Raw genomic sequence first — 56,587 nt, forward strand, 5'->3', positions numbered from 1 at the left:
GGTGCACGATCGTCCCATCATGGCGCACACCACGTCCGGTCGACGAGAGCCCTCGACGAGAGCTCGCGACGACGAGGACGCGAACCGAAGGCCACGATGCGAAGGAGCAGCCAGGTGTCCGATCAGCAACGGTCCGCACTCACCCCGGCCGGTCGGGCGGAGCATCTCTCCCGCCTCCGCGCCGCGACGGCGGAGGAGCCCCTGGACGTGCTCGTCGTCGGAGGTGGCGTGAACGGCGCCGGTGCCGCCTTCGATGCGGCCACCCGCGGCCTCTCCGTCGGCCTCGTCGAGACCCATGACTGGGCCTCCGGCACCTCCTCGCGCTCCTCCAAGCTGATGCACGGCGGCCTGCGCTACCTGCAGATGCTCGACTTCTCGCTGGTCGCCGAGGCGCTGCGCGAGCGTGATCTGCTGCTCACCCACACCGCTCCGCACCTGGTGAAGCCGATCAAGTTCGTCTTCCCCTTCTTCAAGAAGGTCGTGGACCGCGCCTTCATCGGCTCCGGCGTGATGCTCTACGACGCGATGCAGTCCGTGGGGCGCAAGCGCGCCGTGCCGATGCACCGCCACCTGCTCCACGACAAGATGCTCGAGGTCTTCCCGGCGCTGGACGGCGAGAAGGCCGTCGGCGCGCTGGAGTACTACGACGCGCAGGTGGATGATGCCCGCTTCGTGATGATGCTGGTGCGCTCGGCCGCGGAGCACGACGCCTCGGTCGCCAACTACACCACCGTGATCGAGTACCTCCACGAGGGCACTCGAGTCGTCGGGGCGCGGGTGCGCGACGAGGAGACCGGCGAGGAGTTCGACGTCCATGCCCGTGAGACGATCCTCGCCGGCGGTGTCTGGACCCAGGATCAGCAGGAGCTGGCCGGGGCCGATGCCGGCCTCGAGGTGCTCGCCTCCAAGGGCATCCACATCACCATCGCCCGCGAGCGGATCCCCGCGGTGCCGGACACCGGCATCATCACCCAGACCGAGAAGTCGGTCCTGTTCATCATCCCCTGGGACGAGTACTGGGTCATCGGCACCACCGACACCGCCTGGACCCAGGACCCGCGGGACGTCGGCGCGTCCGCCGAGGACATCGAGTACGTCATCGAGCACGCCAATGCCGTGCTGAAGGAGGACCTCCGTCGCGAGGACGTCATCGGCGTCTACTCCGGTCTGCGCCCGCTGCTGCAGCCGGTGCGGAAGAACGCTGCAGGGGGGTCCTCGTCCTCGACGAAGGTCTCCCGCGAGCACACCGTGATGGAGATCGAGCCGGGCCTGACCGCGATCGCCGGCGGCAAGTACACCACCTACCGGGTGATGGCCGAGGACGTCGTCGACTTCGCGATCAAGGATTCGCAGCCCGGCCGTCCCAGCCTGACCCGCTCGATCCCTGTGATCGGCGCGCAGGGATACCAGACCCTGGTGCGCGACAAGCAGGAGATCGGCCGACGGTACGGCTTCGACGAGATCCGCGTGGACCGCCTGCTGTTCCGCTACGGCGCACTGCTGAGCGACGTGCTCGCCCTGATCGACCAGGACCAGAGCCTCGCCACCCCCCTCGAGCACGCACCGCGGTACCTGCGCGCCGAGGTGCTGTACGCGGTGCGCGCCGAAGGTGCCCGGCACCTGGCCGACGTGCTCGAGCGCCGTACCCGCCTGGACTACGAGACCCGTGATCGCGGGGTCGCGGCGGCGGATGAGGTCGCCGCGCTGCTGGCCGGAGAGCTCGGCTGGGACACCGCTACCGTGCAGCGCGAGGTCGAGACGTACCGCGCGTTCATCGAGGCGAGACTGGCCGGGGAGGCCACCGCGAGCGACGCGGAGGTCGCGAACCGGATCGCGAAGGCGCCGGAGGTGCCCGACATGAACTGATCGGGGTCTGGCCGGCCGCGATCGCGACCCGGCTCGACCCCGGATCAGCCTGCGGGCACCCGCCTGCAGGCGCCCCGCGGACCGAGGTCCGAACCCCTATCCCCTGGATGCCACCGATCGTGCACGGAAGCACGGTCGCTCGATGAGGAGGCCGCATGGCAACCATCGTCCTGTACGAGATCGCCGGCACGGCGATGCTCACCCTGCTCGGCGGCGGTGTCGTCGCCAACGTGATCCTCGGCAAGACCAAAGGCAATGCCGGCGGCTGGCTGCTGATCAACTTCGGCTGGGGCCTCGCGGTCTTCGCCGGCGTCTACACCGCCTACAAGACCGGCGCACACATCAACCCGGCGGTCACCGTGGGTCTGCTCTCCAGCGGCGCCGAGGAGTACGCCCCCGGGATCGCCGTGAACGTCGGCAACACGATCGCCTACTTCGCGGCCCAGATGATCGGTGCCTTCCTCGGCGCCGTGCTGGCCTGGCTCTCCTACAAGAACCACTACGACCACGAGACGGACGCCGGCACCATCCTCGGCACCTTCTCCACCGGGCCCGAGATCCGCAACCGCGGCTGGAACCTGGTCACCGAGATCATCGCGACCTTCGTGCTGGTCTTCATCATCATCATGTTCGGCAACACCCCGAGCGGGCTCGGCCCGCTGGCGGTCGCCCTGCTGGTGGTCTCGATCGGTGCCTCCCTCGGCGGGCCCACGGGCTACGCCATCAACCCCGCCCGTGACCTCGGGCCGCGCCTCGCGCACGCCGTCCTGCCGATCCCGCACAAGGGCGGCAGCGACTGGGGCTACTCCTGGGTCCCGATCGTCGGCCCGCTCATCGGCGGCGTCCTCGGCGGCGTCGTCGGCGCGGCACTCTGAGACCATCGTCACCACAGGCATGCACCACCGCACACCGCTCATCACCACGAAGGAGTTCCGATGACCGACAAGCAGAAGTACATCCTCTCGATCGACCAGGGCACCACCTCCACCCGCGCGATCATCTTCGATCACGGCGGACAGATCGTCTCCACCGGCCAGAAGGAGCACGAGCAGATCTTCCCGAAGTCGGGCTGGGTCGAGCACGACGCCCTGGAGATCTGGCGCAACACCCGCTCCGTGGTCGGTGAGGCGCTCACCGGCGCGGACATCAACCGCCACCAGCTCGCCGCCGTCGGCATCACCAATCAGCGCGAGACCACGGTGGTGTGGGACAAGAACACCGGCGAACCGGTATACAACGCGATCGTCTGGCAGGACACCCGCACCCAGAAGATCTGCGACGAGCTCGCGGGCGACGAGGGTGCGGACAAGTACAAGGAGCGGGTGGGGCTGCCGCTGGCGACCTACTTCTCCGGCCCGAAGATCAAGTGGATCCTCGACAACGTCGACGGTGTGCGCGAGCGGGCAGAAGCCGGTGACCTGCTGTTCGGCAACACCGACTCCTGGCTGGTGTGGAACCTGACCGGTGGCAATAACGGCGGCATCCACGTCACCGACGTCACCAACGCCTCGCGCACGATGCTCATGAACATCGACACCCTCGACTGGAACGAGGACATCGCGAAGGACATGACCGTCCCGCTGTCGATGCTGCCGGAGATCCGCTCCTCCTCCGAGGTGTACGCGAAGGGCCGCAAGAACGACCTGCTCATCGACACCCCGATCGCCGGCATCCTCGGCGATCAGCAGGCCGCCACCTTCGGCCAGGCCTGCTTCGAGATCGGCATGGGCAAGAACACCTACGGCACCGGCAACTTCATGCTGGTCAACACCGGTGAGGACCTGGTCCACAGCGAGAACGGGCTGCTCACCACCGTCGCCTACAAGATCGGCGAGCAGAAGGCCGTCTACGCCCTCGAGGGCTCGGTCGCGGTGACCGGCTCGCTGGTGCAGTGGGTGCGCGACAACCTCGGGCTCATCAAGGACGCCCCGGAGATCGAGACCCTCGCCAAGGAGGTCGACGACAACGGCGGGCTGTTCATCGTCCCGGCCTTCTCGGGCCTGTTCGCCCCGCACTGGCGCTCCGACGCCCGCGGCGCGATGGTGGGCATGACCCGCTTCCACACCAAGCACCACATCGCCCGTGCGGTGCTGGAGGCCACGGCCTTCCAGTCCCGTGAGGTGCTGGATGCGGCGATCGCCGACGCGGAGGACGAGGGCGTGGAGCTGACCGAGCTCAAGGTCGACGGCGGCATGGTCATGAACGAGACGCTCATGCAGTTCCAGGCCGACATCCTCGGCGTGCCCGTGGTGCGTCCCAAGGTCATCGAGACCACCGCGCTCGGCGCCGCCTATGCCGCCGGCATCGCAGTGGGCTTCTGGGACGGCGAGCAGGACGTCATCGACAACTGGGCCGAGGACAAGCGCTGGGAGCCCGCGATGGACGACGAGACCCGCGACCGCTACATGCGTCTGTGGAGGAAGGCCGTCGAGCGCACCCTGGACTGGGTCGACGACGACACCGAGGCGCTGCACAGCTGATCGACGAACTGCGGGCTCGGAGCGGTCGGTGAGGGACGAGCCGGCGGCGCAGCGCCCGCGGGAGGAGAGCGGTGAGGCATCACAGCTGATCGACGCTCACTCCCGGTGACGTGCGCGTGAGAACCAGAAGTCGTTCTCACGCGCACAATGCTGTGTGGTCACCGGGCATTTCGGGCAGACGGGGCGGGCTTTCGGGGTGCCCGAAACCGGGTGCGGATGATCACGACAGATGTCACCGTCCGGCAACAACCCTGCTCGGAGCGCTGTGATCGGCGTCGCCGAGGCGTAAGGTCGGTGCCACCCTGGTCCCCGGACGCCCTCGGGCGCCCCCTCGGTGACCGTTTCGGCCGCTGTCGTCCGACCGGGGCCATCGCGCGCCTGTTCCGCGGGGTCCTCTCGAGGCTCGGTGCCACGTGCGTGACCTGGTGATCCCGTCCCTCCTACCCCGTGACTCCCCATCCCCCTCCCCTGAGATCGGAGCCTCCTCATGGATCTCGTCTTCAAGACCATCGCCTTGGTCGTCTATTTCGCCGTCATGGTCGGGATCGGCGTCTACGCCTTCCGCAAGACCTCGGACGGCGAGGACTACATGCTCGGCGGGCGTCAGCTGCATCCGTTCACCGCCGCGCTCTCCGCCGGTGCGTCCGACATGTCGGGCTGGCTGCTGCTGGGTCTGCCCGGCGCGCTGTACATGGGTGGTCTGGTCGAGGCGTGGATCGCCGTCGGCCTCACCATCGGTGCCGGTCTGAACTGGTACTTCATCGCGCCGCGGCTGCGCCAGTACACGCAGATCGCCAGCAATTCGATCACCGTGCCGAGCTTCTTCGGCAACCGTCTGCATGACCGCACGAACATCCTGCGCATCGCCGCGGGGCTGATCATCCTGCTGTTCTTCACCTTCTACGTCTCCTCCGGCATGGTCGCCGGCGGCGTGTTCTTCCAGTCGATGTTCGGTGGCCCGTACGTCACGGGCATGCTCCTGGTGGGCGGTGTGACGATCCTGTACACGCTGTTCGGCGGGTTCCTCGGCGCGAGCTACACCGACGTCGTCCAGGGCATGATCATGCTGGTCTCGCTCATCCTGGTCCCGATCACGGCGATGTTCGTGGTCGGCGGCCCCGCCGCCATGTTCGCCTCCGTGCGCGAGGTCAACGCGGACTTCGGGTCGATGACCGCCGGCGCGACCGCCGTCGGCATCATCTCCTCGCTCGCCTGGGGCCTGGGCTACTTCGGCCAGCCCCACATCATCGTGCGCTTCATGGCGCTGCGCTCCTCGCGCGATGCCAAGTACGGCTTCGCGGTGGGCATGAGCTGGATGATCCTGTGCGTCGTCGGCGCCGTGTTCACCGCGCTCGCAGGCCTGGCCTACTTCCAGCAGAACCAGGACGCGATCCTCACCGACAGCACGAACGGCGAGTCCGTGTTCCTGGACCTCTCCCAGCTCCTGTTCCACCCGTTGATCGCCGGGGTGCTGCTGGCCGCGGTGCTCGCGGCGATCATGTCCACGATCTCCTCGCAGCTGATCGTCTCCAGCTCCGCGCTGGTCGAGGACCTCGTCGGTGGTTTCGGGGTCAAGCTCAGCGCCAGGGCGGCCCTGTGGTTCGGCCGCATCGGGGTGCTCGTGGTCTCTGTGGTCGCGCTCATCCTGGCACTGGACCCGGGCAGCTCGGTGCTGGGGCTGGTGGCCTTCGCCTGGGCGGGCTTCGGTGCCGCCTTCGGCCCGATCGTCATCCTCTCGCTGTTCTGGCGACGCCTCACCGTGATCGGTGCCGCGGTGGGCATGGTGGCCGGCGCTGCGGTCTCCTTCACCTGGGGCCAGTTCGAGCCCGACGTGGCCTGGGGGCTGTTCGGCGGGGATCATCTCTACGAGATCGTTCCCGGCTTCCTCGTCTGCCTGGTGCTCGCCGTGGTGGTCAGCATGATCACCCCGCAGCCGCCGGCGAAGGCGATGCAGGAGTTCGACGACATGCTCGAGTCGTTCCGCTCGGGCGAGGCCCGGGACCGCTCGGCCGAGAACGTCGCGGCGACGGGTGCCGGCCCCAGGGCCTGACCCGTTCCCACTGCACGAACCCCCTGCGAGCCCGTGATCTCGGTGCTCGCAGGGGGTTCGTCGTCGCTGCGGGGGTCCGGGGTCAGTCCCCGAAGACCAGCTCCTCGGCGGGGCCGTGCACCCCGGGCCGCACCGCGAACAGGGAGCCGGCCGCTGGGTCCTCGCCCTCGGCGAGGTTCTCCCGGCTGGTGGTGATGAACAGGGTCCCGCGATCCTCGCCGCCGAAGGTGCAGGCCGTGACCTGCCGGGCGCCCACGGCGACCCGTTCGGCGACCTTTCCGTGCTCGTCGAGCCCCAGGACCTGGCCGCCGGAGTGCATCGCCACCCACACGTTCCCTGCGGCGTCGAGGCAGAGCCCGTCGGGATGGCCGTCCTCGGCGGTGAGGTCTGCGAAGGGGCGGCGAGCGACGAGGCCGTCCGCATCGGACCAGTCCAGGACGTCCACCCGCCCGGTGGGGGTGTCCACGTAGAACGCCCGTGCACCGTCGGCCGTGAAGGCGAGACCGTTGGAGATCGTGAGGTCGCCGAACAGCTTGGTGGTGGTGCCGTCGGGCAGCAGTCGCCACATCGCGGCGGCACCGGGGCGCTGGTCGTACGCCATGGAGCCGCACAGGAACGAGCCGTCCGGTGCGATCGCGCCCTCGTTCATGCGCACGTCCTCCTCCCACAGCGGGGGGAGCTCGGTGATCGAGCCGTCGGCGTCCTCGAGCGCGAAACCCTTCTCGAGCGCCAGCACCGCCCCACCACCGGCGGCAGGCCGTACGCAGGCCACCACGGAGCTGGGCGTGGGGATCCGGGTCACGGCGCCCTTCGGTGCCTCGGTGGCCAGGGGTCGCGCGGCGGTGGTGCCGGAGCCGACGGTGCCGGAGGGGTCCAGGTGCAGGAGGTCGCCGGCGAGCATGTCCACCCAGCGCAGACCGCCCCAGGTGTCGGACCAGTACGGACCCTCGGCGTGGTGGCAGAGCGAGTCGGTGATGCGATCGGCGAGCATGGGAGCCTCCGGTTCCGGCGCGAGATGCGGACGGCCGACGGCGAAGCGTCGGTGGGGCCACCGTACGCGGTGCGGCGATGTACGGGAGAGGCCCGACGGGTCGCTGGTCCGTGCAGCGGTGAGAGCCGGGGGCGGTGGGCCTCAGCGTGCCGGCCGCTCCCCGTGCTGGAGGGCGGCGAGGGCATGGACGATGTCCTTCGTGGCGGGGTAGAGCGCGCGGTACATCCCGTACAGCTCTTCGTACCGTTCCGCGGTGGCCGGATCGGGCCTGCAGGTGCGCTCGATCGGATTCCAATCCACCGCCGCGATGCCGTGCACAGCCCGTGCGGCGAGCATCGAGGTCCCGTACGAGGCACCGACGGTGCGGTGGGGAATCTGCTGCGGCAGCCCCGTCACGTCGGAGACGATCTGCGGCCACAGACCGTTGCGGGTGCCGCCGCCGACGGCGATCACGCGTTCGATCTGTGCGCCGGCTCGCTGGAGCTCCTCGACGTGGTGGCGCACGCCGAAGGCGGCGGCCTCGAGCGCCGCCCGGAAGATGTCTCCGCGTGTGTGCGAGAGGGTCAGGCCGGCGATCACCCCTCGGGCTGAGGGGTCGTCGAAGGGAGCGCGCTCGCCGGAGAAGTAGGGGAGCATCACCAGCCCGCTCGCCCCTGGTCCGCTCTCGCCGGCCTCCTGTATGAGGGTGTCGAACTCTACGTCCCCGGTCAGCTCGCGGAGCCAGCTCGTGATCGCCCCGGAGCTTGCCATTCCCCCGGCCAGGGTGTGGGTCCCCTCGGAGATCCCTGCCGTCATCCACAGGGAGCGGCTGGGCAGCGGACGATCTGTGACCGCGACCAGGAAGGTCGTCGTCCCGTACATCAGCATGACGTCGCCCGGGGCGCTCGCGCCGACGCTGATCGCCTCCGCCCAGGCGTCCGTGCTCCCGGCGATCAGCGGGGTCCCCGTCGCGATGCCGCGGAGCGATGCTGCGGCGGTGGGCGTCACCGTGCCCACCAGCTGTCCTGGCCACATCAACGGGGGCAGCTCCAGCCCGGGGGCGACGTGCTCTGCCCAGGGACGGTACCAATCTATGGCCTCGGGGTCGTAGATCGGGGCGACCATGCTGGCGCTGACATGGTCCAGCGTGTAGCGGCCGCTGAGCTTGAAGCCGAGGTAGGACGCGGGCATGAACAGGCGGGTGGCTCGAGCGAAGGCTTCGGGCTCATGGTCGGCGACCCAACGGATCTTCGGGCCGGCCGCTTGCGAGGTGAGGACGCTGCCGCAGCGAGCGAGGATCGTCTCCGCACCGAAGCGGTCGTTGAGCGCTGCGATCTGCTCTCCCGCCCGGGTGTCCACGCCATAGAGGATTGCGGGCCGCACCGGCTCGCCGGCCTCATCGGTCAGAAGGACGCATGGCCCCATCCCGGACAGGCCGATCCCCGTCACCCGAGCGTCGATGCCGTCGGTCAGCTCTGCGGTGAGCGCCACGAACTCGTCCCACCAGACCCGGGCGTCCATCTCCACGTGCCCCGGGGCGGACCGGTCGACGGCATGCTCGCGGGTCGCCGAGCGCAGGATGGTGCCGTCGAGCGCCGTAAGCACACCTTTCGTGCTTGACGTGCCGATGTCGACACCCAGAACTGCCTCGACGTGGCCCGTCATCGACCTGCCTCTCCTCGTCGTTTCCGCGCTGCGGCCCGTGCGGAGTCGTCCGACGTGCCAGGTGCCCGCCTACGATATCGGCAACGACAGTGCCCTTCTCGGGGTCGCGGTGGGATGTCGGCGGGTACGGGGAGTATCGGGGGTGCTGAGGGATCGCTATGATCAGACATGCCGGTGTCGGCACGTTCTTGCCACACGTCTGTGCGCGCTCCGTCTCGCCTACGCTCCACGAGCGCAGATCCGGTGGTGGCGAGGAACCGGGAGAAAGGGGAGGGGCGTGCTCGACACCCATCTGGACCTGCAGCTCCTGCATCGCGCGGCGAGCGCCTATTACCTCGAAGACATGCGACAGGCGGAGATCGCGGAGCTGCTCGAAGTCTCCCGTCCCACCGTCAGCAAGCTGCTCAGCGAGGCACGCCGGATCGGCATGGTGCGCTTTGAGGTCCTCGACGTCCCCAGCGATGACGTCAGCGAGCTCGAAGAGCGGCTGCGTGAGGCGCTCGGCCTGGCCCAGGTGCGCGTCGCCCCGGGCGATCAGGGGCGGAGGGAGCTGCGCGGGCTCGGCCCCCTGCTGGCCGGAGAGCTGCGAGCGCTGGACCTCATGCCCGGCGACGTCCTCTTGGTCTCCTCCGGCAAGACCACCCGCGCCGTGAGCCGCATGTCGGGGTTGCCGGAGCTGCACGGGGTGGTGATCGCCCCTACCGTCGGCGGTCAGCAGGAGTCCGATCCGGCGTTCCAGACCAATGAGACGGTGCGCAGCCTTGCGGACTCCACGGGTGCCGAACCGCGTTTCATCTTCGCGCCCGCACTACCGAGCCCCAGCCTCTGGCACTCCCTGCAGGCGGACCCGAGCTTCGAGCAGATCGCCCACCTCTGGGCACGGGCGCGGGTGCTGGTCTCCGGCATCGGTGCCCCCTACGGGATGCGGGCTTCGCTGACCTCGGTGGTCCCCCGCGACCATCCGGCGTTGCGCGACGCCGTAGGTGACTTCTGCCTGCACTTCTTCGACGCCGACGGGCGTGCCGTGGAGTACCCCGGCTCAGAGCGCCTGGTGCGACCCTCGCGCGACGTCCTCCGGGCCATCCCCACGTCGATCGCGATGGCCGTGGGGGTCGCCAAGGCGCCTTCGATCCGGGCCGGAGCGAGGGCCGGGCTCTTCACCAGCCTGATCACCGATGTGCCTGCCGCCGAAGCGGTGCTCGACATCCTCGCGCAGGAAAGCTGACGTTCCGTCGGCGCCGTCGAGCTGTTCTGCGCCGTCACCCCATCCGCGACCGCCCGGAAGATCGGATTACTCGGGCCCCACGGCTCCGCCGGGCCCGACGGGGCGGTGGCAGCACCCGTGATCTGATTGTGACCCGCCGTGGAGCTGAGGTGACACCTGTGCGCCCCAGATTTGCACAATTGTTCTTGACCGATGTGCGGGGTGTGTCTAGGATCAAGGGCGACCGGACGAGTGATGTTGCGATACCGGTATCGACCAGCGCTCGGACAGTGCGCTACGTATCGAAGGAGATGTGTCGAGATGACGGAGACCCCTGCGACCATGAAAGCTGTGGTCATGCACGCGCCGGAGGATTACCGCCTGGAAGACCGGGACGTCCCGGTGCCGGCCGGGGAGGACCTGCTGATCAGAGTCGAGGCGGTGGGTGTCTGTGCGAGCGACCTCAAGGCCTATGCCGGTGCCGCGAAGTTCTGGGGCGACGAGAACCGCGAACGCTGGGTGGAGCCGGGTATCGTCCCCGGTCACGAGATCACCGGCGAGGTCGTCTCCGGAAGCGCCGAGGCACTGGCTCACCATGGGGTCTCCGTCGGCGATCGCATCGTCGTCGAGCAGATCGTCCCGTGCGAGGAGTGCATGTACTGCCGGCGCGGCTGGTACTGGATGTGCGGCCCGCACGACATGTTCGGCTTCAAGCACTACGACGGCGGCATGGCGGAGTTCATGATCGTGCCGCGGCTGGCTCGCGCGCACAGGATCTCCAAGGAGATCCCGCCGCAGCACGCCGCTTTCGCCGAGCCCCTGAGCTGTTCCCTGCACGCCGTCGAGCGCGCCCAGCTCACTTTCGACGACGTCGTGGTGGTGGCCGGTGCGGGGCCGATCGGGCTGGGCGCCATCATCGGCGCGGCGCACAAGAGCCCCAAGCTGGTCATCGCCCTCGACTTCGACGAGAACAAGCTCGAGCTGGCGCGGAAGTGCGGCGCGGATCTCACCCTGAACCCGGGCAAGGTCGATGTGAACGCGGAGATCCGCAAGCTCACCGGCGGCTATGGCGCCGACGTCTACATCGAGTGCACGGGCCACCCCAGCGCCGTCTCCCAAGGGCTCAACCTGCTGCGCAAGCTCGGGCGGTACGTCGAGTACTCCGTGTTCAAGGAGAACGTGTCGGTGGACTGGTCGATCATCTCCGACGACAAGGAGCTCGACGTCCTCGGCGCGCACCTGGGCCCGCACTGCTGGCCCGCCGCGATCAAGATCATCGAGTCCGGGGTGCTGCCGCTGGACGAGATCTGCACCCATCAGTTCGGTCTGGAGGAGATCCAGACGGCTCTCGACTCCGTCGCCGACTCCGCCGGCGCCTCGATCAAGGTCTCGATCCTTCCCGGGACCTGACTGGCCGGTCCTGCGGCGATCTCGCCCCGGGGCCACACCACGATGACGCGGTCGGGGCACAGCGACCCTGCCCCGACCTCGGCATCAGTCCCCTCGACTCCGAGCGCTCGACGCCGAGCGCCGCCGCCGGACGGACGGCCCCGTGCGCGCCGCCGTCGACCGATCCGGACCCCGACAGGAAGAAGCGTCATGAGCACAGCAGCCAGTGCGGCATCCACCGCCGCAGAGCGCCCGGCCCGGCCCCGCAAGCGAAAGCTGGGGACCTGGATCGGCGTCGGGCTGGGCATCCTCGGCCTGCTGGTCGTGGTCCTGGGCACCAAGGTGGTGCCCGACGGGCAGGAGCCCGCCCAGACCCAGGCCTTCGAGGCGGCCACCTTCGGGGCCGAGCAGTTCCCCGAGGTCCAGCAGCAGATCACGGACCGTGCGGTACCGGCCGTGGACCTGGCCGAGGCGCTCATCGCCGATCCCGAGGCGGCCGCCGCGGAGTACGGCGTCGACGCCGCCGGCAACACCGTCTACAGCACCACCTTCACCGGTACGGTCGGCGAGGGGCAGAACGGAATGTATGAGGTGGAGATCGAGGGCATGCCCGAGAACGTCACCGTGCGCATCCAGACCGGTCCGGCGATCAATGGCACCGAGCTGCGCGACGCCACCGGCAACTACGGCTTCGCCGAGTTCACCAATCAGATCGAATTCCAGAACGCCGCCGCCGCTCTGAACACGGAGATGAAGAAGCAGGTGCTCGATCCCCTGGACCTCGAGAACCTCAGCGGCAGCACCGTCACCGTGACCGGAGCCTTCACCGCGATCAACCCCGAGGGCTGGCTTGTCACCCCCGTCTCCGTGGAGGTCCAGTGAACACCGTGCTGCAGGATGTGGTGCTGGAGGCGCACGGCATCGTCAAGAATTACGGCGGCACCCGGGCCCTCAAGGGTGTCGAGTTCCAGATCCACCGCGGTGAGGTCACCACCTTGTTCGGCGAGAACGGCGCCGGGAAGTCCACGCTGATGAAGATCCTCTCCGGCGTCGAGCAGCCCACGTCCGGCCAGATCGTGCTGGAGGGTCGCCCGGTGTCCTTCGCGAACACCAACGACGCCCGTGACAACGGGATCGCGATCATCCACCAGGAGCTGAGCCTCGCGCCGAACCTCTCGGTGCGCGACAACATCTTCCTGGGCCGGGAGATCACCCGGGGCGGCCAGGTCGACTACGCCGAGGAAAATCGGCAGACGGCCGCGCTGCTGGAGGAGATGCGGCTGGACGTGGCCCCGTCGACGCCCGTGGGCAATCTGCGTGTCGGCCAGCAGCAGATCGTCGAGATCGCGCGGGCGCTGTCGATCGACGCTCGCATCCTCATCATGGACGAGCCCACCTCTGCGCTCGCGGCGAAGGAGGTCCAGATCCTCTTCGGGATCATCGAGGACCTCAAGGCCCGCGGCGTCTCTCTGGTCTACATCTCCCACCATCTCGAGGAGGCACTGAAGGTCACCGATCACGCCGTGGTGCTGCGGGACGGCGCCATGACCGCGAGCGGTCGTCGGGAGGAGATCGATCTCCCCTGGATCGTCCGCCACATGGTCGGCGACAACTACGACCTCGGCTCTCCGCCGGAGGGCTATGAGTTCGGCGACCAAGTCCTCGAGATCGAGGACCTGGTGGTGATGGATCCGGAGAATGCGGAGCGCGCCGTGGTCGACCACCTGTCCCTCACGGTGCGTGCGGGCGAGATCGTCTGCCTCTACGGCCTGATGGGCGCTGGGCGGACCGAGACCCTCGAAGCGGTGGCCGGGCGCGGCGACGTGGCCGGCGGCCGGATCCGCTACCAGGGGGAGGAGCTCGCGCGGGAGTCGATCCGGGAGCGCCTCGCCCGGGGGATCGGGCTGGTCCCCGAGGACCGGCAGCGCGACGGCCTGGTCCAGACCATGTCTGTCGGCGAGAACCTCACCCTGGCGAGCATCAAGCAGTTCCTCACCCGCGGCTTCACCTCGCGCCGCAAGGAGCGGGCGCTCGCCGAGAAGCTGATCCGCGACGTCACGGTCAAGGCGGAGAGCCCGGCAATCGAGATCGGCGCACTCTCCGGTGGCAACCAGCAGAAGGTCGTCATCGGGAAGGTCGCCGCGACCCGCCCCGGCGTCATGCTCCTGGACGAACCCAGCCGAGGGATCGACATCGGCGCGAAGGCCGAGGTGTTCGCCCTGCTCGCGGACCGTGCCCGCCAGGGCGTCGGCATCGTCTTCTCGACCTCGGAGGTCGAGGAGTGCTTCGGCATCGCCCACCGGATCGTCGTGCTGCGGCGCGGCCAGATCTCCGCCGAGTTCGGCCCTGACGCAGTCAAGGCCGACGTCATGGCCGCTTCCGGTGAAGCCGTCGACTCCTGACCCTGCCCCACGAAACGGATACCCACTATGACCTCCTCGACCGTCGGCGAGTCCAGCACCAAGACCGCCTCGAAGCTCAACCTCTCGAAGTTGCTGATCGAGGGCCGCGCCTTCCTGGCATTGGCCCTGATCATCATCATCTTCTCGGCGCTGTCGCCGAACTTCCTCACGGTCAACAACCTGTTGATCATGTCTTCCCACGTCGCGATCTTCGCGCTGCTGTCCCTCGGACAGCTGATGGTGGTGCTCACCGGTGGCATCGATCTGTCGGTGGGATCCATTCTCGGGTTCACCGGCGTGATCGCCGGCTTCCTGTTGCGCGGTGTACCGATCAGCATGTTCGGTCTCACGCTGTATCCGAGCGTGCCAGTGGCGGTGCTCATCGCGGTGGTGCTCGGCGGCGTGCTGGGCCTGGTCAACGGCTATCTGGTCGCGAAGTTCAAGGTCGCCCCCTTCGTCGCGACGCTGGGCATGCTCTACGTGGTGCGCGGCATCGCACTTCTCATGACGAACGGTCGGACCATCAACGACATCCAGGGTGATCCGGCGCTGGGCAACACCGGCATCAATTGGCTGGGCTTCAACCGGATCCTCGGAATTCCCGCAGGCGTGATCATCATGGCCGTGATCGCCCTGGTCCTGGCCGTGATCCTGGGTCGAACCACCTTCGGCCGTTGGCTGTATGCGACCGGCGGCAACGAGCGGGCCGCCCACCTCTCGGGCGTTCCGGTCAAGTCCGTCACCGTGTGGGTGTACGTGATCTCGGGACTGTGCTCGGCCGTCGCGGGCGTCATCCTCGCCTCGACGCTCACCAGCGCGAGCCCCACCGCCGGCAACACCTACGAGCTGACGGCGATCGCCGGCGTGGTGATCGGCGGAGCCGCCCTCTCGGGCGGTCGCGGCAACGTCCGGGGCACTCTGCTGGGCGCCTTCGTGATCGGCTTCCTCTCCGACGGCCTCGTGCTGGTGGGCGTGTCCGCCTACTGGCAGACGGTCTTCATCGGCGCTGTCATCGTCGTGGCAGTGCTGCTGAACTCCTTGCAGTACGGACGTCCCCGCCGTCGGGTGAAGATGTCCGCGGGGGCCGGCACGGACGCTTCTGCCGGATCGCCCGGCGAGACGAAGGATCCCGCCGCCGCAGCACCCTCCACCGCTTCGCCGAGTGCGACCAACGACCCCTCCACCGGCACCGACGCCGGTTCGCGAGAAACTGACCAGACCTGACAGGAACGGTCAGCGTGCCCGCAGTCCCACGCTGCGAGCGCAGGCGCCTTCCCGCTGGAGCGCCTCCCATCGAAAGGAATTCATCATGGAACGCAGGAACTTCCTCTCCGTCCTCGGCATCGGTGCCGCGGCCGCGGGCCTCGCCGCCTGCGGCGGCTCCACCACGACCGGCGAGGGTCAGTCCGACGCCGGTGGCGGCGGCGGTGGCGGCGGTGTCGACGGCGGTCTGATCACCATCATCGTCAACGATCCCTCGAACCCGTACTGGAAGACGGAGGGTGACGTGGCGGCGGCCAAGGCCGAAGAGCTCGGCTACACCACCACCGTCGGCGCCCACAAGGGCGACACCAACACCGAGAACACCCTGGTCGACACCGCCATCTCGAACCAGTCCGTGGCGCTGATCATGGATCCCGCCAACGCGGACGGGTCGATCGGCACGATCCAGAAGGCGAAGCAGGCCGGGATCCCGGTCTTCCTGATCAACGCGGAGATCAACGAGACCGGCATCGCGCTCGCCCAGCTGGTCTCCAATAACGCCCAGGGCGCCGCGCTCGGCGCTCAGGAGTGGGTCGAGCGCATGGGCGAGAAGGGCGACTACGTCGAGCTGTTCGGCCTGCCCTCGGACAACAACGCCCAGACCCGGTCCAACGGCTACACCACGGTGATCAGCCAGTACCCGGACCTGAAGAAGGTCGGCGAGGAGGTTGCGGACTGGGACCGCACCAAGGGGCACGACAAGGCGCAGTCGCTGTTGCAGGCCCACCCCGACATCAACGGCCTGATCTCCGGCAACGACGAGATGGCGCTCGGCGCGATCGCGGCCTTCAAGGAGGCCGGTGTGCTCGAGGACATCGTGGTGGGCGGGTTCGACGGCTCCCCGGACGCGGTCGACGCGGTCAAGGCGGGCGAGCTCGCCTACACCGTGCTGCAGCCCGTGGCACAGTTCGCCGAACTGGTGATCGAGATGGCGGACGACTACCTGCGCAACGGCAACGCGCCCGAGCAGGAGAAGCAGGCGCTGGACTGCATCTTGATCACCGAGGAGAACATCGACGGCATGACTGCGCCGTTCACCTTCACCGGATGACCGATCGCCGGGGCGCGGTCCGCGCCGCGCCCCGGCCCCTGACCTCACCGCATCCACCAGCTTCCGAGAAGAGCGATCCGTGACCTACCTGTTCGATGATCCCAAGACCTTCCCCGCCGACGCCGTCGAGGGGCTGGTCGCGGCATACCCCGAGGAGCTGCTCCGCGTGCACGGCGGCGTGGTGCGCGCGCCCGCGACCCCGGCCGGGCAGCCGGCCCTGGTCGTCGGCGGCGGCTCCGGCCACTACCCGGCCTTCGCCGGCTGGGTGGGTCCGGGCTTCGCCCACGGGGCGCCCTGCGGCAACATCTTCTCCTCTCCGTCCTCCGACCAGGTGTATGCCGTGGCCCGCAACGCCGAGAACGGCGGCGGGGTGATCCTCGGCTTCGGCCACTACGCCGGGGACGTGCTGCATTTCGGGGTCGCTGCCGAGAAGCTGCGCGCCGAGGGCATCGATGTGCGCATCGTCGCGGTCAGCGATGACGTGGCGTCGGGGGAGAAGGGGAACCATCGCGATCGCCGCGGCATCGCCGGGGACCTGCCCGTGTTCAAGATCGCAGGCGCCGCGATCCAGGCCGGGGCCGACATCGACGAGGCCGAGCGTCTGGCGTGGAAGGCGAACGACGCCACCCGCAGCCTCGGGGTCGCCTTCGATGGCTGCACCCTGCCAGGTGCCGAAGACGCGCTGTTCCACGTCCCCGAGGGCACGATGGCGATCGGCCTGGGGATCCATGGCGAGCCCGGCATCGATGAGCGGTCCATGCCCAGCGCGAGCGAGCTCGCGAAGATCCTGGTCGACGGTGTGCTCGACGAGACCCCGGCGCTGGTCTCCGACCGCGTTGCGGTGGTGCTGAACGGCCTGGGCACTGTGAAGTACGAGGAGATGTTCGTGGTGTGGAAGCACGTCTCGCAGCTCCTGGGCGAGGCGGGCCTGACCGTCGTGCGGCCTGAGGTGGGCGAGCACGTGACCAGTCTCGACATGGCGGGCCTGTCCCTGACGGTGGTGCGTCTGGACGAGGAGCTGGAGCGGCTCTGGCTGGCCCCGGCCGATGCCCCCGCCTTCCGCCGCGGCGGCACCGTGCCCGGCGACCTCGGCGCGGAGCGAGAGGAGATCTACGTCCCCGGTGAGGATCCGATCCCCGCCGCGAGCGAGGGGTCCCGTGCCTCCGCCGCCCGCATCGTCGGCATCCTGGGGAAGGTCGAGGAGCTGCTGGTGGAGCTCGAGCCGGAGCTGGGCCGGATGGACCAGGTCGCCGGTGACGGTGACCACGGCCAGGGCATGGTGCTCGGGATCCGCGGCGCCCGTGCGACCGCCGACCGCGTCGTCCAGCGCGGTTGCGGTGCCCGTACCGTGCTCGTGCAGGCCGGTGCCGCCTGGTCCGCCGAGGCCGGCGGAACCTCCGGAGCCCTCTGGGGGGCGGCCCTGACCAGCCTCGGCAGCGCCCTGACAGATGATGCCGCTGTGACCGGGGAACAGCTGGTCACGGGGCTGGTGCAGGCGGTCGAGGCCATCGAGCGCCTCGGCGGGGCGACGCCCGGCGACAAGACCATGGTCGACGCGGCGGTGCCCTTCCGCGAGGCACTCGCCCTCGCGCAGGCCGGCCGGGGCGGGACCGCGGACGCCCCGGCGGAGTCGGTCTCCCGGTCGATCGTGACGGCCGCCGCCCAGGCGGTCGAGGCCGCCGAGGCCACCGCGGACTTCTCCGCGAGCAAGGGCCGCGCCCGCAACCACGGGGACAAGTCCATCGGCACCCCCGACCCGGGGGCTATCTCGTTCTCGCGGATCGTCACCCTGCTGGGCGAGCAGCTGACCGGCTGAGCACGCCCCGGTCACCGCCCTCTCGCTGACCGCCGTCACGACCACCCACACCGACCACTGACACGACCAACGACACGAAGGAGCATCGCCATGGGCTGGAGAATCGTCACCGGATCGGACAACGCCGGCGTCGGCCACAAGGGCGCCCTGCAGGAACTGCTGCAGAGCGACCCGCGCGTCGACGAGGTCCTCGACGTCGGGGTCACCGGTCGCGAGGACGGCACCCACTACCCGAACATCGCGGTCGCCGCGGCGGAGAAGGTCGCCGCTGGCGAGGCGGACCGTGCCCTGCTGATCTGCGGCACCGGCCTTGGGGTGGCGATCGCGGCGAACAAGGTCTCCGGCGTCCGCGCCGTCACCGCCCACGACCTCTACTCCGTCCAGCGCTCCGTGCTCTCGAACGATGCGCAGGTGCTGTGCATGGGGGAGCGGGTCATCGGACTCGAGCTCGCGAAGGAGCTGGTCAAGGTCTGGCTGGACCTCGAGTTCGATCCGACCTCGTCCTCCGCGGCGAAGGTCGAGGCGATCAATGCCTACGACGGGTCCCTCGAGCAGGGCTGAGACCGAGAGGCAGGTTCGGGGTCACTGAGGACCTGCCGCCCCCGCCCTGAGCCCGCGACGGCGGGAGCGACGAATGCGCGCTGACGACTCATCCGCGGGCGACGGATGAGTCGTCAACGCGCATCTGCACTGCGGCCGGGGCCGCACCGGGCGGGGCGGCGCGGGCGCCAGGCCTGCCGGGGCTACTCCGCGAGCGCCTTGCCGCGCTGCTCGGGCAGGGTGAAGGCGGCGGCCGCGGCCAGCAGGAAGAAGACCGAGAAGGCGGCGAAGACGAACACCTGCCCGCCGGCGACCAGGAACACCGGTACCAGGAACGGCGCCGCCATCGAGGCGATGCGCCCGAAGGCGGCGGCCGCACCGGTGCCGGTGCCGCGCACCCGGGTGGGATAGAGCTCCGGCCCGATCGCGTACAGCGCACCCCAGGCGCCGAGGTTGCAGAAGCTCAGCGCGCAGCCGGCCGCGAGGATCATCCATTCCGTCTCCGCGAGCCCGTAGAAGGAGGCGGCCACGGCCGAGCCGGCGAGGAAGACGGTCAGCGTCCAGCGCCGCCCGAACACCTCGATCAGCCAGGCCGCCACCGCGTACCCGGGGATCTGGGCGAGGGTGATGATGAGGGTGAAGGTGAAGGAGCGGGTGAGGTCGAAGCCGCGGTCCACCAGCAGCGTCGGGATCCAGATGAAGGCGCCGTAGTAGGACAGGTTGATGCAGAACCACACCGCCCACAGGCCGGCGGTGCGGGCACGGAGGGGCGTGGACCAGATCCCGCCGGTGGTCCCGATCGGGTCCGCAGCCGGGATCGCGGTGGCAGCGCCTGCCTCGGCTCGGGCCGCGGCGGGCGAGGGGGCGTCGAGCCCGGCGGAGGCCTCGAAGCTGCGCACCACGCGCTCCGCCTCCTCAGTGCGCCCCTGCTTCTCCAGGAAGCGCACCGATTCGGGTATCCCCAGCCGGATCACCAGCGAGTAGATCGCGGGCACGAGGCCGACGGCGAGCGCCCAGCGCCAGCCCGTCGGCCCGGAGGCGGCGACGAAGGTACCGATCACGGCGGCGAGGATCCAGCCCAGCGCCCAGAAGGCCTCGAGCCAGACGATCACGCGGCCACGGATCCGGGCCGGGGCGAACTCGCTCATCAGGGTCGAGGCGACCGGCAGCTCGGCGCCGAGGCCCAGGCCCACGATGAAGCGCAGCACGATCAGGGCGCCCACACCCATCGCCAGCGCCGAGGCGCCGGTGGCCAGGCCGTAGATCAGCAGGGTGAGGGCGAAGACGGAGCGGCGACCGATGCGGTCGGCCAGCAGGCCGCCCACGCTGGCGCCGATCGCCATCCCGGCGAATCCGGCCGAGGCGATCAGCGAGCCGTCGGCCTTGCTCAGCTCCCAGTGGACGCTGAGGGCGGCGATCACGAAGGAGATCAGGCCGACGTCCATCGCGTCCAGCGCCCAGCCGATGCCGGAGGCGCCCAGCAGCCTGCCGTGCTTGCGGGTGAAGGGCAGGCGGTCCAGGCGCTGTGACCTGGTCAGCGGACCGTGGGCCGGGAGCGGTGTCTGCGGCGTGGTGGTCGAAGAGCTCATCGTCATCTCCGTCGACGGGTGATCGGATGGGCACATCATGGCGCATTCCGCGCTGCGGACCCGAGACCCGGATCACCCCGGATCGCCGCATGGGGCGAGCGGCGCCGCTCCGCTCCTGGTCAGCGTGAGAAAAAGCCTGAGGTCTCAGATCGGTTGCGGTTCTCGCGATCACCCGGCAGATCCTCCGCCGTCGGGTTCAGCGCCGCGAGTGCGTCACCATGTCCACCTCGGACTCGCCGCGCAGCACCGCCAGGGCGCGACGGACCCGGGAGGCGCCCCAGGGCGAAAGCAGATGCGCCTCGGACTCGGGGATCAGCGCCCAGCTCTCGAGCTCTGCGGCCTCCGGCACCACGGTCGCCTCCAGCCGGGCTCGGGGGATCACGCCGGCGTCGAAGAGGAAATGCACCCCCATCGGCGCGCTGCGCACCGCACTCGAGGGCAGCCAGTCGACCGTCAGCAGCCGCCCCACCTCGAGATCGAGTCCCAGCTCCTCGAGCACCTCCCGCCGGGCGCACTGCCGGGCGTCCTCACCCGCGTCGACGCCGCCGCCCGGCAGCAGCCAGTGGTCGCGGTAGTTCGGCTTCTCGATCACCAGGTGGTCGTGCTCGTCGCGCAGGATCACGGCGCCGGAGGTGATGACCTTGGGCAGGGTGGCGAAGTAGGCGGGTTCGGGCAGCAATCGCGGCATGGGCACATCGTGTCATCGTCGCGCCCTCAGCTGCTGCCGCCCGGCGCCGGCACGAAGCGCAGTCCGGTCCCCGTCGCCGCCTGCGCCAGTGCATCCAGCCCTGCGCGGGTGACCACGGCGATCACCGGGTAGCCGCCGGTGGTGGGATGGTCAGGGCCGAAGACGACGGGCAATCCCGAGGGCGGCACCTGGATCGCGCCGGGCATCATCGGTTCGCTCGGCAGTGCCCCGGAGGCGGTGGGCGGGGTGAGCGGGTCGCCGTCCAGCCGTACCCCCACCCGGTCCGAGTCCGGGCGCACGGTCCAGGTGGTGGCCAGCAGCTGCGTGAGGGTCGCGGCGCCGAGCAGCGCGTCCCGCGGGCCGGCGTGCACCGGGACGTCGAGCACGGCCGGGGTGGTGTCCTCGAGCAGCGCGGCATCCTCGTTCCGGACCGGCGTGGGGACGGCGTCCAGCTTCTTCTCGGGGCTGACGTGCAGCAGGTCCCCGGCCGCGAGCGGTGCCGGCCCGAGCGCGGAGAGGGTGTCATAGGACAGGGAGCCGAGCACGGCCCCTGCCGTCCCCACCCCGCGCAGTCCACCACGGACGGCCAGCACCAGTCGCAGGCCCTCCGTCACCGGGCCCAGCACGAGCCGGTCCCCGGGGTCGAGGGCGATCGGCAGCTCGTGGCTGTCCTGCGGGCGTAGCTCGAGGTCGGCGCCGTCCGCGTCGGCCCGGTGCAGCACCAGCGGTGCCCGGGCGCCGGAGACGGCGATGACCGTCGCGGCCCGCGCCTGCAGCCGCAGCGGGCCGGCCACGATCTCGAGCACCGCAGCTGCGGCCCGGTTGCCCACGGCGAGGTTCGCCCGCAGCATCGCCCCGCGGTCGAAGGCGCCGGAGCTGCTCACCCCGCTCGCCGCCCGGCCGGGCCGGCCGGTGTCCTGGAACAGGGTGAGGGGGCCGGGGGCGAGGACCTCCAGCGCGGGCTGTCCGCTCATCGTCGGCGCCGCTGCTCGACGCCTGCCCCGCCGTCCGGGGACGGCGGCCGCGCCGCGTTCGACCTGGGCGACCGCTGCTGTGCGGGCGGAGGCCCGGGCCGTCGGACGCTGCGGGGCGAAACGCACCCGCGTGCCGGGGGTGAGCAGCGCGGGCGGTTCCCGGTCCACGTCGAACACGGTGGCGTCGGTGCGCCCGATCAGCTGCCATCCGCCGGGGGATGAGCGCGGGTAGATCCCGCAGTAGCGCGCGGCGAGGCCGACGGCGCCGGCGGGCACCTCGGTGCGCGGCTCGGCCCGGCGGGGCACCTCCCACGGCGGACCGACGGGTCGAGCGCGGTCGGTGGGCGCGTCGGGCTGCAGGTAGGCGAACCCGGGTGCGAAGCCGCCGAAGGCCGCGGTCCACGTGGCCGCGCTGTGTGCGGTGATCAGCGCCTGCGTGCTGATCTCCAGGAGCTCGGCGACCGCGGCGAGATCCTCGCCGTCATAGACGATGTCCATCGTGACCTCGGTGCTCGCCTCCTCCTGCGCCGCAGCCCCGGGGAGGTCGCGCAGCAGGGCGTCGAGGACCGGCAGGTCCTGGGCGACGCTCCCCACCAGCAGGAGCGTGCGCTCGGCAGGGACCAGGTCGAGCAGAGTCGTAGGGGCGAGCTCGCGCACGGCGGCCGCGGCGGCGAGTACGGCACGGGTGTCGGGGTACTCGGCCAGCAGTGCGCCCTCGCCGGCGCGGTGCACCGCCAGCGGCGGCGCGAGACGGTCGGAGCGGTCGCGTCGGACGCGACGGGGAGTGCGGTCGGGGCCCCGACTCACAGCGCGGCCTCGAGGCGCACGCCCGCCGCTTCCAGGTGGGAGCGCACGGTGCGGGCGAGCTCCACCGCGCCGGGGGTGTCCCCGTGCAGGCAGAGGGAGCGGACCGGGAGATCCACCCAGCTCCCGTCGACGGTGCGGACCCCGTGCGCGGTCGCGATCGACAGCGCCTGTGCGGCCACTGCCGCGGGGTCCGTGAGCACCGCGCCGGGGGTGCTGCGCGGGGTGAGGGTGCCGCCTGGGAGGTAGGCGCGGTCGGCGAAGCCCTCGAGCACCACCGCGATCCCGGCCGCCTGCGCGATCTCCACGGCCACGGCGCCGGGCGCGGCGACCAGGGGCAGGTCCCCGAGCTCCTGCAGTGCGCGCACCACTGCGGCGGCCTGCGTGGCGTGATGGGCCAGGGCGTTGTACAGCGCGCCGTGGGGCTTCACGCCCCGCACCTGCGCGCCCTCGGCCCGGGCCATCGCCTGCAAGGCTCCGACCTGCACGACCACCTGGTCGGTGAGGTCGGTGGGGGCGATGTCGAGGAAGCGGCGGCCGAAACCTGCCAGGTCCGGATAGGCGACGTGCGCGGTGATGCTCACGTCGTGAGCAGCCGCCGCGCGGGAGGCGGCGCGCATGGTCCCGGCGTCCCCGGCGTGCCCGCCGCAGGCGATGTTCGCGGTGGTCACCACCTCGAGCATGGCGGCGTCCTCCCCCATCGACCAGTCGCCGTACCCCTCCCCGAGGTCGGCGTTGAGATCGAGCAGCGGCAGCGGGGCGGTCATCGGCGGATCGGCTCCTTCACGCGCGGCGGACGGTGCTCCCCATTGTCGCCCCTGCCGCGCCTCGCCGCACGGACCGCGCAGCCCGCGCTCAGCGCACCCAGTGCTCCAGCACCTCTTCGAGCCGACCGTGCAGACGCACGGTGGCATCCGGATCGGCGCGGGTGGGGCCGTCGTTGAGGATCACCACGGGCTTGCCCTGCCGCCCGGCCGCGCGCACGAACCGCAGCCCGGACTGCACGGTGAGGCTCGAGCCGAGCACCAGCAGCGCGCTCGCGGCCTCGAGCGCCGCGAAGGCCGCGGCCACGACCTCCCGGCGCGCGGACTCCCCGAAGAACACCACGTCGGGCTTGAGGATCCCTCCGCACAGCGCGCACGGCGGATAGCGGAAGCTGCTGGTGCGATCCACCTCGGCGTCCCCGTCGGGCGCCTGGGCGGCGTCGGCGGAGAGCTGGGGCAGGCGCGCCGCGAGCTCGGGGTTCATCATCAGCATCCGCTGGTGCAGGGCGGCGCGGGAGGACAGCGCATCGCACTGCTGACAGCGCACCCGATCCAGCCGGCCGTGCAGGTCGATCACCGGATCCGAGCCCGCGGCGGCATGCAGTCCGTCCACGTTCTGCGTGATCACCGCCGTGATCGGGAAGGGCTCGGGGGAAAGGGCCGCGAGCAGTCGGTGCGCGGGCCCGGGCCGGGCGCTGCGGAACTGCTCCCAGCCCACGGTCGAGCGCGCCCAGTAGCGCCGCCGGGCGAGGTCATGGCCGATGAACTCCTGGAAGGTCATGGGGGAGCGGGGCACCGCATCACGACCGCGATAGTCCGGCAGCCCGGAACCGGTGGACATCCCGGCACCGGTGAGCACCGCGACCGGCCGGTCCCGCAGCAGCGCGAGGGCGGCGTCGCTCTCCTCCGGAGAGCTGCGGTGACCGTAGTGCGCACCCTCCATCGGCCCCCAGGCCGGCAGGCGCGGGCCGCCCCGGGTGGGGCCGGGAGCGTCCGGCGCACGGGTGGTGGCGGTGGCGAACCAACGGCCGACGTCCGCCGCGGGGCCGGCGCTGCCGGTCCCGGCGGGGGAGGAGGGGTGAGGGCTCATCCTTCGAGGGTAGGCGGTGCGGGGGTCTCGGCACGGTCGTCGGAGAGAACCAGTAGTTGACATTCATCATTCAGTTCGTCACGAAAGGCCTCTAGGTTCATGAGCATGCGGACCGGCCGACGGTCCTCCCCACGTGTGAAGCCTGGAAGGAAGACATCATGGAACTGTTCTCAGCAGCGCTCGGACTGGGCGGGATCGGTCTGGTCGCAGGTCTGGTCGGAGCGGTGATAGCGGCGGTCGTGACTCGCAGGCAGACCTCCACGCTCACCAGCTACGTCCAACATTTCGCGGCGGGGCTCATCGCCGCCGCGGCAACCCTCGATCTGCTCCCCGAGGCGATGCATCTGGGCGGTGGCTGGCCGCTGATCACAGGTTTCGTCCTCGGCACGGGGTTCATGCTGGCGCTGCGCGCGCTGCTGAACCGGCTCGGCCACGCCCACGATGACGCGCACGGGCAGAACCATGGCCACGACCACGGCCATGCCGCCCAGGGATCTGCGGTGAATCTGCGCCTGACGATCGCCCTGGCGGTCGTCGTGCTCATCGACGGTGCCATCATCGGCGTGGCCCTGTCGGCCGGCGGGGCGGCCGCCCTGCTGATCGCGATCGCCCTGTCGATCGAGCTGCTGTTCGTCTCCGCCTCCACCGCCGGATCCACCCGTGCCGCCGGCGGTTCACTGGGTGCGGCGATCGGCGTCGGGGCCGTGGTCGCCGCGATGATGCCGATCGGTGCGGTGCTCGGCGCACTGGTCTTCGCGGGAGTCTCGGCGCCGCTGCTGGTGGCCGGGCTGGCCTTCGGCACGGCTGCTCTGCTGTTCACCGCAGTCGCTGAGCCGCTGGTCGAAGCCGTTGCGGTCAAGGAGAGCACCGGCACCATCGCGATGGCCGCGGCCGGTTTCCTGGTGTTCCTGATCCTCATGATGCTGATGTGACGCCTCCGGTGGCCCGGCCCGGGCTGATCTGCTGATCGGCAGGCCCGCCCGCCGGCATATCCGCCACCTCGGCGCACGGAAGGCACCACCACGGCGGCAGGAGGGACGACCATGACCGATGAGGAGATCACCGAGGCCTACGCAGCGATGTCAGCGGAGGCGGCGGAGATGCTCGGCACGGCCGTGACCGCCGAGGACCCCGACCGCGCCGTGATCGAACCGTGGGCCCGCACGGTCCCCGGCCGCATCCTCGACCTCGGCTCGGGCACCGGCCGGTGGACCGGGCACCTGGTGCGCCGTGGACACGACGTCGAGGGACTGGAGCCGGTCCGGCAGCTCGTGGACATCGCTCGCAGCGCTCACCCCGCGGCCACGTTCCGCCAGGGCCGCCTCGAGGACCTCGCCGACCGCAGCGACCGCTGGTCCGGGATCCTGGCGTGGTACTCGCTCATCCACGTCGACCCCGCGGGCCTCCCAGCGGCGCTGGCAGCGCTGGGCGGGGCGCTCGAGGCCGACGGGACCGTGCTCATGTCCTACGTCGCGGGGCCGCGGGTGGAACCCTTCGCCCATCCGATCGCCACCGCCTACCGGTGGCCGCCCCAGGAGATGGCTCGCGCCCTGCGCCGCGCCGGATTCGAGGTGACGGGGGCGGAGGTGCGGGGAGCGCACGCCTGGGTGACGGCCCGACGACTCCCGTCGGGCACGTGACGGCCGACCGACCGCCCGCTCAGTCCCGTCGGCCCGGCGGCTGCGCGGCGTCGAGCTGCGTGGCCTCGTAGCGTCGGGCCCGGTCGCGGATGCCGGCGAAGCGGAACGGTCCCGCGGTCACCGACGGAGCCTCCCACTCGGTGTCGCTGGGATGCTCGGCGCCGTGCAGTTCACGGTAGGCGGGCAGTTCCAGGCGGACGCGCCCGGCGATCCGGGCCTCGATGCTCTCGCGCCGACGTCGCTGCCGGTACCCGGGCTGGACGATGCCGGTGAAGAACTCGCCGACCGCCCCGGAGCCGTAGCTGAACAGGCCGATCCGCGTACCGGCCAGGTCGTCGTCGTGATCCAGCAGCGAGGCGAGTCCCGCGTAGAGCGAGGCGGTGTAGGTGTTGCCGAGCTCACGGTTGTAGGCGAAGGTCGCCTCCTGCAGCTCGTCGGGCAGGGTGGTCCCGGTGTGCTGGGCGAGTCCCGCGAGCGCCTTGCGGGCCATCTTGGTGAAGGGCTGGTGGAAGCAGAAGCGGTCGATCTCATCGATCCCGACCCCGCCCGCCGCGGTGAAGTCGTCCCACGCCGTGGTCAGCGCACCGAGGTAGGCGCTCAGCGACAGCCGGCCGTCCACGACCGCCGTGGTGGAGTCGTTGGGGCGCCAGAAGTCGTCGACGTCGCGGGCGGCGACGCCGGAGATCGGCTCGATCGCGAGCAGCGCGGGATCGGCCGCGACCAGCATCGCCACCGCGCCGGCGCCCTGCGTGGGCTCCCCGGCGGATTCCAGCTGGTAGCGGGCCACGTCGCTGGAGATCACCAGCACCCGCTCCTCCGGGTTGCGGGCCACGAAGCCGAGTGCGGACTGCAGCGCCGCGGTGGCGCCGTAGCAGGCCTGCTTGAACTCGACCACCCGCATCGTGTGGGGCAGCCCCAGCAGTTCGTGCACGAACAGTCCGGCCGACTTCGACTGGTCCACTCCGGACTCGGTGGCGAACAGGAGCGTGCGGATCCCGTCGGTGCCGTGCCGCTCGAGCAGCGGCAGCGCGGCCTCGGCGCCCATCGTGACGATGTCCTCGTCGGCCGCCGGGACGCTCATGCGGTCCTGGCCGAGCCCGACATGGTATTTCGCCGGGTCGACGCCCGCGTCCTCGGCGAGCTCGGCGAGGTCGACGACGTGGTGCGCCGTCGCCAGCGAGAGGTCATGGATGCCGATCGTCGTCATGCCTCACCCCGTGCGGCTCGTCGTTCCATGGCGACGTGCGCGGTCATCAGCTCTCCCGGGTTGGTCTGCGCCGCCAGCAGCGACAGTTCTCCGCACAGGACGGTCGCGGCGGTGATCGCCGCGAGCCGGTTGGCGTTCTCGCCCTCGGCGCGCTGCTCCCGGCAGCCCAGGCGCTCCAGCGCCTCCTCCACCTGGGGGAGGTGCTTCCCGTTGCCCACGGTGCCCATGATCAGATGCGGCAGCGAGCAGGAGAAGTACAGCCCCTGCTCGCGCTCCTCGGCGAAGGTGATGCCCTGGGAGCCCTCGACGATGTTCGCCGCATCCTGGCCGGTGGCCAGGTAGATCCCCAGCAGCATGTTCGCGTAGTGGGCGTTGGCCGAGCGCAGCGAGCCGGCGACGGTCCCGCCCACCAGGTTCTTGCGCACCACCAGGTCGACCATCCGCTGCGCGCTCGTGCGCAGGGTCGTCTCGAGCACCTCGTGGGGGATGAGGATGTCGGCGACGACGCGGCGGCCCCGGCCCAGGTCGCCGTTGACGGCGCTGGGCTTCTTGTCGGTGCAGTAGTTGCCCGAGATGGAGCCGTACTCGAGCCCCAGGTCCCAGGACAGGATGGTCTCCATCAGCGTCTCGGCCGCCTTGGTGACCATGTTGTGGCCCGAGGCGTCACCGGTGGTCAGGGCGAAGCGCACGAACAGCAGATTCCCGACGATCTCGGAGTGCAGGTCGATCAGCCGGGCGAAGCGGCTGCTCGCCTGCACGGTCGCCTGCAGGTCGTCGAGCCGCGCGTGCAGGACCTGGTCGGCGGCATGCGCGCCGGCGGCATCGGTGGCGACGAACAGGCTCGAGCGTGCCATCCGCGCGTCGATGAGGGTGGCGGTGATACCGCCCTCGACCCGGCGGGAGACCTTGGCGCCGCGGCCGACGGAGGGCCACAGCGGGCTCTCGAAGGTGGCCAGCGGCACCTCGACCTCGCCGGTGGCGGCGTTGCCGGACAGGCGGATCGGACCCACCCACTGGGTGGGCACCGGGGTGGAGTGCGGGGCGGGGTGTGCGCTCATGTCGTGGTCCTGGATCGCGGCGAGGTCGCCGCAGTGGGGAGGGGGTCGGAGGCGGGGCCGGTGCCGGTCCCGGAGTCGCCGCGGCGGGCGAAGGAGGCGGGGTCGAGCCCGCTGAGCTCGCAGAACTCGCGCACCCGACCGCGCAGCAGGAGGTCGGTGCGGCTCAGCGCGGCGGGCGAGTCGGCCCCGAACAGGGCCAGCAGCTCGGTGAGCTGGGACAGCCAGCCCCGGATCACGGCGGTGGCATGCGCGGGGTCGCCGTCGTAGGCGGCCCGGAGGAAGACGCCGGCGACGCCCGCGGCGCGCGCGCCGAGGGCCAGGGACTTCACCACGTCCAGCGGGGTGCGGACCCCGCCGCTGGCCAGCAGCAGCGGCGCGGGGTCCGGGGCGTCCAGCAGGCTGCACACGGCGGACTGGCCGTGCCCGGCCAGGAAGGAGTAGTCCTCGCCGGGGCGGCGCGCGTTCTCGATCCGCGCGAAGTCGGTGCCGCCGACGCCGCTGACGTCGGCGATCCGCACGCCCATGTCGTGCAGGCGGCTCAGGGTGCGGCGGCTGAGGCCGAAGCCGACCTCCTTGACCAGCACCGGGACCGGGGAGGCGGCGACCACCTCCTCGAGCGCGTGCGGCCAGCGGGAGAAGTCGCGGGTGCCCTCGGGCATCACCGTCTCCTGGACGGCGTTGAGGTGGATCTGCAGGGCGTCGGCCCCGAGCAGCTCCACGGCGCGTCGGGCCTCCTCGCCGCTGCGGCCGATGCCGAGATTGGCCATCACGAAGCCGTCGGGGTTCTCCTCGCGGATCACTCGGAAACCGGGTGCGGTCGAGGGATCGTCCAGGGCGATGCCCACGGAGCCGGAGGCCATCGCGATGCCGGTCTCGCGGGCGGCGATCGCCAGCGCCCGGTTCACCCGGGCGGTCCGCTCGGTGCCGCCGGTCATGCCGTTGATGTACAGCGGGGCGCTCCAGGCGTGTCCGAGCACCTCCACGTCCAGGCGCACCCGATCGGCGTCCAGGCCCTCGAGCGCGTGATGGACCAGCTGCACCTCGTCGAAGTCGTTGCGGACGGGCGGGGCCGACTGCTGCTCCTGGGCGAGCCGCAGATGATCATCCTTGCGCTGCCCGCTGCGGCTGATCGGCGCGTTCATCGCCGCACCTCCGCGCCCGCGCGGAGCCCGGCGGACTCGTCGAGCTCCGCGGTCGCGTCCTCGGCGTGCTGCACCGACATGTCCAGCCGGCGGATGCCGTGGCTCTCCCAGGCCGACAGCAGCGCGCCCAGCGGGGCATCGGCGGGTGCCAGCACGATGCCGCAGTCCCCGCCTCCGGCCCCGGAGGGCTTGCCGGCGGTGCCGTGCTGCTCGGCGAGGTCGCACAGCAGGCGCAGCTCGTCCGTCTCGATGCGGATCCCGCTGGTCTCGCCGAGGTGCTGCAGCAGTCGGCGGGCGCGGGAGATCACCTCGAGAGCGCGGGGTCCGTCGTCGGCCCGCAGGCTCTCGACCAGGGCGTCGACGCACCCCCGGCTCTCGTCGATGAAGCTCTCGTAGGGGCTGGCGGAGCGCCCGCTGTGGGGCCGGACCCCGCCCACCAGCCGCTCGGTGGAGGCGGGGGAGCCCGTCCAGCCCACCAGCAGCTCGAGCGAGGTGGGGTCGGGCAGGCGGTCCACGCGGTGCGGGGACCAGCCGGGGGAGGTCAGGGCCTTCGTGACGCCGTGACGCTCGAGACTCTCGCGCAGCGTGACCCGGTCGGGCGCCGTGTAGCGGATCCAGCCGCCGAAGGTGGAGGCGGCCACGTCCCCGCCAGAGGCATCGGGGGCGAGCATGATCGTGGACAGCAGGGCGACGCGGAAGCGCTCGGTCCGCGTCAGCCCCATGCCGTAGAACCGGTCGAGGGCGGCGACCACGGCGACGGTCACCGCGGCCGAGGAGCCCAGACCGAACTTGCGTCCCGAGGCGTCGTCGAGGTCGGACTCGATGTGCAGGTCGAAGTAGTGGCCGGGCAGGCCGCGCTCATCGCGCAGGCGCTCCATCAGCGTCATCGCGCTGACCACATAGTCGTAGGGGTGGTGCTCGAGCACGATGCTCACCGGGTTCGTCGACCCCTCCGCGCGGGTCCACACCACCGGGGCCTGCCCGTACTCGCGCGAATGCACCCGACCCACGTCATCGCTGGGGGTGAGGCGGACGGTGAGGAAGCGGTCGACGGCGATGAGGACGGCGGGCTCCCCGGGCTCGACGACGGCGTACTCCCCGGCGATGAAGAGCTTGCCCGGCGCGCGGGTGACGATCATGCGCAGTCCTCCTCGGGGAGCAGGTGGGCTCCGGGCCCGGCGCCGACGACGCGCACCGCGCCGAGGCCACCGAGACGCTCGGCGACGGCCGCGGCGTCCGCGGGACGGGAGATCACCACGACGTTGGGTCCGGCATCGGCGGTCGCAAAGGCCTCGATGCCGTCGGCGCGCAGCTGCTCGACCGCATCGAACACGGCGACGGAGCCGGCGCGCAGGTAGCGGATCGGCGGCTCGCAGGCCTCGATCGCCGCATGCATGCGCAGGGCGTTGAGCTCGGTGATCTCCCCGACGCGGGTGAAGTCGCCGGCGCGGCAGGCCGCGGTCATCTCCCGCAGGCTGTGCGCGGTGGAATCGACCCAGCCCGCGTAGTAGGGGGAGGTGGCCGCGGTGCGGCGCATCGCCTCACGGCTGGAGACGGACTTCTCCGCGGCGTCGATCGTGACGATGACCATGCTCATCGCCGGGCCGTCGATCGGCTCGGCGAAGGAGGAGGCGTCATCGTCACCGGCGTGCCAGATCGCCAGGCCGTCCACCAGGGAGCGGGTCGCCGAGCCGGAGCCGCGGCGGGCGAGGCGGCTGAGGTCCGCGCGGTCGAGCTCGAGTCCATAGGCGGTGGCGGCGGCGACCGCGAGGGCGGCGAAGCCCGAGGCGGAGGAGGCCAGCCCCGCTCCGGTGGGCGCCTCGTTGCGGGAGCGGATGACGGCGCGAGCGGAGGAGCCGGCGCGTGAGCGGACCAGATCGACGAAGCGCGTGACGCGCTCGGACTGCGTGGGGGAGGCCTCGGCGCCGTTGAGGGTGAAACGGTCCTCGGCGGCCGACGGATCGAGCGAGACCGTGGTGGTGGTCGCGAAGCCGTCGAGCGTGAGCGAGAGGCTGCCGGCGGCGGGCAGGATGAGCTCCTCGTCGCGCTTTCCCCAGTACTTCACGAGCGCGATGTTGGGGTGCGCGCGCGCCGTCGCTGTTCTCATGCCGTCCCTCCGATGATCGTCGTCCATGCCTGCGCCGCTCCGGCCTCCGCGAGCTCGCGCGCGAGCGGCCCGGCCGCGGCCACGGAGGGGGCCAGGGCGATGATGCACCCGCCCTGACCGCCGCCGGTGAGCTTGGCACCGGGGGAGCCGGCGGCGTGTGCCGCCTGCACCAGGGTATCCAGTTCCGGGCTGCTCACGCCGAGCCCGACGAGCAGCTCGTGGGCCGCGCGCAGTCGAAGGCCCAGCTCCGCGTGCCCCCCGGTGGCCAGATCTGTGACGCATCCTTCGGCCAGGTCCCCCAGACGCGCGATCGCGGCGTCGGTCGCGGCGGGCTCGCGCTCGCGCAGCGAACGCACCGAGGCGATGGCCGCGGAGGTGGCGCCGGGCCGACCGGTGTCCGCGATCACGAGCGCGAAGGGTGCCGCGACGGACAGGGGCTGGAAGGTGCCTCCCTCGAAGCGGAGCGGCGTCTCGGCCACCACCGTGCGGGCGTCGATGCCGCTGGGGGTGAGGTGGGCGGCCCGCTCGGCCTCCTGGATGAGTTCGTGCTCCTCCGTCGCCTCGAGCACAGTGTCCGCGGCGTCGGCCACCGCGCGCACGATCGCGGCGGCGGTCGCGGCACTGGATCCCATCCCTCGTGCGATGGGCAGCGCGGACTCGACGGCGAGCTCGAGACCCTCGGTGCCGAGGCCGACGTGGGCCGAGGCGGCGCGCCAGGCCGCCTGCACCGGGGCGAGGTGTGAGGGTGCGGCCGACGAGGGCCCCTCGTAGAGGGCGCAGGAGATCAGGGAGCCGATCGCCGGGCGCAGCGTCGCCGTCGTCGTGAGGCTGCTGACCGGCACCGCGACGGCGGGCGCGCCGTAGACCACCGAGTGCTCCCCCAGCAGGATCGCTTTCGCGTGAGCGCGCCCCGTGCCGAGGACGACGAGGGCGTGCATCGAGGCGGGGGTATGTGTGGTCAAGGGCCCTCGTGAACCTGTCTCGGGAGTGCGTCACGTGCAGAACGTCGGCGCCCATGGTCTCAACGCCATGGCCAGCATGGAGCATGAATGTGCGCGACGCGATGTCTCCCGGGCGATTCTCACGGGACCCTCACGAAATGTGCATAGGAATGATCGGGTCCGGTCACCCCTGCGACGTTCTACAGTTCAGCCATGGGATCCCTGCAGAGTGCTCGTGACGGCGCCGAGAACGTCGAGGACGCCGCCGAGGACGTCGCTGGGCATCCGGTCTTCCAGGCCGTCGCTCGCGGCGGCTTCGTGATGAGCGGTCTGGTGCACGTGCTGATCGGGGTGATCACCCTGCGCATGGCGTTCGGCGGCTCCTCGCAGGATGCCGATCAGTCCGGCGCCCTGCAGGCCGTCGCCTCCGCGCCGGGTGGGAACATCGTGCTGTGGATCGGCGGGATCGCGATGGTGGCGCTGGTGCTCTGGCACCTGGCCGAGGCCTGGTTCGGGGCGCGGTGGAAGCGAGGCGCCGCGACGCGGATCGGCCACGTCGTCACGACGCTCGGCAAGGCGGTCGTCTACGCGGCGCTCGCGGTGACGGCCCTGCGCTTCGCGGCCGGGGGCGGCACCGACTCCGGCCAGCAGACCTCCCAGCTGACCGCGGGCCTGATGGGCAGTGCTGGCGGCCGTATCGCGGTCGTCGTGGTGGCTGCGGTGGTCTTCGGCATCGGCTGCTTCCACGTGTACAAGGGAGCGAGCCGCGGCTTCGGGGACGACCTGCGGGTGCCTGAAGGACAGCAGATCGCCCGCGCGATCGTCGTCACCGGGGTGCTCGGCTATATCGGCAAGGGCATCGCGCTGCTGGCCGTGGGCCTGATGTTCGGCTGGGCCGCTCTCGGGGCGGATCCGGAGAGGGCGACCGGGCTCGACGGGGCCCTGCAGGCCATCGCGGCGCTCCCCGCCGGCGGGGTCGCGCTCGCTGTGGTCGGTGCCGGGCTCCTCCTCTACGGCCTCTTCGCGATGCTGCGTGCGCGCTACGCACCGAGGTGACGCTCAGCGCCGGTAGCGCAGGATCCGAAAGCGCAGGCCGGTGCGTGAACTGCACCAGGTGGGGTCCGCTGCCTCGGGGGCCGCGGGGGAGAAATCCTCGGGGATGGCCGGGGCGGTGGTGTCCCCCTCGACCTCGAGGTCGATCTCGGTGACCACCAGCAGGTCTGCCAGAGCCATCGCCTCCCGGTACACGCGGCCGCCGCCGATCATCCAGATCATCGCGCCTGTCGCGGAGCCCCGGGTCGGGGTGCCCGGCGCGTCGCGGTTCCCGGGGACGGTGGGGGAGTGTCCCGCCGCCAGCGCCTCATCGGCCAGGCGCAGTGCGTCCTCCAGGTCCCGGGCCCGCACCGCCCCGGCGGCCGCGAACGTGTCGTCCGAGGTGATGACGATGTTCGTGCGCTCGGGCAGCGGCCGGAACCGCGACGGGAAGGACTCCCAGGTGCGCCGGCCCATCACCACGGGCGAGCCCGTCGTGGTGCGGGAGAAGTGCCCCAGGTCCTCGGGCAGGTGCCAGGGCATGGTGCCATCCGCGCCGATCACGCCCCCGCGGGCCTGGGCCCAGATCAGTCCGATCTGTGGCGGGGCGGGTGCGGTGTCGTCGTCCCTGCTCATACCGCGACGGGGGCCTTGATCCCCTGGTGGTGCTGGTAGCCCACGATCTCGATGTCCTCGAGCTCGTAGTCGAGGATCGAGTCCGGGCGCCGGGTCAGCGACAGGGTGGGATAGGGGAAGGGCTCGCGCGAGAGCTGCCGGGTGACCTGCTCGACGTGGTTGTCGTAGATGTGGCAGTCCCCGCCGGTCCAGACGAAGTCCCCCACCGCGAGATCGGTCTGCTGGGCGACCAGGTGGGTCAGCAGTGCGTAGCTGGCGATGTTGAAGGGCACCCCGAGGAAGAGGTCCGCGCTGCGCTGGTACAGCTGGCAGGAGAGCTTCCCGTCGTGCACCTCGAACTGGAACAGCGCGTGGCAGGGGGCGAGCGCCATGGCGGGGATGTCCGCCGGGTTCCAGGCCGAGACGATCAGCCGACGCGAGTCGGGGTTCGTGCGGATCTGCTCGACCACGTCCGTGATCTGGTCGATGACTCCGCCGTCGGGGGTCGGCCAGGAGCGCCACTGCGCGCCGTACACCGGGCCGAGCGCGCCGTCCGCGTCGGCCCACTCGTCCCAGATGCTCACGCCCCGCTCCTGCAGCCAGCGCACATTGGTGTCCCCGCGCAGGAACCACAGCAGCTCGAGGATGATCGAGCGGGTGTGCACCCGCTTGGTGGTGATCAGCGGGAAGCCCTGCGAGAGGTCGTAGCGCAGCTGCTTCCCGAACAGGCTGCGGGTGCCGGTGCCGGTGCGGTCGCCCTTGGCGTGCCCGGTCTCCAGGACCTCCCGCAGCAGGTCCTCGTACGGGGTGGGGATGCTCATCGCGTCATCCCCCCGCAGTGGTGGCGGAGACGGGATCGGTGGCACCGGTGGCAGGAGGCGGAGCATCTGGGCATGGTCCGATTCTCGCACCGTCGCGCCGCGCGTGCGTCCGACGGGGCCCGTGCCGCAGCTCGCTCTCCTGGCCCCCGGTCCTCCCGCGGGTCAGCGAGGTCGCGCGGTGGGGGAAGGATGCCCCTGTCAGACGAGCGCCGAGGCCGACCAGGACGGGCGCCGGCGAGTCCCCGAGGGCGCGGATCAGCGATCCCTCCAGCATCAGCGCGGCCGATCCGATGAGGGCGAGCGTTCACCCCCTGAGGTCGGTGAGCCTGCCGGCGACCCGCATCGCGACACCGCCGGCGTTCGTCGACCTCCGGGGCCACGTCACCGAGGCCTACCGGGTGGTGGCGGAGCAGTCGGGGAAGCACTGGCGGCGCGAGTAGGCAGGTCTCGGCTCGCCGGGCGCGGAGTCCACCCGTGGGCCCGCCTTCTCGTGCTCGCCGGGCCCGGCTCCCACTCCTGGCACTGCCCTCGCGTCGAACCCGTCAGGCGTAGCCCTTCGTTGGTCGACGGCATGGTGAAAGCCGGCATTCAACCAAAGGGTTGACGACGGCCGCGAGGCGGCGTAGCGTTCCCGTCATCAACCAAGACGTTGAGAAAGGGAGGGATGGACGACGACAGCCTCTCGAGGGCCTTCGCGGCCCTCGCTGATCCCACGCGGCGAGACCTGGTCTCCCGGCTCACCCTCGGTGACGCCACCGTCGGTGAGCTCGCCGCCCCCTACGACATGTCCCTGCAGGCCGTGAGCAAGCACCTCGCGGTCCTCGAATCGGCCGGGCTCGTCTCCCGCCGACGCGACGCCCAACGGCGCCCCGTGCACCTCGAATCCGAGGTGCTGGCGGAGCTGACCCACTGGATCGACCGGCACCGCCGAGCCGCCGAGGCACGCATGTCCCGCCTCGACGGCGTCCTGCATCACCTCCGCAGCACGGATTCCGAGGAGCGCTTGCCATGACCACCACCGAACGACTCACCACCGCGACCATCGAGGCCGACGCCGACGTCCCCCTGATCCGCCTCACCCGCGACTTCCGCGCCGCACCGGCGCAGGTCCTGCGGGCGCACACCGATCCCGAGCTCTACGCGCAGTGGGTCGGGCCCGAGGAGCTCTCGACCCGGATCGACCACTGGGATGCCCGCACCGGGGGCGCCTGGGCGTTCACCAATATCGGACCCGACAGCGAGGAGTACTCATTCCACAACAGCTTCCACGACGTCACCGAGGACCGCATCGTCCAGACCTTCACCTTCGACGGCTGGCCCGAGGGGGTCTCCCTGGAGACCCTGCGGGTGGAGGACCTCGGCCAGGGGTGGACGCGGCTGCACGCCACATCGCTCTTCGACTCGTTCGAGGGGCGCAACCAGATGCTCGCCAGTGACATGGAGGTCGGTATCCACGAGGGCTACGCCGCCCTCGACGCCCTGCTGGCCGAGGCGGGCACGCGATGAGCGCCCCGCTCCCACAGCTGCCGCCGGCCCAGAAGCACCGCGCGATCGCCGGGCGGTTCTCCGAGGTGGTCCGTGGCGTCACCGGCTGGGAGGTGCGCACCCCGGTGCGTCGGGCGGGCCCCGGCCCATCCCATGCCAGGTGCCGCTTCGCGCCCCCGTGAGCGGCTCCTGACGTGGGGTGCCGGCGAGCATTGGGGTCGATATGCCGTTGAGTCGCCGACGCGAAGTCGCCGACTCGAACGTGGTCAATCCGGCATGGATGCGGAAATGGGGCCGTCCTGCCGTACCGTGAAGGGTGTGACCGCTGCTGCGAGCCCCGGCGACGCGCGCGTCACACCATGAGACTTGAGCATCTGACCCTTCGACGATAGAGAAACTCCCCATGCCCTCTCCCCGCACCAAGCTCACGGCACCCCCGCGCCTGCCCAAGAACGGCCTGCGCATCACCGCCCTCGGCGGCCTCGGCGAGGTCGGCCGCAACATGACCGTGTTCGAGCACGCCGGCAAGCTGCTGGTCGTCGACTGCGGCGTGCTCTTCCCCGAGGAGCACCAGCCCGGCATCGACGTGATCCTGCCGGACTTCACCTCGATCCGGGACCGCCTGGACGACATCGAGGCGATCGTGCTCACGCACGGCCACGAGGATCACATCGGCGGTGTCCCGTACCTGCTCAAGGAGCGGGCGGACATCCCCGTCATCGGGTCCGAGCTGACGCTGGCGTTCATCACCGCGAAGCTCAAGGAGCATCGCATCACCCCCAAGACCATCCAGGTCGAGGCGGGGCAGAAGCACAAGGCGGGCTCGTTCGACCTCGAGTTCGTCGCGGTCAACCACTCGATCCCCGATGCGCTGGCCATCATGATCCGCACCAAGGCGGGCTCCGTGCTGCACACCGGTGACTTCAAGATGGACCAGTTCCCGCTGGACGGCCGCATCACCGACCTGCGCTCCTTCGCCCGGCTCGGCGAGGAGGGTGTGGACCTGTTCCTCACCGACTCCACGAATGCCGAGGTCCCCGGCTTCACGATGTCCGAGCGGGATCTGAACCCGGCGATCGACCAGGTGTTCACCTCCTCGCCCCGGCGGATCATCGTCTCCAGCTTCGCCAGCCACGTCCACCGCATCCAGCAGGTGCTCAACGCCGCCCACGCCAACGGCCGCAAGGTCGCGTTCGTGGGCCGCTCGATGGTGCGCAACATGGCGATCGCCCGCGACCTCGGCTACCTGAACATCCCCAAGGGCCTGGTCGTCGACTTCCGCAAGATCCAGTCGATGCCCGATCACAAGATCACCCTGATCTGCACCGGTTCGCAGGGCGAGCCGATGGCGGCGCTGGCCCGCATGTCCAACGGCGACCACCAGATCCAGGTCGGCGAGGGCGACACGGTGCTGATGGCCTCCTCGCTGATCCCCGGCAACGAGAACGCCATCTACGGGATCATCAACAAGCTCACCGATCTCGGCGCGAACATCGTCCACAAGGGCAACGCGAAGGTGCACGTCTCCGGTCACGCCAGCGCCGGCGAGCTCGTGTACTGCTACAACATCGTGCGTCCGAAGAACGTGATGCCGGTGCACGGCGAGTCCAAGCACATGCACGCCAACGCCGAGCTGGCCCGCCGCACCGGGGTGCCGGAGAAGAACATCGTCCTCGCGCAGGACGGCGTGACCGTGGACCTCGTGGACGGCCAGGCGAAGATCTCCGGCAAGGTCGAGGCCGGGCTGGTGTACGTGGACGGGCAGACCATCGGCACCGCCACCGAGGACACCCTCGCCGAGCGTCGCATGCTCTCCGGCGGCGGCGTGGTCACCGTGGTCGCGCTCATCGATCCCAAGACCAATCAGCCGGTCGAGCCGCTGGAGTTCCTCACCAAGGGCTTCGTGCACGACGACAAGACCTTCAAGGGCGCCGAGACCCAGGTGTCCAAGGCCCTCGCCCGCGCCCGCCAGGACAAGATCGACGACATCGGCGAGCTCGAGGAGATCATCGTCGAGGCCGTCACCAGCTACCTGCGCCGCACCTACCGCCGTGAGCCGGCGGTCATGGCCGTGGTGGTCGACGCTTGAGCGACCGGTGAGCGCAGCCTGATCTGCGCCTGACCACGAAGGCCCCTCCCTCCCGTGCTCCGGGACGGAGGGGCCTTCGCCGTCGGTGCGGGCCGACGCGGCGGTTCGACGTGGCACCTGGGATGAGGGACTGATCGACCGGCCCACCCGAACCGGCGTCGGCGTCGAACCGCACTGGGCCGTCGTCCTCTCGCCGGAAAGCTCGCCTGCTCGCGCCGCTGCTGCACTCGCCCCTCTTCCGGGAGACGTCATGGACACCATCGAACTGAGCGATCCCGACGGTGATGCGCTCACTGTCATGAGGGGCGCCGAGGGCATCTGGATCACCTGTGCGGGCGGGGAGGCGGAGGCCACCGTCGGACCGCTCGCCGCAGCGACCCTGCGTGACGCCCTGGCCGGCCCCGGCGACCATGAACGCAGGATCCGTCCGCCTCGGCCGCGTCCCCGGTGCGGGAGAATGGTCGTCATGGCCCCTCCCCTCGAGCCTCGCACGGCGGCCGACGCATGGCGCCGCGATGACCTGGCTTTCCGTGCACTGGCCGGCCTCTGGATCATCACCGGTGGCCTGGTCGCGGCAGTGACCGCTCCGCTGGGACTCGAGCACGGATCGTGGTCCGCCGCGTTCCAGGTGCTGGTCGGCGGGGTACTGCAGGCGGGACTGGGCATCGCGCAGCACGCGCTCGCCGGTCGGCGCACCACCTGCGGGACGCTGCTGGCCGAGATCCTCACCTGGAACCTGGGCTGCCTCGCGGTGATCGGCGGGACGCTGCTCACGGCGCCCCTGCTCGTCGACCTCGGCGGCCTGCTCCTGGTGGCCACCATGGTGCTGATGATCCGCGCCGTGGGCCGGGGCGCGCGGGGCCCGGTCTGGGCGCTGTGGACCTACCGGGCGGTGCTGCTCCTGACCATCGCGAGCATCCCGATCGGCCTGGTCCTCGCGCACCTGCGTGCCGGCTGACGCCGCAGCGCTCCCGTCAGCGCGGCTCCCAGCGCAGCACCGCGGCGACCAGCTCGTCGACGCCCTGTGCGCTGTCCAGGCGCAGCACCGGCACCTCGAGGATCCGCAGCCATGCCTCGTGGGAGGCACGGCTGCGACCGGTGAACCCGGGGTCGTCATAGCCGCGGGCCCAGTTCAGGAACGCGGCCCGGGCCTCGACGTCGACCGTCTGCCACGGATCACGGAGCTGCTCGCGGGCCTCGAGCCGTCGCAGCCGCTCCCTCGGATCCAGGCTCAGGAACACCACCGCCTCGCAGCGGGCGAGGGCCTCGTCGCCCCAGCCGATCATCGACCCCGACAGCACCCATGCCTCGCGCGGGGCGAACATCGTGTGCATCAGGGCGGCCCGCTCCTGTGGCGGGCGGGGACGGGTGTACGGGGGGTCCGTGGGGATCCAGTAGTAGTCATCGGAATCGGCATGGGGCACGGACCACCGGTCGGCCAGGGCGCGGCCGAGGGTCGTCGTGCCGGAGCCGCTGGCCCCCATCACGTGGAGGCGGGAACGGTGCATGGAGCCATTGTCCGCACCCGGGGCGCTGCGCGCACGCCGAGCGTCGAGCTCTGCCCGCCCGCGACGGCACCATGCCTGCGCCTGGCCATGACCTCGCAGCCCTCGGCACCGGACTCGGTGCTCTCCGCTTCGCTCAGCGAGGACGATGAGCACCCCAAGGGGTGTTACCTCCGGGTGGTCGACGGGGTGCCATGGCTGTGGGGCTTCCGCTGCGATGACGAGCACCGCTGGCCGCCGGGGGCCACGGTGGTGCTCGGGGCGTCTCGGGAGGGATGAGCAGAACCCGCGGCGGCCAGGCGCTCGCGCAGCTCCGCCGCGCTCGGGTTGCGCAGCACCTGCGTGCCCAGCAGCACCGTCGGCGTGAGCTCGTCCCCGCCGTTGACGGCGCGGACCCGCCTGTTCGCGTTCTCGTCCCGCCACACGTTCACCCAGCTCACGCGGGCATCTTTCCGGAGCTGCAGCAGCAGCCGCTCGCAGTAGAGGCAACCGGGCTTCCACAGCACCACGGCATGGTCGGGCGCGATCCGGGCCTCGGCGCGCGCCCAGGGGGTGTGCCGGCCGCGACGACCGGACCACACGGCGACGACCGCCAGCACGAAGGCGCCCACCGCCGCGGAGCTGATCCCCCGGCGCAGATCGTCGATCCCCGTCACCACGGCCATCGCGAGGATCACCGCGGCCACGACGAGGAGCGACCAGCGCAGGGAACGGGGCATGGCACCACCGTACGCCCGCGTCGCTGGTAGGACCCGAACCAGGGGCGCGGCTCGACCTCGGAGGTCTGCTCCGGATCGAAGGTCGGCGTGCCCCGGTGGGATCCCGCCGCAGCCGTCGCATCCCGGCTGAGTCCGGGGACGGGACCGGCTGCTCGATGCACTGGACGGATAGGACGTCCTCAGGAGCACGGACCAGGCGCAGCAGTCGGGTGGGCCGATAGGACTGATCGGAATCCAGCCAGTTCGGCTTCCCGCCCACGTCGTCCGCCATCGCCACCGGGCCCCCTCCTCGTCGACAGCGGGCGCTGCCCGTATCGTCTCGAACTCGTCGTCGATCATCGCCCGGGTCGCGGGATGGCAGACGCCCAGCGCCTCGAGCCGACGCTCTGCCGGGCGGTTGCGCGAGACGGTGGTGCCCGGTGACACGCGATGTCCTCCGGGAGATCGAGAGGGGAGTCGTGTGGTCGCGAGCAGGTCCGGCCCATCCCATCAGGGATCATCCCCTGGGTGCTCCAGGGTGCTGTCGAGGGCGCGATCACATCGACAAGCGCTTGCCCGCTGCGGGGGAACATGCTTGACTGGGTGCATGGAAAGCGGTTGCCGCCCTGGAGGGGGTGGCAGCGGTCGCCGCGGGCGCCCGGACCGCCCGTCGGCCGCCCGGCAAATGGGGCAACACAGGAAGCGCAGGAGACAGACATGGCAGAACGCAGGATCGGGATCATCGTCAACGGGGCCACCGGCCGCATGGGCTACCGCCAGCACCTGGTGCGCTCGCTGCTCGCGATCCAGGAGCAGGGCGGCGTCGAGCTCGCCGACGGCGACCGCCTGGTGCCCGACCTGCTGCTGGTGGGCCGCAACGAGGAGAAGCTCGCCGCGGTCGCCGCGCGCCACGGGCTGACGAACTGGACCACCGACGTCGACGAGGCGCTCGCGAACCCCGACTACGAGGTCTATTTCGACGCCCTGGTGACCAACCTGCGCGTCGCGAACCTCAAGAAGGCCATCGCCGCCGGCAAGGCCATCTACACCGAGAAGCCCACCGCCGAGACCTTCGAGGACGCCCTCGAGCTGGCGCAGCTGGCGACGCAGCACGGCACCGTCAACGGCGTCGTGCACGACAAGCTCTACCTGCCCGGGCTGCTCAAGCTGCGCCGCCTGATCGACTCCGGCTTCTTCGGCGAGATCCTCTCGGTGCGCGGCGAGTTCGGCTACTGGGTCTACGAGGGCGACTGGCAGACCGCCCAGCGCCCCTCCTGGAACTACCGCTCCGAGGACGGCGGCGGCATCGTCGCGGACATGTTCCCGCACTGGAACTACGTCATCGAGGAGCTGTTCGGCCGGATCGAGGACGTCTACGCCCAGACCGCCACCCACATCGGGACGCGCTGGGACGAGCAGGGCCAGGAGTACACCGCGACCGCGGACGACGCCGCCTATGGCGTCTTCCGCCTCGAGGGCGGCACCGTGGTGCAGATGAACTCCAGCTGGGACGTGCGCGTCCACCGCGACGAGCTGGTCGAGTTCCAGGTCGACGGCACCAGGGGCAGCGCCGTCGTGGGCCTGCACGGCGCCCGGATCCAGCCGCGCGAGGCCACCCCGAAGCCGGTATGGAACCCCGACGTCAAGGATCCGCACGACTACTACGACGACTGGATCGAGGTGCCCGACAACGCCGGGCCCGACGGCTTCGACAACGGCTTCAAGGTGCAGTGGGAGGACTTCCTGCGCCACGTGGCGGGCGCTGCCGAGGGCTCCGAGTATCCGTACGACTTCCTCTCCGGCGCGCGCGGCGTGCGCCTGGCCGAGGCGGGCCTGAGCAGCTCCGCCGAGGGTCGCCGCATCGCTCTCGACCCGCTGACGGAGGTGTGAGCATGGCGGACGCCCTGCCGCTGACCCTGCTGGACGAGGACGGCTCCCTGCGCACCCTCCCGCTCGCCGAGACTCCCGCCTTCGCCCGTCCCGCTGCGCCCCTGCGCTCCCGCGTCGTCTACGCGGCGGTGCACGTGGTGCCGCAGGTGCACGGGGACAACACCCCCGGCGCCCCGGCGGACATCGACTGGGACGCCACCCTCGCCTTCCGCCGCACCATGTGGTCCCGCGGGCTCGGGGTGGCCGACGCGATGGACACCGCCCAGCGCAATATGGGCCTGGACCCCGCCGCCACCCGGGAGCTGATCACCCGCTCGGCCGACGCCGCCCGCGAAGCGCTCGCCGACCCGGAGATCGCCGCCGTGTTCCCGGCCGACGCGACGGTGAGCGACCTGATGGTCGCCGGGGTGAACACCGACCAGCGCAGCGAGCACTCGCTGAGCCTGGACCAGATCGCCGGGGCCTACATCGAGCAGCTCCGCGCCACTGAGGCCACCGGCGCGGGGGCGGTGCTGATGGCCAGCCGCCACCTCGCCCGCACCGCGACCACCGCCGGCGAGTACGAGGACGTCTACCGCCGGGTGCTCGACGCCGCGAGCGAGCCGGTCATCCTGCACTGGCTGGGCACCGTCTTCGACCCGCAGCTGGAGGGGTATTTCGGGTCGGACGATCCCGCCGTCGGGGCGGACACCCTGCTCCGCATCATCGAGGCGGACCCCTCGAAGATCCGCGGCGTGAAGATGAGCCTGCTGGACGACGCCGCGGAGATCGCCGTGCGGGAGCGACTCCCCGCGGGGGTCAGGATGCTCACCGGCGACGACTTCCACTTCTCCCACCTCATCGTGGGCGACGGCACCGCCACCACCGAGGCCGGCGGGGAGCAGGTGGCCGGGCAGTACTCCGACGCCCTGCTCGGCGCCTTCGCCGCCACCGCGCCCGCGGCCTCGGCCGCGGTGCAGGCGCTCGATGCCGGGGACCCGGCCGAGGCCTCCCGGATCCTCGATGGCGCAGAGCGGCTGGGACGGCACCTCTTCTCCGCCCCCACCTTCCACTACAAGACCGGGGTGGCGTTCCTGGCCTGGCTGAACGGCCATCAGCAGGCGTTCACGATGGTGGGCGGCATGCACAGCGCCCGCAGCCTCCCCCACCTCTCGCGCACCATCGAGCTCGCCGCCACCACCGGCAATCTCGAACAGCCCGCGCTGGCCGCCGAGCGCTGGCACTCGATGCTGCGCGTGGCCGGGTACGACCTCGAGACGGCGGCCGGGGCCGCCAGGGCAGGAGACGCCGCATGAGCACCTCACATTCCCGCACCGCCGCACCCTCCGAGCGGCTCGGGACCGGCACGCAGCGCCTGTCGCTGAACCGCTGGACGTTCCGCACCACGCCGCTCCAGGAGTTCCTCGACGCCACCACCGCGCAGGGCATCGACGCCGTGGGCGTGTGGCGCCAGGATGTCGCCGAGGTGGGCCTGGCCGGCCTGCGCCGCCGGGTCGACGACGCCGGGCTGCGGGTGAGCTCGCTGTGCCGTGGAGGCTTCCTCACCGCCTCGGCCGAGGAGGACCGGGCCGCGGCGCTGGAGGACAACCGGCGCGCGATCGACGAGACCGCCGCGCTCGGCGCTCCCACCCTGGTGCTCGTCGTCGGCGGCGTGGACCGGGCCGACAAGGACCTCATCGGCGCCCGGGCGCGGGTCGCCGAGGCCGTCGCGACCCTCGCCCCCTACGCGGAGGAGCGCGGGGTGACGCTGTCCATCGAACCGCTGCACCCGATGTTCGCCGCGGACCGCGCCGTGGTCTCCACCCTCGACCAGGCCCTGGACATCGCCGAGGCCTCCGGCAGCCCCGCCGTCGGCGTCGTGGTCGACACCTACCACGTGTGGTGGGACCCGTACCTCGAGCGCGCCATCCGGCGCGCCGCGGCGACGGACCGCCTGCTGAGCTACCAGGTGTGCGACTGGAACCTGCCGCTCGCGGCGGAGCCCCTGCACTCCCGCGGCTACATGGGTGACGGCTTCATCGACTTCCCCTCGATCACCCGTATGGTCAAGGACGCCGGGTACACCGGCGACATCGAGGTCGAGATCTTCAACGAGGACGTGTGGGCCACCCCGGCCGACGAGGCGGCGCGGATCATCGCCGAGCGCTTTGCGCAGCTCGTGCTGCCCCACGCCTGAGGGATCCTCACCCCACGGCGGCCGCGTCGAGAAAAGTGCCAAGAACCGGCACCTTCCTCGACGCGGCCGCTCGGCTCCGCCGCCACGACGAGAAACGTTCCAGCTGAGCGGCACTTTTCCGGTCGTGGTGCGCTGGGCACGGTGCACCAGGCCCGGCCGGGGCCGCGCGTCAGCCGACGTCGCCCAGGGCCGTGGAGCCGCGCAGCAGCACATCGCCGCGCACGTGGATCTCCGACGGGCCTGCCGTGGCGGGCTCCTCGGCGGTCGAGGGATCCCCGGCAGGGGTGCTCTCGGCCGGCGGGGCCGGCTCCAGCACCCATTCCACGGCCTGGCGGGCCATGTCCTGCAGCGGCAGCGCGATCGTGGTGAGGGTGGGGTGCGCATCGGCCGCGTCGGGCACCCCGCCGAAGCCGGCGACCGCCACCTGGCCGGGCACCTCGATCCCGTGGCGGCGCAGCGCGCCGAGCGCGCCGAGCGCCATGACGTCCGCCGGGGCGAACACGCACAGCGGGTGGTCCACGGCGGACGGTGCGGCGGCGAGGTGGTCCTGGATCCTGGCGGCCAGCCGGTATCCGCCGGCACGGGTCAGGTCCGCCTCCACGCTGAGCTCGGGTTCGATGCCCGCTTCGGTGAGGGCGGCGATGAAGCCGCCGGTGCGATCCGCGGCCGAGGGGATCCCGGCGATGCCCTGGACCACCGCGAAGCGGCGGTGGCCCTCCACGACCAGCGCGGTGGCGAGCTCATGGGCGGCGGCGGCGTTGTCCGGCACGATCGTGCGCCCCACGCCGAGGGACTGGCCCATGCCCACCACGCGACCGCCATGGCGGGCGAAGCCCTCGAGCAGAGTGCGCAGGGCGGCGTCGGAGTCGTTGCCGTAGCGATGCGAGCCCACCAGCACCAGGGCGTCGACCTGCTGGGCGATCAGGGAGCGCAGCGCCCTGATCTCGGTGTCGATCTCGCGGTCGGTCTGGGTGAGCAGCACCTGGGCCTGGGAGGCGAACACCTGCTGCTGGACCTCCCGGGCGATGGTCGCGAAGTAGGGGTCGGCGATGTCGTGGACCACCAGACCGATCAGACCCGAACGGGAGCGGGCCAGGGCCTGGGCCTGGGCGTTGGGGACGTAGCCGAGCGTCGCCGCAGAGGCCTTCACCTTCTCGGCGACCGCCTTCCCGGGCACCCGGGAGGAGCCGTTGAGCACGCGGGAGGCGGTGGCCAGGGAGACGCCGGCGTGCTTGGCGACGTCACTGAGGCGCACGGCGACCATCAGGGTCCCTTCTTCCGGGGGGTCGGGCAGGTCTGCGGATGACGGGAGATGCTGTCCCGGTGCAGGGCGGCATCGCGAGGCGGTCTCTGTCCAAGAGCTGATGTGGCGGCAGTGTTCTGCCGAGCTCCGTCAGCAGGATAGCGGCCCTCGCGCCCACCAGCTCGGAGGCGGGCCGGTGGGCGCGACGGTCGGTCGCTCGGAGTGTCGTCCGCAGGGATCGCGGATCTCGTCGGCGACGGGGCGTGCGACCCGCTCGGCCTCCGGTTGCCCAGTTCGATCCGCCGGTCCGAGCTGCTGCTCTCCGGTGCAGGTCGCTAGCCCTTGAGGGCTCCTTCCATGATCCCCTTGGAGAACTGACGCTGGAAGACGAGGTAGATCAGGATCGACGGCACGAACATCACCAGCGCTGCCGCGACCGCCACATTGAAGTTGTAGCCCGGATCCGATGGCGAGGGCTCGAAGAACTGGATCGCCAAGGACATCGGCACGACGTCGGTCCCCACGAAGGTGAAGGCGATGAGGTACTCGCCCCAGGCGTAGACGAAGGTGATCAGGGCGACGATGACGATGCCGCCGCGGGCCAGCGGGGCATAGACCCGCCACAGCACCTGCCACATGGAGGCGCCGTCGATCCGTGCCGACTCCTCGAGCTCCTTCGGGATCGCGCCGAAGATTCCCCGCATGATCAGCAGGCCCATCGCCAGCTGCCACGCCGAGTAGACCAGGATCAGTCCGATTCGGGTGTCCAACAGGCGCATCTCGAACATCTGCAGGTACAGCGCAGCGATCGCCGTGGTGATCGGGATGAACAGGGTGGACACGATGAACCAGAAGATGACCTCGCGCCCGGGGAATCTGATGCGCGCGAAAGCGAATCCGCCCATCGATGCGGCGATGCAGGTGAGAGCGACGGTCCCCCCGGTGATCAGCGTGCTGTCGAGCATGTAGCGCCCCATGGCGGGGACACGGTCGAGCATCGCCGGGAAGTTCGCGAGCGTCAGGGAGCCGGGGATCAGCTCGTAGGACTCCTCCGGGGGGCGGAAGGCGATGGAGACGAACCACACCATCGGTGCCATCAGGAGGATCGCGCCGATGATCAGCACAGCGTGTTCGAGGGTCTGCCGGGGGCCCCGGGTGCGACGCCGGGCAGAGGCCGAGTGGGTCTGAGTCAGAGTGGTCATGTGTCAGCTACTCATCTTGCGGAGGTGGGAGGCGGCCCAGGCGAGAGCGATGGACACCACGGCGAGCATGATGAACCAGGTGTTCGCATATCCGATCTGATCCTCGCGGCTGAACAGCATGTACGCCTGCAGTCCGTAGGTCATGGTGGCGTCGATGGGCCCGCCCTGGGTCATGTACAGCATCTCGGTGCTGGCTTCGAGCACGCGCAGGCGCAGCACGAGGACGAGCACGATCATCGGGATGAGCAGCGGCAGCTGGATCCGGAAGATCACGCTGAGCTCGCGGGCGCCGTCGACGCGAGCGGACTCCAGCAGCTCTCGCGGGACGGTGGAGAGCCCGACGAGGAAGAAGATCACCGTCTCGCCCAGGACCCGCCAGATCGACATCGCGGCGATCGCTGCCAGTGCGGTATCGGCATCTCCCAGCCAGTCGATGCTGAGGGACGAGCCGAGCTCCCGGAGGGTCTGGGTGATCACCCCGACCGTCGGATCGTAGATCCACATCCACATCTGGAACACGATCGCGGCCGGCAGCACGACGGGGAAGTAGAAGATCGCTCGGTAGAGGTTCTGGAAGTGCTTTCGTGCGAGCCGGTCGATCGCCAGCGCGATGATCAGCGCCAGGAACATGCTCGGCGGTACATACAGCAGGAAGTACTTCAGAGCGATCCAGGCGCTGTGCCACATCTCGGGATCCTGGATCCAGTCGATGTAGTTCTGGAATCCCGCGAACTGCTGACGGTTCATGATGAACTCGTAGTCGAAGAACGTCAGGTACACCGAGCGGGCCAGCGGATAGACCACGAAGACGGCGGTCAGGGCGATTGCCGGCAACGCCAGGCCATAACCCCACCGGAGGTCATGCCAGCGGGAGCTCGTGAAGTAGTTGCTCTTGCGGGTCGGGCGGCGAGCCGGGATCGCCAGTCCCGACCCGGCCCCGGCCCCGGTGCGGTCACCGGAGCCGGGGCCGTCGGTCTGCCGGATACGTGCGTCAGTCATCCAGGGTCACTCGTATTCTGCGAAGGCGTCGGCGAGCGTCTGCGCGACGTCCGCCGGATCGAGGTCGTCCGCCATCATCCGCTCGACCTCGGTGCGGAAGTTCGGCGCCATGACCCCCAGGAATGCATCGTTGGCGGGCATCCCGATCGCCGTCTCCAGCTGGGAGTACGCGAGCTCGAGGTGAGCCGGCAGCTCCGGGACGATCTCCCGCAGATTCTTCAGCGGCGGGAGAGCGTTGGCGACCTCGACGGACTTCGTGACCCCCAGCTCACCGAGGAACCCATCGGTCATGAACTTCACGGCGACCTCGGGCATCGCAGCACCCTTGGGGACGACGGCTCCCGTGTCCCAGAAGAAGGTGCCGTTCGTGTCTCCGGTCAGGTTGTGCCGATAGGTGACGTCGTCTTCGGGCAGCCCCTGGTTGATCGCCCCGCGCACACCGGACTGCCAATAGGTCATGGACACCTCCTTGCCGGCATAGAAGGTCTCGACGGACGCCTTGGGCGTCTGGGAGTTCGGCGGCATGGACGGGATGAGCGCCTTGAGCACCTCGAGGGCCCGGACCGCCGCATCGGTGGTCATGTCCACGGTGCCGTTCTCGGCGAAGATGGAGTCGCGGTCGCTGAAGGAGGCGAGGATCGGGAGGTAGGCGCGATGGAACTCGGTCCAGTCCGCGCCGTAGTGGTACATGTCCGTGGGCAGCTCGACGGATCGGGTGGCCTCGATCAGGTCGTCCCAGGTCTCCGGGGCGGAGATGCCGTGTTCCTCCTGCAGGGACGGGCGCTCGATGTAGCCGACGACATCGGCCCAGAACGGGATGGAGTACATCTTGCCGTCGTCGGCCGTCACCTCCGCGCGGGCCGCGTCGACCAGGTTGTCGGCGAACCCGGAGGGCAGCAGGTCGTCCAGCGGATGGATCGCCCCCGCGCGGGCCAGTGCACCGGTCTCCAGCCAAGGAGTGGGGCCCAGCAGCAGGTCGTAGCTGGACTCGCCCTGTCGCGCCTCGAGCGACAGCTTCTGGACCAGGGCATCGCGGGTGGATTCGGAGCTCGCGACGGGGATGATCTCCACCGTGACGCCGTCGTTGGCCTCCTCGAACTGGGAGGCGACCTCGGGCAGCCACTCCCCGGCGACGTTGCCGACCCAGCCGAAATGACCGACGCGCAGAGTACCGGTCGTCGTGCCGGTGGGGGCGGCCGCGTCGCCTCCGCTCTCGCGCGTGCCCCCGCATGCGGCGAGGGTGGCTCCGGCACCCAGGGCGGCGGCGCCGCCGATCATGCCGCGTCGAGAGACCTGACGGGGGTGTAAGCGTTTTCCGGTCGAGTGCGTCATTGCCGCTCCTGAAATGAGTTGGGGTGCACGCGGAGGTTCGTCTGAACGCTGCGTTGCGGTCGCTGCGGGGGCGACGTTACACGGGAAAGCGCTCTTACGCCACCGTGGGCGGCCTGCCGGACAGAGTGTGGTCCTCACGTGACGACCCCGCGGGGGAGCGCTTGCCGTCGGTGGCCACGAGGTGCCCGGCGACCCTCTTCTGGCGCCGGGCGGACGGCTCCCGGGGCTCCGCCGCCGGCGCCCGCAGGCGGAGAGCCACCTCGTCGATCGCGCGATGCGCCTGGTCCGCGGGCATCGCCGGCAGCGCGCCTCGGGGCCTACCCCCCGGCGGTGATCAAGCTGCGCAGGGTGTCCGACTCGCGGGGCAGGAGGGACGGGTCGTCGTCGGGGACGAACTCGAGCAGCGCGTCGCGGTCAGAGCCCTCGGCGGCCAGCAGCGCGAAGACGCGCTTCCACAGAGCGGAGCGCTCTGCCAGGGCGAGCCGCTCATGGCGCGGCCACCAGGAGAAGACGTGGATCGTCGAGGTGGCCGGGAGCACCCGCTGCAGCGTCTCCAGTGCCTGATCGGCGGGCATGCCCTGGTGGGGCTGCCAGTAGGAGAGCACGCGGGGCCGGTCGACCTCCTCCAGCAGGCGCAGGGTCGAGTCGATCTCGTCGGTCAGGGTATGAGCGTGGAACTCGAGGCCGAGGTCGATGCCGTCCGCGGCGGCGAGATCGGCGAACTCCTGGATCCGGCGGACTGTCGTGGCCCGCTCCTCGGTGGTGGCTGTGGCCGAGCCGGTGCGGGAGGCCCAGACCCGGATGCGCGGAGCGCCGAGGGCGCGCGCCGCGGCGAGCACCGCCTCGCCCTCGGCGCGAACCTCCTCGTCGGTGCCGAGGAAACGCAGGTATGAACCGTACGAGGCGACGGCGAGCCCGGACTGCTCGGTGAGCGCACGAGCGTGCTCGGCGGCGGCGACATCGCCCGGCGGGACGTGGGCGTCCCCCGCCCACTCGATGCATTCCAAGCCGGCGGCCGCGGCATGGTGCACCACGGATCCGGCATCGAGATCGCGGAAGGTGACGGAGCAGAGTCCGGGGCGGATCATGGGCGGGTCCTCCTGCGTGGGGCGGCCGACGCGCCGGGACGTCGGGGCGACGGTGGCGGGGCGGCACGACGGAATGCGAGTGCCACCAGGGCAACGAGGGTATCGGCTGCACGGAGGTCGGGATCCGGTGGTGCGCGTGAATGCGTGCCGAATGCTCTGGTTCCGCTCCGATCGATCTCCCCGAAGATCCCCGGCAAGCGTTTGCCAGTAGACTCTCGGCGAGATTCGCATCGAGTTCCAGGAGGCCACGATGGCATCGGTCGACCCACCCGGTGGCGAGACGCCCCCGAATATCCTGCTGCTGGTCACAGACGACCAGGGAGCATGGGCGATGGGGTCGAGGATGCCGGAGCTGCACACGCCCGCGCTCGACCGACTGCAGCGCGAAGGGATGAGCTTCGAGACGTTCTTCTGCGCATCCCCGGTCTGCTCCCCGGCCCGCGCGAGCCTGACCAGCGGGCGGATGCCCTCGGCGCACGGGGTGCACGACTGGATCCGACCCGAGGCCCTCGCCCGCACCGGATCGCCCGAGCCGCCCTTCACCCCGGATTTCCTGGACCGCGCCACCGGCGCCGATTCGCTCGCCGACATGCTCTCCCGCGAGGGGTACCGCTGCGGGATGGTCGGCAAGTGGCACCTGGGATCCTCCCACCGACCGGCTCCCGGCTTCGACTACTGGTGGGCCCATCAGCTGGGCGGCGGACCCTATCGCGACGCCCCCATCTGGCGGCACGACCCGAGCAGTGGCCGTCCGGTCGTCCCCGCCGAACCGACCACGGAGCCCGAGTACCTCACCGACGCGATCTCCCGCCAGGGCCTCGACGCTCTGAGCCACCTCGCCGGGGAGGGCGCCCCGTTCTTCCTCCAGGTCAACTGGACCGCCCCGCATGACCCCTGGTTCGACGGGAACCACCCGGAGGATCTGCTCGCCCTCTACGAGGACACCGACTTCCCCTCCGTGCCGGAGGCGGCCGCGCATCCCTGGTTCCTCCCGCAGAACTTCCCTCGGGCCGTGGCCGACCGCCACGGCGCGCTGGCCGGCTACTGCGCCGCGATCAGCGGCGTGGACCGCAGCATCTCCGTCCTGCTGGACGATCTCGAGGGCCGCGGCCTGCTCGAGGACACGATCATCATCTTCACCTCCGACAACGGGTTCTCCTGCGGGCACCACGGCATCTGGGGGAAGGGGAACGCGACCGCCCCGCTGAACTTCTGGGAGCCGTCGATCTCGGTCCCGTTCGTGGTGCGCTGGCCGGACCGGATCCCCCCGGGCGTGGCCGATGCGCGGCCGGCCTCCGCCGTGGACCTCTTTCCGACGATCGCCGAACTCACCGGCGCGACGCCGCTCGAGGACCCCCTGCGGGCCGGATCTTCGTTGGCCCCCCGCCTGCGCGGTGCGGGCGATGAGACCGCCGTGGAGTCGGTCGCCCCGATCGTGATCCACGACGAGTACGGGGCGAATCGGATGCTCCGCACCGAGCGGTGGAAGCTCGTCGTCCGCCGGGACGGCCCCACCGAGCTCTACGACCTGCGGGAGGATCCCGAGGAGCAGCACGACCTCTCGCAGGACCGGGCGCATGCGGCCCTCCGCCACGAGCTCCGGCTGGAGTTGGCGGAGTGGTTCGACCGGCATCAGGCGCACCCGCTGAGCGGCTGGAGGACCGAGGTGGACGGCACCGGACAGACCGCGCCGGTGGCGTGAGCCGGTCGCGAGCCGGCGTGCTCACCGCGCCGGACCCCGCCCGGCACGTGGGAGTCGAGCTGCGCATGCTCCCTCGGGTCCCGCAGCACTGCGCAGTGTTGAGGTCTTGAAACAGCGGTGAAAAGATAGCAATCGAGGCACGACGGCGAAGGGTGATTCGGTGGCGGACACGACCGACTCGGTGTGGAGTCGCAGCGGAGGCCGGGGTCTGAAGTTCGAGGTGCTCGCCTCGCAGCTGCGCAGTCGGATCCTCTCGGGCATTTGGGATCCCGGGAGCAAGCTCCCGACGGAGAACGAGCTGATCCGGGAGACCGGGCTGTCCCTGACCACCGTTCGCCGGGCCTATGAGGCGCTCGTCGACGAAGGGCTCGTGACGCGCCGGCGCGGCGCCGGCAGCTTCGTCAATGAACGCAGGCCGGATCGTGAGACCAGGCAGGGCCGGGTGGGGATCGTGATCCCCGAGACCGCGCTCTACTACGCGAAGGTCCTCCAGGGGCTGGAATCGACGCTCGCCTCCCGGCGCGTCTCGCTCACGCTGGCGACCAGCAACTACGAGGTGGGCCGCGAACAGGAAGCGCTGCAGTCGATGCTGGCGGACGGAGTTCGCGGGATCATCGTCACGCCGACCTTCCGCGCCGGCCGCGGCGCGGAGAACCTGCGGCGGGTCGAGACCCTCCAGCAGCTTTCCGTCCCGGTGGTCCTGCTGGAGCGTTCGCTGCCGGAGTGCGGTGCGGCGGACCCCTCGGAGCACGTCGTCTCCGATCACGCCGGCGGGGCCTTCGATGCGATGCAGCATCTGCTCGGTCTCGGCCATGAGCGCATCGGACTGGTCCTGCGCAGCTCCCCGCACACGGCTCCGGGGATCCGGGACGGCTACCGCACGGCCTGCGAGATCGACGGTCTCGCACAGATCGTCATCGGCGACGAGATGCGCGCCTGGACCGTGGACCGCGCGCGACGTGCTCTCGAGGAGCTCCTCGAGCACGGATGCACGGCGGCCCTGGTGTTCGGCGACCGTGAGGCGACCACCCTCCAGGCGGCGGCGTTCCGGCTCGGGATCAGCATCCCCGAGGACTTCGCCGTCGTGTCCTACGACGACGAGCTGGCGGAGATCGCCGAGGTGCCCCTCACAGCGGTGTCCCCGGCCAAGTACCGTTTGGGCGCGGCCGCGGCAGAGGTCATGATGCTTCGCATCGAGAGCGGGCGCAGCTTCCCCACGATGCAGCGGAAGCTGCGCCCGCGCCTGGTCGTGCGTGACTCCTGCGGCGCCGCGGCGCTCACGACGCGCCAGGTCAGCGGAGCAGGCTGAACTCCACGGGGACCCCGGCCAGCCCGCGCACGTCGACCGTCACCCGCAGCTCGCCCCTGCCCGCGACGACCTGCACGCGATCGCTGCCTGCCGCGCGGCGCACGGCGCCGCCGGCGATGGTGACGGTGACCGTGTCACGCCGCTGCGTCGGATCCGAGATGGCGTAGCGCTGGTCAGGGCCGTTGCCGCGCCGGATCAGGCACAGCGGATCGTCCGCGGTGAGCCCCTGGACCCTTGCGGGCGACCAGAAGTTCGCGGCCAGCACCTGGCCGGCGCGGACGGCCTGGACCGCGTCGTCGTTGCGGACCACCTCGACCGGCGGATCGTCCGCGGCGGCGCGGGTAGTGGAGACGTCGGCCCCGGGCAGCACGGCATAGGCGTAGCTCGACGCCGCCTCAGGATGCAGGCTCTCGAGCGTGGCGTAGACCCGGTGATGCAGGACGTCCGAGCCCTTCGCATTGTTGCGGCTCCAGCTGCCTTCGCGTTCCCGGCAGGAGGCGCGCAGATGCTGCGGGGCGAGGAAGACGTACCCGCCGACCGCCTCGATGTGCGCCCAGCGGGGGGACTCGATCTCCGTCCCGTCCGCGCCCACCTCGCCACCATCGACCAGGAGCTGCCGGCTCTGGGCGCCGAGATTGCGATGCTCGACGACCGTGCGGACCTCCGCGCCGCTGTCGGACCCGATGTCGCTGCCCAGGGCGACATAGGCGCCGGGCAGGAAGAACCAGGTCTTCCGCGCCGTCAGACCGGTCCCGCCGGGCCCGACGAGATGCTGACCGGCGAGTGCGAACTCGTCGAGCACGGCGCCGCCGGTCCACTCGTTCTCCGGGACGGCCGAGCCCCACTGCCCCCCGACCCGCGGGGGCAGGGGCGTCGCATCGACGGTCGTCCCCGGGGGTCCCTGGAGGTCGCTGGTCGCCCAGAACTCGTCGTCGAAGTGCCCATCGTCCCCGGTGAGATAGAGGTAGGTCATCCCCTGGGAGGTCTGGGCGCCGTGGTCGTTCTCGCCGTTCCCGCACTCGTACCAGGCGATGCGATCGCTGCACATGGCCACACAGGCCGACCACCCCTCGCCCCGGTACACGAGACGGTCCATCGCCGGGAAGAGATGCGCGCCCGGCGCGTGACGCCGGGCTGCGAGGTCGGAGGTCAGCAGGTCGTTGACCCGGGCCAGCCGCGGGATCGAGGCACCGTCGAGGATCGAGGTGAACGCATTGTCCTCGATCCATCCGCGGCACAGCGCCCGCCAGTGCGCGGCGGTCTGCTCATCGGCGGCGTCCGCGAGGCGCAGGATCGCCTCGATCGCGGTGCTGCCGTTGTCGATCGAGCGCTCGGTCTCCCGTGAGACCGCCCGGCCCCGCACCGCATCCATCATCTGACCTTCGTGGAGGAAGGGTGCGAAGGAGTGCTCGACGGCGCGGGTGAGGTTCTCCCGGCTCGGGTCCGTGATGTCGTGCGGGGAGCCTGCCAGCAGGGCGAAGAGCTTCGAGAGCCCGGCCAGCAGCACCAGTCCGTACGTGCCGGTGTAGCCGATCGTCCCGTGCTGGATGAAGGAGCCGTCCTCGTAGAAGCCGTTGCCCCCCTCGACGTGCTGCCACACGGGCGTGAGGCCGTCGACGGCATGGGCGAGGCGCGGTGCATCCTGGCCCACGATCGAGCGGATGATCACTCCCTGGCAGAGGTCCACCCGGTTCGCGCCCTCGGAGGTCTGCCGCCCCCGGGAGGCGGGGAACTGCTCCCAGGGGTCGGGGACGTAGTAGTCGATCGAGGCGCCGAGCAGGTCGATGTCCTGCTGGCTCAGGTGGTCGCCGAGGATCGCCATGGCATCGGCGAGGGCGCGGGGCACCCCGATCTCCCAGTGCCACCAGTTCCCGTACTCGGGCTGGTCGGGGTGGTAGGTCGCGGCGCGGAAGTCGCGCAGCGCCTGGACCGCTCGATCCCTCGTGCCCGGATCATCGTGGAAGCGGGACCCGGGTGTCGCCCAGGCGGTCGCGATCGTCGTCACCCGGCGGATCGCGGCGGTGAGGTTCGCCTCGCGCTCCCAGGGGAGGTCCGCGAACAGGGGATCGGCGCCTGCGGGGCCCAGCAGCGCGAGGTGCTCGGCCGCCTCCTCGTCAAGCCGCGTGATCGGGTCCTGGAACAGTGCATCGCCCGGGGTGTACAGATCTCTCCCGGTCAGCTGGTCGACCCAGCGCCTCCGCAGGTTCTCGAAGCCCTCGGTCTCCAGGCCGGGGACTGCCGCGGCCAGGGAGGGGAACAACAGGGCGACGGCGCCGGCGAGGCCGGCGGCGCCCGCTCCTTGCAGCAGGGTGCGGCGAGAGGGGTGCATCGTGGACTCCTTCGTCCGTGGTGATGACCGGTCCGGTGACCGGTCGGGTGGTCGATCTGGGGGAGGGCCCGGCCTGGCCGGACCCGAGGCTCACGCGGTGGTCGACAGGTGCTCCCGGTCGACGGGGGCGAGAGCGGCTTCGCCGGCGTGCAGCCGCCTCAGCTCCTCAAGGGCGCTGGCGGCCATGCGGTGCAGCTCGTTGCCGAGCGAGCCGGCGATGTGAGGAGTGATCGAGACCGTCGGCACGTCCCACAGCGGGTCGTCGGGGGCCAGATCGTCATGGACGTCCAAGGCGGCGCCGAGACGGCCGGAGACCAGCTCGGCGCGGAGCGCGTCGAGGTCCACCAGGGCGGGGCGGGCGGTGTTCACGAA

49 protein-coding genes (1 of these 49 only partly in view) are annotated in these 56,587 nt (G+C 70.9%); 25 read left to right on the plus strand and 24 right to left on the minus strand.

Annotation, left to right across the window (positions count from 1 at the left end):
* The first annotated feature begins 96 nt into the window (after window positions 1–96).
* The 4 genes from ACHUEU_RS00780 to putP all read left to right on the plus strand — a co-directional run bounded on the left by ACHUEU_RS00780 (window position 97) and on the right by putP (window position 6,396).
* A complete protein-coding gene (locus ACHUEU_RS00780) occupies window positions 97–1,866 on the plus strand; it encodes a glycerol-3-phosphate dehydrogenase/oxidase (RefSeq protein ID WP_394213965.1) in 1,770 nt (589 codons plus the stop codon).
* 155 nt (window positions 1,867–2,021) lie between these two features.
* Window positions 2,022–2,741: an MIP/aquaporin family protein gene (locus ACHUEU_RS00785; protein WP_394213967.1), complete on the plus strand. Its 720-nt coding sequence runs from the start codon at window positions 2,022–2,024 to the stop codon at window positions 2,739–2,741.
* Window positions 2,742–2,801: 60 nt separating this feature from the next.
* Window positions 2,802–4,346 (plus strand): glycerol kinase GlpK, encoded by a 1,545-nt coding sequence (glpK, locus tag ACHUEU_RS00790; RefSeq protein WP_394213968.1) that lies wholly within the window; start codon window positions 2,802–2,804, stop codon window positions 4,344–4,346.
* A gap of 487 nt (window positions 4,347–4,833) precedes the next feature.
* Window positions 4,834–6,396, plus strand: coding sequence for a sodium/proline symporter PutP (putP, locus tag ACHUEU_RS00795; protein ID WP_394213969.1), 1,563 nt, complete (start codon window positions 4,834–4,836; stop codon window positions 6,394–6,396).
* Window positions 6,397–6,478: 82 nt separating this feature from the next.
* Here putP and ACHUEU_RS00800 read toward each other — a convergent pair whose 3' ends face one another.
* Together ACHUEU_RS00800 and ACHUEU_RS00805 are read right to left on the minus strand one after the other, a co-directional pair.
* Complete coding sequence (locus tag ACHUEU_RS00800; protein ID WP_394213970.1) at window positions 6,479–7,387, minus strand: SMP-30/gluconolactonase/LRE family protein; 909 nt, start codon at window positions 7,385–7,387, stop codon at window positions 6,479–6,481.
* Window positions 7,388–7,528: 141 nt separating this feature from the next.
* On the minus strand, window positions 7,529–9,031 hold the full coding sequence (locus tag ACHUEU_RS00805; protein WP_394213971.1) for an FGGY-family carbohydrate kinase: 1,503 nt from the start codon (window positions 9,029–9,031) through the stop codon (window positions 7,529–7,531).
* A 277-nt stretch (window positions 9,032–9,308) separates the two neighbouring features.
* Between ACHUEU_RS00805 and ACHUEU_RS00810 the strand changes: the two genes are divergently transcribed.
* From ACHUEU_RS00810 to ACHUEU_RS00845, 8 genes are all read left to right on the plus strand, one after another.
* Window positions 9,309–10,256 (plus strand): sugar-binding transcriptional regulator, encoded by a 948-nt coding sequence (locus ACHUEU_RS00810; protein ID WP_394213972.1) that lies wholly within the window; start codon window positions 9,309–9,311, stop codon window positions 10,254–10,256.
* A gap of 300 nt (window positions 10,257–10,556) precedes the next feature.
* Window positions 10,557–11,645 carry a zinc-binding dehydrogenase gene (locus ACHUEU_RS00815; RefSeq protein ID WP_394213973.1) on the plus strand — a complete coding sequence of 363 codons (1,089 nt, stop codon included), beginning with the start codon at window positions 10,557–10,559 and terminating at the stop codon, window positions 11,643–11,645.
* Window positions 11,646–11,834: 189 nt separating this feature from the next.
* Window positions 11,835–12,506: a DUF2291 family protein gene (locus tag ACHUEU_RS00820; RefSeq protein WP_394213974.1), complete on the plus strand. Its 672-nt coding sequence runs from the start codon at window positions 11,835–11,837 to the stop codon at window positions 12,504–12,506.
* Complete coding sequence (locus ACHUEU_RS00825) at window positions 12,503–14,026, plus strand: sugar ABC transporter ATP-binding protein (RefSeq protein ID WP_394213975.1); 1,524 nt, start codon at window positions 12,503–12,505, stop codon at window positions 14,024–14,026. Before ACHUEU_RS00820 ends, ACHUEU_RS00825 begins: the two co-directional genes overlap by 4 nt.
* Before the next feature lie 27 nt (window positions 14,027–14,053).
* Complete coding sequence (locus tag ACHUEU_RS00830; protein WP_394213976.1) at window positions 14,054–15,250, plus strand: ABC transporter permease; 1,197 nt, start codon at window positions 14,054–14,056, stop codon at window positions 15,248–15,250.
* 85 nt (window positions 15,251–15,335) lie between these two features.
* Complete coding sequence (locus tag ACHUEU_RS00835) at window positions 15,336–16,340, plus strand: D-ribose ABC transporter substrate-binding protein (RefSeq protein WP_394213977.1); 1,005 nt, start codon at window positions 15,336–15,338, stop codon at window positions 16,338–16,340.
* 79 nt (window positions 16,341–16,419) lie between these two features.
* Entirely contained in the window at window positions 16,420–18,156 is a 1,737-nt protein-coding gene (locus ACHUEU_RS00840) for a dihydroxyacetone kinase family protein (RefSeq protein ID WP_394213978.1), read from the plus strand.
* Window positions 18,157–18,246: 90 nt separating this feature from the next.
* Complete coding sequence (locus tag ACHUEU_RS00845) at window positions 18,247–18,717, plus strand: ribose-5-phosphate isomerase (protein ID WP_394213979.1); 471 nt, start codon at window positions 18,247–18,249, stop codon at window positions 18,715–18,717.
* A gap of 182 nt (window positions 18,718–18,899) precedes the next feature.
* Here the strand turns inward: ACHUEU_RS00845 and ACHUEU_RS00850 are convergent, their stop codons facing one another.
* From ACHUEU_RS00850 to ACHUEU_RS00870, 5 genes are all read right to left on the minus strand, one after another.
* Window positions 18,900–20,291 carry an MFS transporter gene (locus ACHUEU_RS00850; RefSeq protein ID WP_394213980.1) on the minus strand — a complete coding sequence of 464 codons (1,392 nt, stop codon included), beginning with the start codon at window positions 20,289–20,291 and terminating at the stop codon, window positions 18,900–18,902.
* Window positions 20,292–20,481: 190 nt separating this feature from the next.
* A complete protein-coding gene (locus ACHUEU_RS00855) occupies window positions 20,482–20,973 on the minus strand; it encodes an NUDIX domain-containing protein (protein WP_394213981.1) in 492 nt (163 codons plus the stop codon).
* A gap of 26 nt (window positions 20,974–20,999) precedes the next feature.
* A complete protein-coding gene (locus ACHUEU_RS00860; protein ID WP_394213982.1) occupies window positions 21,000–22,754 on the minus strand; it encodes a 5-oxoprolinase subunit B/C family protein in 1,755 nt (584 codons plus the stop codon).
* Entirely contained in the window at window positions 22,751–23,518 is a 768-nt protein-coding gene (locus ACHUEU_RS00865) for a LamB/YcsF family protein (protein WP_394213983.1), read from the minus strand. The genes ACHUEU_RS00860 and ACHUEU_RS00865 overlap by 4 nt, the downstream gene beginning before the upstream one ends.
* Window positions 23,519–23,606: 88 nt before the next feature.
* Window positions 23,607–24,605 carry a Sir2 family NAD-dependent protein deacetylase gene (locus ACHUEU_RS00870; protein ID WP_394213984.1) on the minus strand — a complete coding sequence of 333 codons (999 nt, stop codon included), beginning with the start codon at window positions 24,603–24,605 and terminating at the stop codon, window positions 23,607–23,609.
* A 158-nt stretch (window positions 24,606–24,763) separates the two neighbouring features.
* On the opposite strand from ACHUEU_RS00870, the gene ACHUEU_RS00875 reads away from it, so the two are divergent.
* Window positions 24,764–25,537, plus strand: a complete 774-nt coding sequence (locus ACHUEU_RS00875; RefSeq protein WP_394213985.1) for a ZIP family metal transporter — start codon at window positions 24,764–24,766, stop codon at window positions 25,535–25,537.
* A gap of 111 nt (window positions 25,538–25,648) precedes the next feature.
* Window positions 25,649–26,245 carry a class I SAM-dependent methyltransferase gene (locus tag ACHUEU_RS00880; protein WP_394213987.1) on the plus strand — a complete coding sequence of 199 codons (597 nt, stop codon included), beginning with the start codon at window positions 25,649–25,651 and terminating at the stop codon, window positions 26,243–26,245.
* A gap of 19 nt (window positions 26,246–26,264) precedes the next feature.
* Here the strand turns inward: ACHUEU_RS00880 and ACHUEU_RS00885 are convergent, their stop codons facing one another.
* From ACHUEU_RS00885 to mvk, 6 genes are read right to left on the minus strand one after another with little or no spacing between them, the layout of a single operon-like run.
* Window positions 26,265–27,452, minus strand: coding sequence for a hydroxymethylglutaryl-CoA synthase (locus ACHUEU_RS00885; protein ID WP_394213988.1), 1,188 nt, complete (start codon window positions 27,450–27,452; stop codon window positions 26,265–26,267).
* Window positions 27,449–28,510 (minus strand): hydroxymethylglutaryl-CoA reductase, encoded by a 1,062-nt coding sequence (locus ACHUEU_RS00890; RefSeq protein ID WP_394213990.1) that lies wholly within the window; start codon window positions 28,508–28,510, stop codon window positions 27,449–27,451. The genes ACHUEU_RS00885 and ACHUEU_RS00890 overlap by 4 nt, the downstream gene beginning before the upstream one ends.
* Window positions 28,507–29,652: a type 2 isopentenyl-diphosphate Delta-isomerase gene (gene fni / locus ACHUEU_RS00895; protein ID WP_394213991.1), complete on the minus strand. Its 1,146-nt coding sequence runs from the start codon at window positions 29,650–29,652 to the stop codon at window positions 28,507–28,509. Before fni ends, ACHUEU_RS00890 begins: the two co-directional genes overlap by 4 nt.
* The gene (locus tag ACHUEU_RS00900) at window positions 29,649–30,791 is read right to left on the minus strand and encodes a phosphomevalonate kinase (protein WP_394213992.1); all 1,143 of its coding nucleotides are present in this window, start codon (window positions 30,789–30,791) and stop codon (window positions 29,649–29,651) included. The genes fni and ACHUEU_RS00900 overlap by 4 nt, the downstream gene beginning before the upstream one ends.
* Window positions 30,788–31,759, minus strand: a complete 972-nt coding sequence (gene mvaD, locus ACHUEU_RS00905; protein WP_394213993.1) for a diphosphomevalonate decarboxylase — start codon at window positions 31,757–31,759, stop codon at window positions 30,788–30,790. Before mvaD ends, ACHUEU_RS00900 begins: the two co-directional genes overlap by 4 nt.
* The gene (gene mvk, locus ACHUEU_RS00910) at window positions 31,756–32,721 is read right to left on the minus strand and encodes a mevalonate kinase (RefSeq protein WP_394213994.1); all 966 of its coding nucleotides are present in this window, start codon (window positions 32,719–32,721) and stop codon (window positions 31,756–31,758) included. Before mvk ends, mvaD begins: the two co-directional genes overlap by 4 nt.
* A 192-nt stretch (window positions 32,722–32,913) precedes the next feature.
* Between mvk and ACHUEU_RS00915 the strand changes: the two genes are divergently transcribed.
* A complete protein-coding gene (locus tag ACHUEU_RS00915) occupies window positions 32,914–33,756 on the plus strand; it encodes a DUF1206 domain-containing protein (RefSeq protein ID WP_394213995.1) in 843 nt (280 codons plus the stop codon).
* A 3-nt stretch (window positions 33,757–33,759) separates the two neighbouring features.
* On the opposite strand, the gene ACHUEU_RS00920 is transcribed toward ACHUEU_RS00915, so the two are convergent.
* Window positions 33,760–34,368, minus strand: coding sequence for a dihydrofolate reductase (locus ACHUEU_RS00920; protein ID WP_394213996.1), 609 nt, complete (start codon window positions 34,366–34,368; stop codon window positions 33,760–33,762).
* Window positions 34,365–35,168, minus strand: a complete 804-nt coding sequence (locus ACHUEU_RS00925; RefSeq protein ID WP_394213997.1) for a thymidylate synthase — start codon at window positions 35,166–35,168, stop codon at window positions 34,365–34,367. The genes ACHUEU_RS00920 and ACHUEU_RS00925 overlap by 4 nt, the downstream gene beginning before the upstream one ends.
* A gap of 664 nt (window positions 35,169–35,832) precedes the next feature.
* Here ACHUEU_RS00925 and ACHUEU_RS00930 point away from each other — a divergent pair.
* The 5 genes from ACHUEU_RS00930 to ACHUEU_RS00950 all read left to right on the plus strand — a co-directional run bounded on the left by ACHUEU_RS00930 (window position 35,833) and on the right by ACHUEU_RS00950 (window position 39,700).
* The gene (locus ACHUEU_RS00930; protein WP_394213998.1) at window positions 35,833–36,180 is read left to right on the plus strand and encodes an ArsR/SmtB family transcription factor; all 348 of its coding nucleotides are present in this window, start codon (window positions 35,833–35,835) and stop codon (window positions 36,178–36,180) included.
* Window positions 36,177–36,674: an SRPBCC domain-containing protein gene (locus ACHUEU_RS00935; RefSeq protein WP_394213999.1), complete on the plus strand. Its 498-nt coding sequence runs from the start codon at window positions 36,177–36,179 to the stop codon at window positions 36,672–36,674. Before ACHUEU_RS00930 ends, ACHUEU_RS00935 begins: the two co-directional genes overlap by 4 nt.
* The gene (locus tag ACHUEU_RS00940) at window positions 36,671–36,835 is read left to right on the plus strand and encodes a hypothetical protein (protein WP_394214000.1); all 165 of its coding nucleotides are present in this window, start codon (window positions 36,671–36,673) and stop codon (window positions 36,833–36,835) included. Before ACHUEU_RS00935 ends, ACHUEU_RS00940 begins: the two co-directional genes overlap by 4 nt.
* 221 nt (window positions 36,836–37,056) lie before the next feature.
* Complete coding sequence (locus tag ACHUEU_RS00945) at window positions 37,057–38,742, plus strand: ribonuclease J (RefSeq protein ID WP_394214001.1); 1,686 nt, start codon at window positions 37,057–37,059, stop codon at window positions 38,740–38,742.
* A gap of 250 nt (window positions 38,743–38,992) precedes the next feature.
* Window positions 38,993–39,700, plus strand: a complete 708-nt coding sequence (locus tag ACHUEU_RS00950) for a hypothetical protein (protein ID WP_394214002.1) — start codon at window positions 38,993–38,995, stop codon at window positions 39,698–39,700.
* A gap of 16 nt (window positions 39,701–39,716) precedes the next feature.
* On the opposite strand, the gene ACHUEU_RS00955 is transcribed toward ACHUEU_RS00950, so the two are convergent.
* Both ACHUEU_RS00955 and ACHUEU_RS00960 read right to left on the minus strand, forming a co-directional pair.
* Window positions 39,717–40,250, minus strand: a complete 534-nt coding sequence (locus tag ACHUEU_RS00955; protein ID WP_394214003.1) for a P-loop NTPase family protein — start codon at window positions 40,248–40,250, stop codon at window positions 39,717–39,719.
* A 164-nt stretch (window positions 40,251–40,414) separates the two neighbouring features.
* Entirely contained in the window at window positions 40,415–40,966 is a 552-nt protein-coding gene (locus ACHUEU_RS00960) for a glutaredoxin family protein (protein ID WP_394214004.1), read from the minus strand.
* Window positions 40,967–41,662: 696 nt separating this feature from the next.
* Here ACHUEU_RS00960 and ACHUEU_RS00965 point away from each other — a divergent pair.
* Genes ACHUEU_RS00965 through ACHUEU_RS00975 form a run of 3 tightly spaced genes read left to right on the plus strand, consistent with a single transcriptional unit; the run spans window position 41,663 to window position 45,011 of the window.
* The gene (locus ACHUEU_RS00965; RefSeq protein WP_394214005.1) at window positions 41,663–42,835 is read left to right on the plus strand and encodes a Gfo/Idh/MocA family protein; all 1,173 of its coding nucleotides are present in this window, start codon (window positions 41,663–41,665) and stop codon (window positions 42,833–42,835) included.
* Between the two features lie 2 nt (window positions 42,836–42,837).
* Window positions 42,838–44,130, plus strand: coding sequence for a DUF993 family protein (locus ACHUEU_RS00970; RefSeq protein ID WP_394214006.1), 1,293 nt, complete (start codon window positions 42,838–42,840; stop codon window positions 44,128–44,130).
* Window positions 44,127–45,011, plus strand: coding sequence for a sugar phosphate isomerase/epimerase family protein (locus ACHUEU_RS00975; protein ID WP_394214007.1), 885 nt, complete (start codon window positions 44,127–44,129; stop codon window positions 45,009–45,011). The genes ACHUEU_RS00970 and ACHUEU_RS00975 overlap by 4 nt, the downstream gene beginning before the upstream one ends.
* A 169-nt stretch (window positions 45,012–45,180) precedes the next feature.
* Here the strand turns inward: ACHUEU_RS00975 and ACHUEU_RS00980 are convergent, their stop codons facing one another.
* The 5 genes from ACHUEU_RS00980 to ACHUEU_RS01000 form a co-directional block, all read right to left on the minus strand.
* A complete protein-coding gene (locus ACHUEU_RS00980) occupies window positions 45,181–46,275 on the minus strand; it encodes a LacI family DNA-binding transcriptional regulator (protein WP_394214008.1) in 1,095 nt (364 codons plus the stop codon).
* Window positions 46,276–46,589: 314 nt separating this feature from the next.
* Window positions 46,590–47,456: a carbohydrate ABC transporter permease gene (locus tag ACHUEU_RS00985; protein WP_394214009.1), complete on the minus strand. Its 867-nt coding sequence runs from the start codon at window positions 47,454–47,456 to the stop codon at window positions 46,590–46,592.
* Between the two features lie 3 nt (window positions 47,457–47,459).
* Window positions 47,460–48,455 carry a carbohydrate ABC transporter permease gene (locus ACHUEU_RS00990; RefSeq protein WP_394214010.1) on the minus strand — a complete coding sequence of 332 codons (996 nt, stop codon included), beginning with the start codon at window positions 48,453–48,455 and terminating at the stop codon, window positions 47,460–47,462.
* A 6-nt stretch (window positions 48,456–48,461) separates the two neighbouring features.
* Window positions 48,462–49,787, minus strand: coding sequence for an ABC transporter substrate-binding protein (locus ACHUEU_RS00995; protein WP_394214011.1), 1,326 nt, complete (start codon window positions 49,785–49,787; stop codon window positions 48,462–48,464).
* A 317-nt stretch (window positions 49,788–50,104) separates the two neighbouring features.
* Complete coding sequence (locus ACHUEU_RS01000) at window positions 50,105–50,875, minus strand: sugar phosphate isomerase/epimerase family protein (RefSeq protein WP_394214012.1); 771 nt, start codon at window positions 50,873–50,875, stop codon at window positions 50,105–50,107.
* A 250-nt stretch (window positions 50,876–51,125) separates the two neighbouring features.
* Between ACHUEU_RS01000 and ACHUEU_RS01005 the strand changes: the two genes are divergently transcribed.
* Both ACHUEU_RS01005 and ACHUEU_RS01010 read left to right on the plus strand, forming a co-directional pair.
* On the plus strand, window positions 51,126–52,577 hold the full coding sequence (locus ACHUEU_RS01005; RefSeq protein ID WP_394214013.1) for a sulfatase-like hydrolase/transferase: 1,452 nt from the start codon (window positions 51,126–51,128) through the stop codon (window positions 52,575–52,577).
* 160 nt (window positions 52,578–52,737) lie between these two features.
* The gene (locus tag ACHUEU_RS01010; protein ID WP_394214014.1) at window positions 52,738–53,886 is read left to right on the plus strand and encodes a GntR family transcriptional regulator; all 1,149 of its coding nucleotides are present in this window, start codon (window positions 52,738–52,740) and stop codon (window positions 53,884–53,886) included.
* Here the strand turns inward: ACHUEU_RS01010 and ACHUEU_RS01015 are convergent.
* Both ACHUEU_RS01015 and ACHUEU_RS01020 read right to left on the minus strand, forming a co-directional pair.
* Window positions 53,870–56,215, minus strand: coding sequence for a polysaccharide lyase 8 family protein (locus tag ACHUEU_RS01015; RefSeq protein WP_394214015.1), 2,346 nt, complete (start codon window positions 56,213–56,215; stop codon window positions 53,870–53,872). The genes ACHUEU_RS01010 and ACHUEU_RS01015 overlap by 17 nt on opposite strands.
* A 90-nt stretch (window positions 56,216–56,305) precedes the next feature.
* Window positions 56,306–56,587: the final stretch of a hydroxyacid dehydrogenase gene (locus ACHUEU_RS01020; protein WP_394214016.1), read on the minus strand. Its footprint extends 708 nt past the window's final position; 282 of the gene's 990 nt are visible here — the last part of the coding sequence; the start codon falls outside the window, past its right edge; its stop codon occupies window positions 56,306–56,308.

Source organism: Brachybacterium vulturis (assembly GCF_043641765.1).
Lineage (GTDB): Bacteria > Actinomycetota > Actinomycetes > Actinomycetales > Dermabacteraceae > Brachybacterium > Brachybacterium vulturis_A.

Coding starts and splice junctions, on each gene's coding strand:
- fni (WP_394213991.1), bottom strand. CDS start 29,652: ATGAACGCGCCGATCAGCCGCAGCGGGCAGCGCAAGGATGATCATCTG.
- ACHUEU_RS00915 (WP_394213995.1), top strand. CDS start 32,914: ATGGGATCCCTGCAGAGTGCTCGTGACGGCGCCGAGAACGTCGAGGAC.
- ACHUEU_RS00960 (WP_394214004.1), bottom strand. CDS start 40,966: ATGCCCCGTTCCCTGCGCTGGTCGCTCCTCGTCGTGGCCGCGGTGATC.
- ACHUEU_RS00850 (WP_394213980.1), bottom strand. CDS start 20,291: ATGACGATGAGCTCTTCGACCACCACGCCGCAGACACCGCTCCCGGCC.
- ACHUEU_RS00870 (WP_394213984.1), bottom strand. CDS start 24,605: ATGAGCCCTCACCCCTCCTCCCCCGCCGGGACCGGCAGCGCCGGCCCC.
- ACHUEU_RS00780 (WP_394213965.1), top strand. CDS start 97: ATGCGAAGGAGCAGCCAGGTGTCCGATCAGCAACGGTCCGCACTCACC.
- ACHUEU_RS00995 (WP_394214011.1), bottom strand. CDS start 49,787: ATGACGCACTCGACCGGAAAACGCTTACACCCCCGTCAGGTCTCTCGA.
- ACHUEU_RS00975 (WP_394214007.1), top strand. CDS start 44,127: ATGAGCACCTCACATTCCCGCACCGCCGCACCCTCCGAGCGGCTCGGG.
- glpK (WP_394213968.1), top strand. CDS start 2,802: ATGACCGACAAGCAGAAGTACATCCTCTCGATCGACCAGGGCACCACC.
- ACHUEU_RS00875 (WP_394213985.1), top strand. CDS start 24,764: ATGGAACTGTTCTCAGCAGCGCTCGGACTGGGCGGGATCGGTCTGGTC.
- ACHUEU_RS00830 (WP_394213976.1), top strand. CDS start 14,054: ATGACCTCCTCGACCGTCGGCGAGTCCAGCACCAAGACCGCCTCGAAG.
- putP (WP_394213969.1), top strand. CDS start 4,834: ATGGATCTCGTCTTCAAGACCATCGCCTTGGTCGTCTATTTCGCCGTC.
- ACHUEU_RS00920 (WP_394213996.1), bottom strand. CDS start 34,368: ATGAGCAGGGACGACGACACCGCACCCGCCCCGCCACAGATCGGACTG.
- mvaD (WP_394213993.1), bottom strand. CDS start 31,759: ATGAGAACAGCGACGGCGCGCGCGCACCCCAACATCGCGCTCGTGAAG.
- ACHUEU_RS00965 (WP_394214005.1), top strand. CDS start 41,663: ATGGCAGAACGCAGGATCGGGATCATCGTCAACGGGGCCACCGGCCGC.
- ACHUEU_RS00950 (WP_394214002.1), top strand. CDS start 38,993: ATGGACACCATCGAACTGAGCGATCCCGACGGTGATGCGCTCACTGTC.
- ACHUEU_RS01000 (WP_394214012.1), bottom strand. CDS start 50,875: ATGATCCGCCCCGGACTCTGCTCCGTCACCTTCCGCGATCTCGATGCC.
- ACHUEU_RS00990 (WP_394214010.1), bottom strand. CDS start 48,455: ATGACTGACGCACGTATCCGGCAGACCGACGGCCCCGGCTCCGGTGAC.
- ACHUEU_RS00935 (WP_394213999.1), top strand. CDS start 36,177: ATGACCACCACCGAACGACTCACCACCGCGACCATCGAGGCCGACGCC.
- ACHUEU_RS00925 (WP_394213997.1), bottom strand. CDS start 35,168: ATGAGCATCCCCACCCCGTACGAGGACCTGCTGCGGGAGGTCCTGGAG.
- ACHUEU_RS00890 (WP_394213990.1), bottom strand. CDS start 28,510: ATGAGCGCACACCCCGCCCCGCACTCCACCCCGGTGCCCACCCAGTGG.
- ACHUEU_RS00820 (WP_394213974.1), top strand. CDS start 11,835: ATGAGCACAGCAGCCAGTGCGGCATCCACCGCCGCAGAGCGCCCGGCC.
- ACHUEU_RS00865 (WP_394213983.1), bottom strand. CDS start 23,518: ATGACCGCCCCGCTGCCGCTGCTCGATCTCAACGCCGACCTCGGGGAG.
- ACHUEU_RS00855 (WP_394213981.1), bottom strand. CDS start 20,973: ATGCCGCGATTGCTGCCCGAACCCGCCTACTTCGCCACCCTGCCCAAG.
- ACHUEU_RS01005 (WP_394214013.1), top strand. CDS start 51,126: ATGGCATCGGTCGACCCACCCGGTGGCGAGACGCCCCCGAATATCCTG.
- ACHUEU_RS00815 (WP_394213973.1), top strand. CDS start 10,557: ATGACGGAGACCCCTGCGACCATGAAAGCTGTGGTCATGCACGCGCCG.
- ACHUEU_RS00785 (WP_394213967.1), top strand. CDS start 2,022: ATGGCAACCATCGTCCTGTACGAGATCGCCGGCACGGCGATGCTCACC.
- ACHUEU_RS00945 (WP_394214001.1), top strand. CDS start 37,057: ATGCCCTCTCCCCGCACCAAGCTCACGGCACCCCCGCGCCTGCCCAAG.
- ACHUEU_RS00885 (WP_394213988.1), bottom strand. CDS start 27,452: ATGACGACGATCGGCATCCATGACCTCTCGCTGGCGACGGCGCACCAC.
- ACHUEU_RS01015 (WP_394214015.1), bottom strand. CDS start 56,215: ATGCACCCCTCTCGCCGCACCCTGCTGCAAGGAGCGGGCGCCGCCGGC.
- ACHUEU_RS00880 (WP_394213987.1), top strand. CDS start 25,649: ATGACCGATGAGGAGATCACCGAGGCCTACGCAGCGATGTCAGCGGAG.
- ACHUEU_RS00845 (WP_394213979.1), top strand. CDS start 18,247: ATGGGCTGGAGAATCGTCACCGGATCGGACAACGCCGGCGTCGGCCAC.
- ACHUEU_RS00980 (WP_394214008.1), bottom strand. CDS start 46,275: ATGGTCGCCGTGCGCCTCAGTGACGTCGCCAAGCACGCCGGCGTCTCC.
- ACHUEU_RS00985 (WP_394214009.1), bottom strand. CDS start 47,456: ATGACCACTCTGACTCAGACCCACTCGGCCTCTGCCCGGCGTCGCACC.
- ACHUEU_RS00930 (WP_394213998.1), top strand. CDS start 35,833: ATGGACGACGACAGCCTCTCGAGGGCCTTCGCGGCCCTCGCTGATCCC.
- ACHUEU_RS00940 (WP_394214000.1), top strand. CDS start 36,671: ATGAGCGCCCCGCTCCCACAGCTGCCGCCGGCCCAGAAGCACCGCGCG.
- ACHUEU_RS00900 (WP_394213992.1), bottom strand. CDS start 30,791: ATGATCGTCACCCGCGCGCCGGGCAAGCTCTTCATCGCCGGGGAGTAC.
- ACHUEU_RS00835 (WP_394213977.1), top strand. CDS start 15,336: ATGGAACGCAGGAACTTCCTCTCCGTCCTCGGCATCGGTGCCGCGGCC.
- ACHUEU_RS00800 (WP_394213970.1), bottom strand. CDS start 7,387: ATGCTCGCCGATCGCATCACCGACTCGCTCTGCCACCACGCCGAGGGT.
- ACHUEU_RS00805 (WP_394213971.1), bottom strand. CDS start 9,031: ATGACGGGCCACGTCGAGGCAGTTCTGGGTGTCGACATCGGCACGTCA.
- ACHUEU_RS00970 (WP_394214006.1), top strand. CDS start 42,838: ATGGCGGACGCCCTGCCGCTGACCCTGCTGGACGAGGACGGCTCCCTG.
- ACHUEU_RS00955 (WP_394214003.1), bottom strand. CDS start 40,250: ATGCACCGTTCCCGCCTCCACGTGATGGGGGCCAGCGGCTCCGGCACG.